The 56,344-nt window shown below is 30.7% G+C and carries 64 protein-coding genes, 1 tRNA gene and 1 pseudogene (2 of these 66 cut by a window edge); 34 read left to right on the top strand and 32 right to left on the bottom strand.

The features are described 5' to 3' along the window. From HNP35_RS19935 to HNP35_RS19925, 3 genes are all read right to left on the bottom strand, one after another. A protein-coding gene (locus HNP35_RS19935) for a DEAD/DEAH box helicase (RefSeq protein WP_184166118.1) crosses the window boundary here: on the bottom strand, nt 1-87 show its start. 1,248 nt of this gene lie to the left of the window's left edge; only the first 87 of its 1,335 coding nucleotides appear in the window; its start codon is at nt 85-87; its stop codon lies beyond the left edge, outside the window. A 174-nt stretch (nt 88-261) separates the two neighbouring features. Further along, nucleotides 262-1,800, bottom strand: coding sequence for a DEAD/DEAH box helicase (locus tag HNP35_RS19930; protein WP_184166120.1), 1,539 nt, complete (start codon nt 1,798-1,800; stop codon nt 262-264). A 109-nt stretch (nt 1,801-1,909) separates the two neighbouring features. Next, a complete protein-coding gene (locus HNP35_RS19925) occupies nt 1,910-2,443 on the bottom strand; it encodes a DUF6155 family protein (RefSeq protein WP_184166122.1) in 534 nt (177 codons plus the stop codon). Between the two features lie 140 nt (nt 2,444-2,583). On the opposite strand from HNP35_RS19925, the gene HNP35_RS19920 reads away from it, so the two are divergent. Together HNP35_RS19920 and HNP35_RS19915 are read left to right on the top strand one after the other, a co-directional pair. Then, on the top strand, nt 2,584-2,868 hold the full coding sequence (locus HNP35_RS19920) for a DUF3817 domain-containing protein (RefSeq protein ID WP_184166124.1): 285 nt from the start codon (nt 2,584-2,586) through the stop codon (nt 2,866-2,868). Beyond that, nucleotides 2,861-4,108 (top strand): mechanosensitive ion channel family protein, encoded by a 1,248-nt coding sequence (locus HNP35_RS19915; RefSeq protein WP_184166126.1) that lies wholly within the window; start codon nt 2,861-2,863, stop codon nt 4,106-4,108. The genes HNP35_RS19920 and HNP35_RS19915 overlap by 8 nt, the downstream gene beginning before the upstream one ends. 204 nt (nt 4,109-4,312) lie before the next feature. Here HNP35_RS19915 and HNP35_RS19910 read toward each other — a convergent pair whose 3' ends face one another. After that, complete coding sequence (locus HNP35_RS19910) at nt 4,313-4,729, bottom strand: hypothetical protein (RefSeq protein ID WP_184166138.1); 417 nt, start codon at nt 4,727-4,729, stop codon at nt 4,313-4,315. A gap of 83 nt (nt 4,730-4,812) precedes the next feature. Between HNP35_RS19910 and HNP35_RS19905 the strand changes: the two genes are divergently transcribed. The 4 genes from HNP35_RS19905 (at nt 4,813) to HNP35_RS19890 (ending at nt 7,353) form a co-directional block, all read left to right on the top strand. Beyond that, nucleotides 4,813-5,220, top strand: coding sequence for a glyoxalase (locus HNP35_RS19905; protein ID WP_109193483.1), 408 nt, complete (start codon nt 4,813-4,815; stop codon nt 5,218-5,220). Nucleotides 5,221-5,233: 13 nt separating this feature from the next. After that, nucleotides 5,234-5,701, top strand: a complete 468-nt coding sequence (locus HNP35_RS19900; RefSeq protein WP_184166140.1) for a hypothetical protein — start codon at nt 5,234-5,236, stop codon at nt 5,699-5,701. 26 nt (nt 5,702-5,727) lie between these two features. Then, nucleotides 5,728-6,303, top strand: coding sequence for a Crp/Fnr family transcriptional regulator (locus HNP35_RS19895; protein ID WP_184166142.1), 576 nt, complete (start codon nt 5,728-5,730; stop codon nt 6,301-6,303). Nucleotides 6,304-6,381: 78 nt separating this feature from the next. Beyond that, nucleotides 6,382-7,353 (top strand): quinone oxidoreductase family protein, encoded by a 972-nt coding sequence (locus HNP35_RS19890; RefSeq protein ID WP_184166144.1) that lies wholly within the window; start codon nt 6,382-6,384, stop codon nt 7,351-7,353. 51 nt (nt 7,354-7,404) lie between these two features. Here HNP35_RS19890 and HNP35_RS19885 read toward each other — a convergent pair whose 3' ends face one another. Next, complete coding sequence (locus HNP35_RS19885; protein WP_184166146.1) at nt 7,405-9,147, bottom strand: DUF885 domain-containing protein; 1,743 nt, start codon at nt 9,145-9,147, stop codon at nt 7,405-7,407. Between the two features lie 27 nt (nt 9,148-9,174). After that, nucleotides 9,175-11,151, bottom strand: coding sequence for an alpha-ketoacid dehydrogenase subunit alpha/beta (locus HNP35_RS19880; RefSeq protein WP_184166148.1), 1,977 nt, complete (start codon nt 11,149-11,151; stop codon nt 9,175-9,177). 188 nt (nt 11,152-11,339) lie between these two features. Between HNP35_RS19880 and HNP35_RS19875 the strand changes: the two genes are divergently transcribed. The 8 genes from HNP35_RS19875 (at nt 11,340) to HNP35_RS19840 (ending at nt 18,472) form a co-directional block, all read left to right on the top strand. Continuing rightward, a complete protein-coding gene (locus HNP35_RS19875; protein WP_184166151.1) occupies nt 11,340-12,290 on the top strand; it encodes an isopenicillin N synthase family dioxygenase in 951 nt (316 codons plus the stop codon). A gap of 111 nt (nt 12,291-12,401) precedes the next feature. Next, nucleotides 12,402-12,734, top strand: a complete 333-nt coding sequence (locus tag HNP35_RS19870) for a translation initiation factor (RefSeq protein ID WP_184166154.1) — start codon at nt 12,402-12,404, stop codon at nt 12,732-12,734. A gap of 116 nt (nt 12,735-12,850) precedes the next feature. Then, on the top strand, nt 12,851-13,720 hold the full coding sequence (locus HNP35_RS19865; RefSeq protein ID WP_184166157.1) for a nucleoside phosphorylase: 870 nt from the start codon (nt 12,851-12,853) through the stop codon (nt 13,718-13,720). A 56-nt stretch (nt 13,721-13,776) separates the two neighbouring features. Then, nucleotides 13,777-14,253, top strand: a complete 477-nt coding sequence (locus tag HNP35_RS19860) for a DUF4265 domain-containing protein (RefSeq protein WP_184166160.1) — start codon at nt 13,777-13,779, stop codon at nt 14,251-14,253. 72 nt (nt 14,254-14,325) lie between these two features. After that, nucleotides 14,326-15,177 (top strand): substrate-binding domain-containing protein, encoded by an 852-nt coding sequence (locus tag HNP35_RS19855; RefSeq protein ID WP_184166163.1) that lies wholly within the window; start codon nt 14,326-14,328, stop codon nt 15,175-15,177. 19 nt (nt 15,178-15,196) lie between these two features. Beyond that, nucleotides 15,197-16,129 (top strand): transglutaminase, encoded by a 933-nt coding sequence (locus HNP35_RS19850; protein ID WP_184166166.1) that lies wholly within the window; start codon nt 15,197-15,199, stop codon nt 16,127-16,129. Between the two features lie 183 nt (nt 16,130-16,312). Then, nucleotides 16,313-16,681, top strand: a complete 369-nt coding sequence (locus HNP35_RS19845; RefSeq protein WP_246453616.1) for a hypothetical protein — start codon at nt 16,313-16,315, stop codon at nt 16,679-16,681. Between the two features lie 204 nt (nt 16,682-16,885). Further along, entirely contained in the window at nt 16,886-18,472 is a 1,587-nt protein-coding gene (locus HNP35_RS19840) for an ABC-F family ATP-binding cassette domain-containing protein (RefSeq protein WP_184166170.1), read from the top strand. Between the two features lie 20 nt (nt 18,473-18,492). Here the strand turns inward: HNP35_RS19840 and HNP35_RS19835 are convergent, their stop codons facing one another. Next, nucleotides 18,493-19,467: an alpha/beta fold hydrolase gene (locus HNP35_RS19835; RefSeq protein WP_184166173.1), complete on the bottom strand. Its 975-nt coding sequence runs from the start codon at nt 19,465-19,467 to the stop codon at nt 18,493-18,495. Nucleotides 19,468-19,738: 271 nt separating this feature from the next. On the opposite strand from HNP35_RS19835, the gene HNP35_RS19830 reads away from it, so the two are divergent. The 5 genes from HNP35_RS19830 (at nt 19,739) to HNP35_RS19810 (ending at nt 22,661) form a co-directional block, all read left to right on the top strand. Next, the gene (locus HNP35_RS19830; protein ID WP_184166177.1) at nt 19,739-20,788 is read left to right on the top strand and encodes a linear amide C-N hydrolase; all 1,050 of its coding nucleotides are present in this window, start codon (nt 19,739-19,741) and stop codon (nt 20,786-20,788) included. A gap of 130 nt (nt 20,789-20,918) precedes the next feature. After that, nucleotides 20,919-21,236: an ArsR/SmtB family transcription factor gene (locus HNP35_RS19825; protein WP_184166180.1), complete on the top strand. Its 318-nt coding sequence runs from the start codon at nt 20,919-20,921 to the stop codon at nt 21,234-21,236. Between the two features lie 3 nt (nt 21,237-21,239). Further along, entirely contained in the window at nt 21,240-21,707 is a 468-nt protein-coding gene (locus HNP35_RS19820) for an SRPBCC domain-containing protein (RefSeq protein ID WP_184166183.1), read from the top strand. A gap of 6 nt (nt 21,708-21,713) precedes the next feature. Continuing rightward, nucleotides 21,714-22,091 carry a DoxX family protein gene (locus HNP35_RS19815; protein ID WP_184166186.1) on the top strand — a complete coding sequence of 126 codons (378 nt, stop codon included), beginning with the start codon at nt 21,714-21,716 and terminating at the stop codon, nt 22,089-22,091. 12 nt (nt 22,092-22,103) lie between these two features. Then, the gene (locus HNP35_RS19810) at nt 22,104-22,661 is read left to right on the top strand and encodes a DUF4256 domain-containing protein (protein WP_184166188.1); all 558 of its coding nucleotides are present in this window, start codon (nt 22,104-22,106) and stop codon (nt 22,659-22,661) included. 43 nt (nt 22,662-22,704) lie between these two features. Here HNP35_RS19810 and HNP35_RS19805 read toward each other — a convergent pair whose 3' ends face one another. Then, nucleotides 22,705-23,055: a DUF2200 domain-containing protein gene (locus HNP35_RS19805; RefSeq protein ID WP_184166191.1), complete on the bottom strand. Its 351-nt coding sequence runs from the start codon at nt 23,053-23,055 to the stop codon at nt 22,705-22,707. A gap of 114 nt (nt 23,056-23,169) precedes the next feature. Here HNP35_RS19805 and HNP35_RS19800 point away from each other — a divergent pair, with 114 nt between their 5' ends. Beyond that, nucleotides 23,170-23,574 (top strand): VOC family protein, encoded by a 405-nt coding sequence (locus HNP35_RS19800; RefSeq protein WP_184166195.1) that lies wholly within the window; start codon nt 23,170-23,172, stop codon nt 23,572-23,574. A 153-nt stretch (nt 23,575-23,727) separates the two neighbouring features. Beyond that, nucleotides 23,728-24,147, top strand: coding sequence for a serine acetyltransferase (locus HNP35_RS19795; RefSeq protein ID WP_246453613.1), 420 nt, complete (start codon nt 23,728-23,730; stop codon nt 24,145-24,147). Between the two features lie 54 nt (nt 24,148-24,201). On the opposite strand, the gene HNP35_RS19790 is transcribed toward HNP35_RS19795, so the two are convergent. Next, on the bottom strand, nt 24,202-24,939 hold the full coding sequence (locus tag HNP35_RS19790) for an SDR family oxidoreductase (RefSeq protein ID WP_184166202.1): 738 nt from the start codon (nt 24,937-24,939) through the stop codon (nt 24,202-24,204). 79 nt (nt 24,940-25,018) lie between these two features. Continuing rightward, nucleotides 25,019-25,588, bottom strand: a complete 570-nt coding sequence (locus tag HNP35_RS19785; protein WP_184166205.1) for a Crp/Fnr family transcriptional regulator — start codon at nt 25,586-25,588, stop codon at nt 25,019-25,021. Nucleotides 25,589-25,680: 92 nt separating this feature from the next. On the opposite strand from HNP35_RS19785, the gene HNP35_RS19780 reads away from it, so the two are divergent. Next, nucleotides 25,681-26,133 (top strand): DUF4262 domain-containing protein, encoded by a 453-nt coding sequence (locus HNP35_RS19780; RefSeq protein ID WP_184166208.1) that lies wholly within the window; start codon nt 25,681-25,683, stop codon nt 26,131-26,133. On the opposite strand, the gene HNP35_RS19775 is transcribed toward HNP35_RS19780, so the two are convergent. Next, nucleotides 26,134-26,529: a VOC family protein gene (locus tag HNP35_RS19775; protein ID WP_184166211.1), complete on the bottom strand. Its 396-nt coding sequence runs from the start codon at nt 26,527-26,529 to the stop codon at nt 26,134-26,136. 131 nt (nt 26,530-26,660) lie between these two features. Here HNP35_RS19775 and HNP35_RS19770 point away from each other — a divergent pair, with 131 nt between their 5' ends. Genes HNP35_RS19770 through HNP35_RS19760 form a run of 3 tightly spaced genes read left to right on the top strand, consistent with a single transcriptional unit; the run spans nt 26,661 to nt 28,994 of the window. Next, nucleotides 26,661-27,233, top strand: a complete 573-nt coding sequence (locus HNP35_RS19770) for a hypothetical protein (protein ID WP_184166214.1) — start codon at nt 26,661-26,663, stop codon at nt 27,231-27,233. 39 nt (nt 27,234-27,272) lie between these two features. Beyond that, a complete protein-coding gene (locus tag HNP35_RS19765) occupies nt 27,273-27,779 on the top strand; it encodes an endonuclease V (protein ID WP_184166217.1) in 507 nt (168 codons plus the stop codon). A gap of 42 nt (nt 27,780-27,821) precedes the next feature. Further along, on the top strand, nt 27,822-28,994 hold the full coding sequence (locus HNP35_RS19760; RefSeq protein ID WP_184166221.1) for a hypothetical protein: 1,173 nt from the start codon (nt 27,822-27,824) through the stop codon (nt 28,992-28,994). An 83-nt stretch (nt 28,995-29,077) separates the two neighbouring features. On the opposite strand, the gene HNP35_RS19755 is transcribed toward HNP35_RS19760, so the two are convergent. Next, nucleotides 29,078-29,659: an HD domain-containing protein gene (locus HNP35_RS19755; protein ID WP_184166223.1), complete on the bottom strand. Its 582-nt coding sequence runs from the start codon at nt 29,657-29,659 to the stop codon at nt 29,078-29,080. A gap of 161 nt (nt 29,660-29,820) precedes the next feature. On the opposite strand from HNP35_RS19755, the gene HNP35_RS19750 reads away from it, so the two are divergent. Together HNP35_RS19750 and HNP35_RS19745 are read left to right on the top strand one after the other, a co-directional pair. After that, a complete protein-coding gene (locus HNP35_RS19750) occupies nt 29,821-30,276 on the top strand; it encodes a hypothetical protein (protein ID WP_184166226.1) in 456 nt (151 codons plus the stop codon). A gap of 15 nt (nt 30,277-30,291) precedes the next feature. Continuing rightward, nucleotides 30,292-30,630 (top strand): VOC family protein, encoded by a 339-nt coding sequence (locus HNP35_RS19745; RefSeq protein ID WP_221433480.1) that lies wholly within the window; start codon nt 30,292-30,294, stop codon nt 30,628-30,630. Between the two features lie 50 nt (nt 30,631-30,680). Here the strand turns inward: HNP35_RS19745 and HNP35_RS19740 are convergent, their stop codons facing one another. The 4 genes from HNP35_RS19740 to HNP35_RS19725 all read right to left on the bottom strand — a co-directional run bounded on the left by HNP35_RS19740 (nt 30,681) and on the right by HNP35_RS19725 (nt 33,267). Then, the gene (locus tag HNP35_RS19740; RefSeq protein WP_184166232.1) at nt 30,681-31,175 is read right to left on the bottom strand and encodes a leucine-rich repeat domain-containing protein; all 495 of its coding nucleotides are present in this window, start codon (nt 31,173-31,175) and stop codon (nt 30,681-30,683) included. Nucleotides 31,176-31,408: 233 nt separating this feature from the next. Continuing rightward, on the bottom strand, nt 31,409-32,071 hold the full coding sequence (locus HNP35_RS19735) for a DUF3826 domain-containing protein (protein WP_184166235.1): 663 nt from the start codon (nt 32,069-32,071) through the stop codon (nt 31,409-31,411). 123 nt (nt 32,072-32,194) lie between these two features. Beyond that, on the bottom strand, nt 32,195-32,659 hold the full coding sequence (locus HNP35_RS19730) for an HXXEE domain-containing protein (RefSeq protein ID WP_184166238.1): 465 nt from the start codon (nt 32,657-32,659) through the stop codon (nt 32,195-32,197). 74 nt (nt 32,660-32,733) lie between these two features. Beyond that, the gene (locus tag HNP35_RS19725) at nt 32,734-33,267 is read right to left on the bottom strand and encodes a Crp/Fnr family transcriptional regulator (RefSeq protein WP_184166241.1); all 534 of its coding nucleotides are present in this window, start codon (nt 33,265-33,267) and stop codon (nt 32,734-32,736) included. Nucleotides 33,268-33,433: 166 nt separating this feature from the next. On the opposite strand from HNP35_RS19725, the gene HNP35_RS19720 reads away from it, so the two are divergent. Continuing rightward, a complete protein-coding gene (locus HNP35_RS19720; protein WP_184166244.1) occupies nt 33,434-34,744 on the top strand; it encodes a hypothetical protein in 1,311 nt (436 codons plus the stop codon). Between the two features lie 89 nt (nt 34,745-34,833). Here HNP35_RS19720 and HNP35_RS19715 read toward each other — a convergent pair. Together HNP35_RS19715 and HNP35_RS19710 are read right to left on the bottom strand one after the other, a co-directional pair. Next, nucleotides 34,834-34,908, bottom strand: a tRNA-Val gene (locus HNP35_RS19715). Between the two features lie 192 nt (nt 34,909-35,100). Beyond that, nucleotides 35,101-35,241 carry a hypothetical protein gene (locus HNP35_RS19710; RefSeq protein ID WP_184166246.1) on the bottom strand — a complete coding sequence of 47 codons (141 nt, stop codon included), beginning with the start codon at nt 35,239-35,241 and terminating at the stop codon, nt 35,101-35,103. A 230-nt stretch (nt 35,242-35,471) separates the two neighbouring features. Between HNP35_RS19710 and HNP35_RS19705 the strand changes: the two genes are divergently transcribed. Continuing rightward, nucleotides 35,472-36,605, top strand: coding sequence for a hypothetical protein (locus HNP35_RS19705; protein WP_184166248.1), 1,134 nt, complete (start codon nt 35,472-35,474; stop codon nt 36,603-36,605). A 266-nt stretch (nt 36,606-36,871) separates the two neighbouring features. Here the strand turns inward: HNP35_RS19705 and HNP35_RS19700 are convergent, their stop codons facing one another. The 3 genes from HNP35_RS19700 to HNP35_RS19690 form a co-directional block, all read right to left on the bottom strand. Continuing rightward, nucleotides 36,872-37,894 carry an alpha/beta hydrolase gene (locus HNP35_RS19700; protein ID WP_246453611.1) on the bottom strand — a complete coding sequence of 341 codons (1,023 nt, stop codon included), beginning with the start codon at nt 37,892-37,894 and terminating at the stop codon, nt 36,872-36,874. Nucleotides 37,895-38,051: 157 nt separating this feature from the next. Beyond that, on the bottom strand, nt 38,052-38,261 hold the full coding sequence (locus HNP35_RS19695; protein ID WP_221433481.1) for a hypothetical protein: 210 nt from the start codon (nt 38,259-38,261) through the stop codon (nt 38,052-38,054). Between the two features lie 51 nt (nt 38,262-38,312). After that, the gene (locus HNP35_RS19690) at nt 38,313-39,287 is read right to left on the bottom strand and encodes a hypothetical protein (RefSeq protein WP_184166252.1); all 975 of its coding nucleotides are present in this window, start codon (nt 39,285-39,287) and stop codon (nt 38,313-38,315) included. 176 nt (nt 39,288-39,463) lie between these two features. On the opposite strand from HNP35_RS19690, the gene HNP35_RS19685 reads away from it, so the two are divergent. From HNP35_RS19685 to HNP35_RS19675, 3 genes are all read left to right on the top strand, one after another. After that, the gene (locus HNP35_RS19685) at nt 39,464-40,441 is read left to right on the top strand and encodes a hypothetical protein (protein WP_184166254.1); all 978 of its coding nucleotides are present in this window, start codon (nt 39,464-39,466) and stop codon (nt 40,439-40,441) included. Nucleotides 40,442-40,750: 309 nt separating this feature from the next. Continuing rightward, the gene (locus HNP35_RS19680; RefSeq protein WP_184166256.1) at nt 40,751-41,749 is read left to right on the top strand and encodes a sensor histidine kinase; all 999 of its coding nucleotides are present in this window, start codon (nt 40,751-40,753) and stop codon (nt 41,747-41,749) included. Beyond that, nucleotides 41,722-42,432 carry a LytR/AlgR family response regulator transcription factor gene (locus HNP35_RS19675; RefSeq protein ID WP_184166258.1) on the top strand — a complete coding sequence of 237 codons (711 nt, stop codon included), beginning with the start codon at nt 41,722-41,724 and terminating at the stop codon, nt 42,430-42,432. The genes HNP35_RS19680 and HNP35_RS19675 overlap by 28 nt, the downstream gene beginning before the upstream one ends. A 585-nt stretch (nt 42,433-43,017) precedes the next feature. On the opposite strand, the gene HNP35_RS19670 is transcribed toward HNP35_RS19675, so the two are convergent. The 7 genes and pseudogenes from HNP35_RS19670 to HNP35_RS19645 all read right to left on the bottom strand — a co-directional run bounded on the left by HNP35_RS19670 (nt 43,018) and on the right by HNP35_RS19645 (nt 51,868). Beyond that, nucleotides 43,018-45,765, bottom strand: coding sequence for a hypothetical protein (locus HNP35_RS19670; RefSeq protein ID WP_184166260.1), 2,748 nt, complete (start codon nt 45,763-45,765; stop codon nt 43,018-43,020). A gap of 341 nt (nt 45,766-46,106) precedes the next feature. Further along, on the bottom strand, nt 46,107-48,362 hold the full coding sequence (locus tag HNP35_RS19665) for an NACHT domain-containing protein (RefSeq protein ID WP_184166263.1): 2,256 nt from the start codon (nt 48,360-48,362) through the stop codon (nt 46,107-46,109). Nucleotides 48,363-48,377: 15 nt separating this feature from the next. Beyond that, nucleotides 48,378-49,415 (bottom strand): nucleotidyl transferase AbiEii/AbiGii toxin family protein, encoded by a 1,038-nt coding sequence (locus tag HNP35_RS19660; protein WP_184166267.1) that lies wholly within the window; start codon nt 49,413-49,415, stop codon nt 48,378-48,380. A 27-nt stretch (nt 49,416-49,442) separates the two neighbouring features. Continuing rightward, nucleotides 49,443-50,171, bottom strand: coding sequence for a DUF6577 family protein (locus tag HNP35_RS19655; protein ID WP_184166270.1), 729 nt, complete (start codon nt 50,169-50,171; stop codon nt 49,443-49,445). 312 nt (nt 50,172-50,483) lie between these two features. Then, nucleotides 50,484-50,725 (bottom strand): annotated as a pseudogene (locus HNP35_RS23840) (ATPase); the annotation flags it as partial. A gap of 350 nt (nt 50,726-51,075) precedes the next feature. Continuing rightward, on the bottom strand, nt 51,076-51,333 hold the full coding sequence (locus tag HNP35_RS19650; RefSeq protein WP_184166273.1) for a hypothetical protein: 258 nt from the start codon (nt 51,331-51,333) through the stop codon (nt 51,076-51,078). A gap of 139 nt (nt 51,334-51,472) precedes the next feature. Further along, the gene (locus tag HNP35_RS19645; RefSeq protein ID WP_184166276.1) at nt 51,473-51,868 is read right to left on the bottom strand and encodes a helix-turn-helix domain-containing protein; all 396 of its coding nucleotides are present in this window, start codon (nt 51,866-51,868) and stop codon (nt 51,473-51,475) included. A 172-nt stretch (nt 51,869-52,040) separates the two neighbouring features. Here HNP35_RS19645 and HNP35_RS19640 point away from each other — a divergent pair, with 172 nt between their 5' ends. Next, nucleotides 52,041-52,901 carry a hypothetical protein gene (locus HNP35_RS19640; RefSeq protein WP_184166278.1) on the top strand — a complete coding sequence of 287 codons (861 nt, stop codon included), beginning with the start codon at nt 52,041-52,043 and terminating at the stop codon, nt 52,899-52,901. Nucleotides 52,902-52,903: 2 nt separating this feature from the next. Continuing rightward, a complete protein-coding gene (locus HNP35_RS19635) occupies nt 52,904-53,200 on the top strand; it encodes a hypothetical protein (RefSeq protein ID WP_184166281.1) in 297 nt (98 codons plus the stop codon). A gap of 244 nt (nt 53,201-53,444) precedes the next feature. On the opposite strand, the gene HNP35_RS19630 is transcribed toward HNP35_RS19635, so the two are convergent. The 4 genes from HNP35_RS19630 to HNP35_RS19615 all read right to left on the bottom strand — a co-directional run. Then, nucleotides 53,445-54,344, bottom strand: coding sequence for a bestrophin family ion channel (locus HNP35_RS19630; RefSeq protein ID WP_184166284.1), 900 nt, complete (start codon nt 54,342-54,344; stop codon nt 53,445-53,447). 53 nt (nt 54,345-54,397) lie between these two features. Further along, nucleotides 54,398-55,099 carry a VIT1/CCC1 transporter family protein gene (locus HNP35_RS19625; protein ID WP_184166287.1) on the bottom strand — a complete coding sequence of 234 codons (702 nt, stop codon included), beginning with the start codon at nt 55,097-55,099 and terminating at the stop codon, nt 54,398-54,400. Between the two features lie 103 nt (nt 55,100-55,202). Next, nucleotides 55,203-55,697, bottom strand: coding sequence for a DUF2231 domain-containing protein (locus HNP35_RS19620; RefSeq protein WP_184166289.1), 495 nt, complete (start codon nt 55,695-55,697; stop codon nt 55,203-55,205). Between the two features lie 12 nt (nt 55,698-55,709). Beyond that, nucleotides 55,710-56,344 carry the 3' portion of a rubrerythrin family protein gene (locus HNP35_RS19615; protein ID WP_221433482.1) on the bottom strand. It continues 205 nt past the right edge of the window, so only the last 635 of its 840 coding nucleotides appear in the window; its start codon lies beyond the right edge, outside the window — the gene reads right to left on this strand; the stop codon is at nt 55,710-55,712.

Raw genomic sequence — 56,344 nt, 5'->3', positions numbered from 1 at the left:
AATTTCTGTTGGTTCAACAATATTTAATTCGCTTAAAGCTTTTAAAATTGACGCTGAAATTCCTAATGTAGAGAATGGTTTAGACATGTTCTTTAATTTTGTTTAAAGTTTCAGGTTTCAAGTTACACCAAAAACTTAATAAGTTGAAAGGAGAAATTACATTTACTATAAAATGTTATTTCTCCTTTTATAAATTATAATACTGTTCTAGATTCCAACAACTTGAAACATGAAACCTGAAACAAATAAAACTTTAAATTATCAATCTGGCTCATTCATGATTTTTTCACGATATTTTTTACCAATTAATAAAGTCAATCTTTGTTTGTAATCGTCAACCAGCCATTCGCGGTAGTTTTTACTGCATTGGCTTAAACATTTTGAGTATCGTTTAATACGATCTTCAATATCATCATCTAACTCTTTTGCAAGCATTTTTGCTTCTTGAAGTGTTTCTGTGTTATCTACACACATACCTGCATGCTGTTCTAGCGATTTGTCAAGAACAACTTTAGAACGTAAATTTTGTTTTATAATTAATTTGTGTTCTTCATCAACATCAAAACTGACATCAGCTGTTTTACTAAATTTTGCTCGCAATTCTGGTGGCATACTGTATTTGAAAAACATCTCAATTTCATGATCATCACGCAGATTTTCCAAATAAAACTCTGGAGATTTAAAAATATGTTGCCAGTTGACAGGGTCGCTCCATAAACCAAAACGAGCGGCATTATTTCCTAAATCGATCACTGTAAATTCATCTTTTCCAGGTAGTTTACGAGAACCACGTCCGATCATCTGGAAATATAAAGTCAACGATTTAGTCGCTCTGTTTAAGATAATAGTTTCTACAGTAGGTTCATCAAAACCAGTTGTCAAAATTCCAACAGATGTCAAAATCGCGTCTGGAGTCTTTTTGAACCATTGCAAAATATCTTTACGCTCTTCAGAACTACTTGTATTATCAAGGTGTCTAATATCGTAACCTGCTTCTCTAAAAGTTTCATAAACATATAAAGAAGTATGGATACCATTGTTAAAAATCAAGGTCTTTTTTCCCAAAGATCTTTCTGTATAAGCGTGCAAAAGCTTTTCTTGCATCAACGTATTAGTATACAAATCATCAGATGATTTTACGGTATAATCACCGTTAATACCAACTTTTAATGAAGTTAAACCAACATCATAACTGTATGTTGTTGCTCGAGCTAAAAATCCTTTGTCTATTAATGAACCAATTGTATCACCTACGATAAGTTCATTATAACTTTGGTGCATTGGCAATTTAATGTTTGAACTCAATGGCGTTGCAGTAACTCCAAGAATAAAAGCATTTTTGAATGAGTTTAATAATTTTCTAAATGAATTATAATGTGCCTCATCAATAATCACCAAACCGATATTATCTAAATGAAGTTTTTCATCATTAATACGGTTTTTTAAAGTTTCGACCATTGCCACGAAACAAGAAAAATCATTCTGATCTGGCAGTTCTTTTACTTTACTGTTGATTATTTTGTTTGTAACGCCAAAACCTGTTAACATTTTTGAGGTTTGTTTACAAAGTTCTATACGGTGCGTTAAAACAACCACTTTTTTATCGTTGTTTGATAAATAGCGGCGAACGATTTCAGAAAATATTACTGTTTTTCCACCTCCAGTTGGAAGCTGATACAGTAAATGGTGTTTTGGAGGAGCATTGTCTAAACGGTCAAAAATGGCGTCAATATCGCCTTTTTGGTATGCATAAAGTTCTTTCTTCTCTTCTCTTTGTATTTCTAAAGTGTTTTGAGACATTGTTTATTTTTGGATTTTTGCAAAAATACACCGAAAAAACAGTTATTCATCTTATTTTAACCTAAAATAAATGTTTTTTTAAAAGAAATATTTTTTAAGGGAAGTGCTTTTAGTAGTCGATTTTGTCCAAAATCACCTCAAAATCGTACTTATTTTTCCATTTTTGCTGCAAAGTTTCTTCATAAACGGCATTAATTCGCAATTTAAAATCATTAAAAATTCCATTTGAAATGATAAAATTAACAGCTTGTTCAAAAGAATTAAAGATGCTTTTGTAGAATAATTCTTGCTTAATGAAATTTTGAGAAGAAAACGTTTGCGCAATTTCAATATTATAAAGCATAATATCTGCCAAAATATAAGAATCTACTCCAAGCGTCATAAAATGTTTGATTAATTTCTGAGCAACCGATCTTCTCATTTTTGCTTTCGGACGCCATTTTGCTCCCGGCTTCTTTATCGGAAAATATTCTTGGGAAATTTTAACTTTGGCTTCCTGCAATAATTTATCTTCTTTCGGATTAAAAACAAAGTCGTAATAGGTCTTTACAGGTGCAAATTTTTCATAAAGTTCAATCAGTTGTTCTTCTAATTGCTCCTTTGTTAAATCGCCTAAATATTTTTTTAAATCTCTTTTACTCATAGAGTAAAGATAATTTTCAATTCTTTAAATTCCAAATTCCAATTTTCAGCTCATTTTACTGATTTAATTTTGATTTTTTAAACTTTAAAATCAATCCAGAATCCTTAATTTTGCTGGCATAAAACTTAAAAAATATATTCATGCTCAAGATTTTCAAAGTTACTGCCATTTTAGAAGGAATTTCATATTTAGTATTATTCGCAAATATGTTAATTATCAAAAATAATAATCCTGAACTTTATCATACATTATTACGTCCATTAGGAATGACACACGGTGTTTTATTTATTGGATATATTGTTTTGGCTTTTTTATTGAAAAAATCAATGAATTGGGATTTTAAAACTTTCGGAATCATTTTAATTGCTTCTCTTATTCCGTTTGGAACTTTCTACATAGAGAAAAAGTATTTAGAAAATGCCTAACCTTTTGGATAAAATATTTAATTTTTTATATCCCGTTTTTAGAGATTGGGGAATGAGCCGTAATGTTGCGTCTTATACCAGCTTGATCTTTAATATCGCTATTTTAATAGCATTAGCTTATATTATTTATTATGTTGCCAAATTCATTCTAGTCACTCTGACAGCAATTTTTGCGCAGCGCACCAAAACAAAATTTGACGATTATCTAATTCAAAACAAAACGACTAGATATACTGCTTATTTAATTCCGTTTTTCTTTATTTATAAAGCCGTTCCTGTAATCTTAGATAGATATGAATATTGGGAATCTATTTTCGGAAAAATAGTTGGTATTTATATTGTATTACTTGGATTATGGATTGTTAGAACGGTTTTTAATTCGTTACGCGATTATTTAAAACAAAAACCAGAATATAGTGACAAACCTATCGATAGTTTTGTTCAGGTTATCATGATCGTCCTTTGGATTTTTGGAGTTGCGATGATTATTTCGACTTTGTTTGGAATCAAAAAAGGCGAATTATTAACGATTTTAGGAACACTTTCGGCCATTATCATCTTAATTTTCAGAGATACCATTCTTGGATTTGTTTCTAGTGTTCAAGTTGCTATAAACGACATGGTTCGAATTGGCGACTGGATTACAATGGATAAATTCGGTGCCGATGGAGATGTGATCGAAATCAATTTAACGACAGTAAAAGTTCGAAATTTTGACAACACAATCACAACAATTCCAACGTACGCTTTAAGTTCCGATTCGTTTCAGAACTGGCGCGGAATGCAAAAATCTGATGGAAGACGTATTAAAAGACATGTTTTGATAAAAAGCAGTACGATACGTTTTCTAAATGATGAAGATTTACAGCAATTAAGAAAAGTACAGCTTATTACATCTTATATCGATAGCAGACAAGCTGAAATTGAAAAATACAATGACCTAAGAGGAATTGATAAAACGCTTTCGCTGAATGGCCGAAATATGACCAATTTAGGTTTATTTAGAAAATACATTATGCAATATTTAGTTGATCATCCTGGATTGAACAAAAATATGCATATTATGTGCAGACAATTACAATCGACTGCGCATGGAGTCCCGTTAGAAATTTATGTTTTCTCAAGCGATAAACGCTGGGCAAATTACGAATACATCATGGCTGATATTTTCGATCACGTAATGGCTTCTGTAAAATATTTTGATCTCGAAATATTCGAACTTCCTTCAACATTGAATTAGTTTTTTTGTTTCAGGTTTGACATAAAATGAGTTGAATTTTTAACGCAAAGAACACTAAGATTTACGCAAAGTTCGCAAAGTTTTATATAAGCTTTGCGAACTTTGTGTTTTTATAAAACCTTATACATAAAAAAAACTTAGCGTTCTTTGCGTTAAAATACACAAGACATTCAACGTGAAACTTGAAACCTGAAACAAAAAAAACTATTTTGTCACTTCTTCAAATACAAATTCAGCATTATTGTATTCAATTGGAACTTCTGGAACAAAACAAGGAAGATTAAAATACGTTCCAATTACTCCTTTTCCTAAAAAGAGTTTGTTGTCTTTCTTTAAAAGAGCTATAGGAACTCTTTTCCAGTTTCCTCCGAAGGAAATAAAATAATAATCTCCTCTAAGCGTATCTCCTCTCAAGTCACCTCTCACATCTCCGGAATCTTTACCATATCCGTAACGAGAAATTTCATAACGTCCATAGAAACGTTTGTTATTGATTTTGACATCAAAAACAGCGGTGTCTTTATTATTTATAGCTTGATATATTTTATGATTGTATTTTTCTTTGTTTTCTTTCGAATTGCAAGAAACTATTAAAACACAGAGCAATAGAGCTAATCGCATATTTTATTTTTATAAAAAACAAAAATAAGCTTTTAGCGTGGGATTATTTCGCTAACTTTAAGAAAAACTAAAAACATAAAAACATGGAAGATAGAGACACCTTTTTAAAAGAATTCAGAGGCGAAACTTTAGGAACCGTAAGTGCTCAATCTTCTCCAGATGAGATCTTTCAAAACCAGACAATCAGACCGATTTTAAAACTGCAGAACGATTTATTTATTGCAGTTTTTATAAACTACGTAAACAAAAACAAACCCGATTTTTATTCTTATTCCGTCGAAAAGAAACTTCAGACGATTGAAAATTCTATTCAAAAAGACATTAAATTCAGAAACTCTTTAAAAGGAATTGTAATGGCGCTTTTTACAGTTGATGAATACAATACTTATATCCAGAATTCTTCTGATTTAAATAAACGAATGATGAATTTGCTGATTGATCGTTTGAAAAATCAAGTGCAATTGTTTGAAGTAGAGTCTGATTCTAAATAAAAAGCATTCTATAATGAAATTTAATCTAGATTTTACAACTAGTTACGGTCAATTTTATTTGAATGATAAAGATGAAGGAGATACAGGTTCTCCAGATTTTTGGACAAATGAGGCCTTTAACGATAAACTTGCTGTAGAAAAAGGAATTCTAGGTGTTTCTCTCGAAAATAGTGAAGGAATTGTAAAAGCTGAACTAGAAATTTTAAGTTCTGAAAGCCAAATTTCAGATTTTACTGTTTTCGATCATGTTGTAGAAGCAAGCTTAGAAATAAATACAGGTTTCTTGCAAATACATGATTGCCCATTTTCTCTTCTAGTTTTAGAACAAAAAATTGAAAAAGGGAATTATAGGGTTCGGGTTTACTATAAAAATTTAGAAACTGCTTATAATGAAAATCCCGAAGACTTTTATAAAATAGAAATGTGGAAAGATTCTTTTTTGGATAGAACTGTTTTAAAGAGATTTGAAAATAAATACTAACATAACAACTTATATTTTTAAGATAAATGTTCAACCAATTCCGCAACAAATTTCCTTTATCAGAAGAAAAATGGAATGAATATATCGGTTATTTTAATCGAATTGAAGTTGCCGCAAAAACGACTCTTTTGGAAGAAGGAGAAATTTCAAAAAAACTCTATCTTATTGAGAAAGGCTGTATTCGGGTTTGGTTTAATCATAACGGAAAAGACTTAACTTCTCAGTTCTTTTTTGAAAATCAAAGTGTGGCTTCTATCGAAAGTTTTATAAAAAAATTTCCAAGTCCAGTTTTTGTAGAAACAATCGAACCATCAATTTTATGGTGGATTCATAAAAAAGATTTGGATACAATTATTGAAGAAATCAAGGAAATTCCAGAACTAAGAGATAGATTAATTGATAAGCTTTTTCAAAGAACATTCGATTATATGAAGCACTTTTTTTCTTTTATAAAAGACTCCCCTGCTCAGCGTTACCAAAGTCTAATTGAAGAAAAGCCTGAAATAGTGCAAAGAGTTCCACAGCACTATATTGCATCTTATCTCGGAGTTAGTACCGTGCATTTAAGTAGAATAAAAAGCAAACTCCTACACGAAAAATAAATCAATTTCATTTGATAACAAATGTTATCGTCTGCCTGTAAACGGCTGTCTAATTTTGCTTCATAAAATTTAATAATTATGAAAGCAGCAGTAGTTTATAAAAAAGGCGAATTGCCTAAATATGCAGATTTTGCAGAACCAATCGCATCAAATGAAAATGAAGTTTTAATTTCGGTTAAAGCCGTTGCAATTACCAATTTGGATAAAGGAATTGCCAGTGGAGATCATTATTCTTCTGAAAAAGAAAATCAAAACGGATTTATAGTTGGCAGTGATGGAATAGGAATATTAGAAAATGGAACTAAAGTTTATGCTCGTGGTATTTCGGGAACAATTGCAGAAAAGGCAGTAGTAGAGAAAAACAGAATGGTAGTTCTGCCAAATGAAATTGATGGTGCTATAGCAGCGGCGATGCCAAATGCTGTGGCAGGTTCTGCAATGGCACTCCGTTTTAGAGCCGGAATAAAACCTGGTGAAACTGTTTTAATAAATGGAGCAACGGGTTTCACAGGACAAATGGCGATTCAAATTGCAAAACATTATGGAGCTAAAAATATAATTGTAACGGGAAGAAACGAGAAAATGTTTGAAAATCTTAAAGAATTAGGTGCCGATGTAGCTGTTTCTTTAAAGCAAGAGGATGAATCATTTGTTTCTCAATTAAAAGAAATTCATAAGGAAACTCCAATTGATATTGTTATTGATTATTTATGGGGAAAATCGGCAGAACTTATTTTTTCAGTTTTAAAAGGAAATGGAAAATTTACCAATAAAACAAGGTATGTTTCAGTTGGCTCAATGTCTGGTGATATTATCCAATTGTCAGCACAAACTCTTAGAAGTGTAGATTTACAGTTGTCGGGATCTGGTTTAGGAAGCTGGACAAAAGATGAAGTGAAATTATTATTTTCTGAAATACTTCCTGAGATGTTTCTTTTGGCAGCTCAAAATATTTTAAAAGTGAATATTAAAACAGTGCATCTAAGCGATATAGAAGAAATTTGGGATTCTGAAGTTGCAGATGGAAAAAGGCTAGTTGTTATAATATAAAAAAAAGGGTTTGACTATTAATTGTCAAACCCTTTTTTGCTAAAGCTAAATCTATTCTTCAGCCAGCATTAATTCTTTAATGTATTTAACTGGTGCACTTCCAAAACTCAAGAATTTCTCATGAAACTTTTTCAAGTTAAATTTATCGCCTTCTTTTTTCTTTAATTCTTCTCTTAGATTATAAATTTCTGTATAACCTGTAAAATAAGAACACAATTGAACTTGCGATAAAGTAACACGTTTCCATTTTCCGTCTGCTTCCGCTTGTTGCTGAAACGCCTCTTTTGTTAAAAGTTTAATAGCGTCTTCTTGAGACATATTTTTGGTATGTACGCTAATATCTAAAATGGTATTGCAAGTCGTTCTAAGATTCCATTTATAATACATCAGCCACATTTCGTCAGAGTTTTTGTAGCCACTTTCTAGCATCATTTTTTCTGCGTAAACTGCCCAACCTTCAATCATAGCGCCATTTCCGAATATAGATTTGATAATACTTGGCGATTGATTACTATAAACCAATTGGGTGTAATGTCCCGGAATTGCTTCATGAATATTCAAGATTTGCAGAATGTAATCGTTGTATTCTCGCAAATAGCTTTCTGCATTTTCTTTTGTCCATCCAGACATACTTCCCACATTGTAATAAGTATTTGCATTTTTATCATAAGGTCCAGGAGCAGAAATTGAAGCTCCTGCAACTCCAGCCATATAAGCAGGCTCTTTACGAACAACTAAAGGTTTTGATGGATCAATGTATAATAAATCTTTTGCTTTTACATAAGCTGTCAATTCTGGAATTTGCTTTTCAATTTCAGATTGAAACTTCTCTGGTGTAGTATGTTTTAGTGAAATTTCATCAATAACTTGTTTGATTAATTCCAGTTTATCTGCTGGTTTTACTGCATTACCTTTGTATTTCGCCCAAAGTTTATCTGCTAAAACAAACATTTTTTCGTGCAAATCTTTCTTATGGTCAATAGCGATTTTATAAATCTCGTCCGCCGTATATCCAGACTGGATGTTTAAATCAAATTTTTTAGCATATAAATCTTTTCCTAATCTAAAAGAGCGAGGTGTTTTGTTTGGCAGTTTTTTCAGCCATTCTGCATAATCAGTAATTGCTTTTACAGAAACTGCTGCTTTATCTAAGATTTCCTTCTTTTCAGCATCTGATAATTTACTTTTTTCTAAAGCGTTTTTAAGATCATCTTGAAAAACAGAAGAACCACCAAGATTCTGAGCAATTGCAAGTTCAGTATGTTCTAAAGTCGGATTCTTTATGTTCTTTTTTGCAGCTTCGTAATAAGCAGGAATTCCGTTCATTTTTTTGTTGAAAGCTCTTAAACGAGTTTCAAGACTGTCGTAATTTCCGTTTAGAATTTCGGCAAAAGAACCACAAACATTATATTCTGCAGGACTCCATTGGAATATTTTCAACTCATTTATGCCAAAAATCATTCCTTCCAACTGATTTTTTATCATATAATAATCCGTTTTATTATTATTCGATAAGTCATCAATTGTATAAGATTTTAAAGAATCTAATTGAGAGTTTGCAAATTCTAATTTTCTTTGATTTTCTTTTGCATCGGGAATAATTAAAATGCTGTCGTATTTGTGGAAACCAACATTAGAAGCCCATTCAGGGTTAAGTTTCCATAATGAAGAAACAAATTGATCTTTATAAGCATCGAATTTTTTGTTCAAATCGCCATCTGGGGTAGATTTAGCATTTTTTGCACAAGATATTAAAAGCAAAACTGCAAAAAATGACAGGCAAATTTTTTTCATATAATTAAGTTTTAAAGCGTTTCTTTTTTAGTAGTCCAACAATTCTTTTAGAGCAGTTTCAAATCGGTTTCTTGGTAAAAACTGGTCTTCCAAAGCTTTTGTAAACGGAATTGGCGAATCTAAACTGGCTACACGTTTTACAGGAGCGTCCAAATATTCAAAACAATTCTCCATAATTAAAGCCGAAATATCGCTTGCAATTCCGCCAAAAAGAGTGTCTTCTTGATAAATAATAGCTTTTCCAGTTTTCTTAACCGAAGCAAAAATAGTTTCTGTATCTAAAGGCTGTAAAGTTCTTAAATCGATTAAATCGGCATCTATTTCTGGATTGTTTGCTAAAGTTTCTAAAGCCCAATGAACTGGAGCTCCAAATGAAATAATGGTAACCGATTTTCCTTCTTTTATCAAAGCAGCCTTACCTAAAGGAATAGTGTAATACTCCTTTGGAACATCTTGATAAATACTTCTGTACAATAATTTATGTTCGAAGAATAAAACTGGATTTGGATCATTTATCGACGTATTCAAAAGTCCTTTTGCATCATAAGGAAACGCCGGGTAAACTACTTTTAAACCAGGAGTTTTAGTAAACCAAGCTTCATTGGTTTGTGAGTGAAAAGGCCCAGCTTGTGTTCCTCCGCCGCAAGGCATACGAACAACAACATCAGCTTTTTCGCCCCAGCGATAATGTGATTTAGCCAATAAATTTACAATCGGATTGAATCCTGTAGACACAAAATCAGCAAATTGCATTTCTACAATTGCCTTATAATTATTAATTGATAATCCCATTGCGGTAGAAACAATAGCGCTTTCGCAAATTGGAGTGTTTCTTACACGATCTTTTCCAAAGAATTCAACAAAACCATCTGTAATTTTAAAAGCGCCACCATATTCTGCAATATCTTGCCCCATTAAAACCAAATTTTTATGGCGCTGCATCGATTCGTTTAATCCATTTCTAATGGCATCTATAAAACGAATATTCTCAGTTTCGCTTTCTGTGTTAACTTCTTCAAATTGATAAGGTTTGTAAACATCATCTAATTCTCCGCTATAAGTAGGTTCAATTTCTGGTTCGGCATTTGCCTTTGTCCAATTTTCATCAATTTCTTGTTTTATTTCTGCACGAAATTGCTCGTCTAATTCTTCTGTTAGAATTCCATTTTCCTTTAAATACTTTTGATAATTAGAAACAGGATCTCGAAGTTCCCATTGATCCATTAATTCTTGCGGAACATATTTAGTACCACTCGCCTCTTCGTGTCCGCGCATTCTGAAAGTTTTAAATTCTAACAAAATCGGACGCGGGTTTTCTTTCATTTCTTCTTTTAACTGAGATAATTTATTGTAAACTTCTACAATATTATTTCCGTCGATAATCCAGCTTTCAATCCCGTAGCCAATTCCTTTATCTGCAAGATTTTCACAGGCATATTGCTCGTTGGTTGGTGTAGAAAGTCCGTAACCATTATTTTCAATAATAAACATTACCGGCAATTTCCAAACTGCGGCAATATTCAAAGCTTCGTGAAAATCTCCTTCGCTTGTTGCTCCTTCTCCTGTAAAAACTGCTGTGATTTTTTTATTGTCTTGAAGTTTATTCGCTAAAGCAATTCCGTCAGCAATTCCAAGCTGCGGCCCTAAATGCGAAATCATTCCGATTATATTGTATTCTTGCGTTCCGAAGTGAAAACTTCTGTCACGGCCTTTTGTAAAACCATTCGCTTTTCCTTGCCATTGTGAAAATAAACGATGCAACGGAATTTCTCTGGTTGTAAAAACACCAAGGTTTCGGTGCATTGGAAGTATATATTCTGATTGATCTAGAACAGCTGTAACTCCAACAGCAATGGCTTCTTGTCCTATTCCGGAAAACCATTTAGAAACTTTGCCTTGACGAATCAAGATCAACATCTTTTCTTCTATTAATCTAGGTTTTAGTATTTTTTTGTATAAATCTAATAATTGAATGTCAGTGAGGTTTTGTCGGTAAAAAATCATGTAATTTTTTGTTTTTTAGTGTTTCAAATATAACAATTTGCGCCAATTTTATTGAATTCTGAAAAATTTATTTAATCAAAAACCTACTTTTAATGCCTGAGCTTAAGATTATTTTCTAAAATATTCTCTACCTTTGTTAGCGAAAGGTGCTTATGACACCTTTCTTTTTTAAATAAAAAATGTAAAGTATGCAAAACATTCCTAGTGTAGACTTACGTGATTTCCTTTCGGACGACCCGAAACGTAAACAAAAATTTGTAAATGAAATCGGCAGTGCATTTGAAAACATTGGCTTCGTAGCCTTAAAAGGTCATTTTCTTGATGATCAATTGGTAGACGAACTTTATGGCGAAATTAGAAACTTCTTCGCCTTGCCAATAGAAACTAAGCATAATTATGAAATTCCTGGAATTGGCGGTCAAAGAGGTTATGTTTCTTTTGGAAAAGAACATGCTAAAGGACGCAAAGAAGGAGATTTAAAAGAATTCTGGCATTTTGGTCAATACGTTGACAAAGATTCTAGATGGGCTTCAGAATACCCTGATAATGTTGAAGTGACTGAATTACCGCGTTTTAATGTCGTTGGTAAAGAAGCTTATCAAAAATTAGAAAAAACTGGAGTTTATGTTTTAAGAGCTTTAGCTTTACATTTAGGTCTTGATGAGTTTTATTTTGACAATTATGCAAAAGAAGGAAACTCTATTTTAAGACCAATTCATTACCCACCAATTACTTCTGAGCCAGAAAATGCAATTCGTGCCGCAGCTCACGGAGACATTAACTTGATTACTTTGTTAATGGGAGCTCAAGGTCGAGGATTACAAGTTCAAAATCATAATGGTGACTGGATCGATGCTATTGCAGAAGATGACGAATTGGTAATTAATGTTGGAGATATGTTATCTCGACATACTAATAACAAATTAAAATCTACAATTCACCAAGTGGTAAACCCACCGAGAGAATTGTGGGGAACTTCTCGTTATTCAATCCCATTCTTTATGCATCCAGTAAGCGATATGCGTTTAGATTGTCTTGAAAATTGTATAGACGAAGAAAACCCGAAAAAATACGAAGATATATCTGCCGGCGAGTTTTTACACGAACGTTTGGTGGAGTTAGGTTTAATCAAAAAATAAACTTAAATAAATTCTTATATTAAAATTCCAAATTCCAAGTTTTTCTTGGGGTTTGGAATTTAATTTTTAAATATCTTTATACTTGGAATTTATTTTTAGAATAAAAAAAATATGGATTTAAAAGATCAATTAAAAAATTTGTTTCCTGATCATGTAGAAACAAATGAACCAGAGCAAATTGAAGAACAAGACCATGTTCTATATGTTCAGAAAGAACCAATGATCTGTAAGTTTGAAAAAAGAAAAGGAAAACCAACAACAATTATTGAAGGTTATGAAGGCTCTGACGAAGATTTTAAAGTTTTAGCGAAAGAAATTAAAACCAAATTGAGCGTTGGCGGAACTTTTAAAGATGATTCAATTATTATTCAAGGCGATTACCGCGATAAAATCATGGCAATCTTAAAAGAAAAAGGATTTAAAACAAAACGTGTAGGAGGCTAAAAAGTTTCAGGTTTCACGCTTAAAGTTTCAAGTTGTCCGAATAACTTGAAACATGAAACTTGAAACAAAAAAACTTAGAACCTTAGTATCTCAGAACCTTAGCAACTTTAAAAGAAATGATTCAATCATCAGAATTAATACTAAATCCCGACGGAAGTGTTTATCATTTAAACCTTCGTCCTGAACATATTGCTCACGACATTATTTTTGTTGGTGATCAAAACCGAGTAGAAAAAATCACTCAATTTTTCGATTCTATCGAATATTCTACTCAAAAAAGAGAATTTAAAACCCAAACCGGAATTTATAAAGGAAAAAGAATTTCTGTAATTTCTACAGGAATTGGCCCTGATAATATTGATATTGTATTGAATGAGCTTGATGCTTTAGTAAATATTGATTTAAAAACACGCGAACCAAAAGAGGATTTAACGTCTTTAAATATTATTAGAATTGGAACTTCTGGATCTTTACAAGAAGATATTCCAGTTGATAGTTTTGTGATGTCTAAATTTGGTTTAGGATTAGACAATATGCTTCGTTCTTATTTAATTGATGATGTTTCGATTACAGAAATTGAAGATGCATTTGTAAAACATACCAATTGGGATTCTAAGAAAGGAAAACCATATGTTACACAATGTTCTGAGAAATTAGAAAAGCTAATAGAATCCGATAAAATTTTTAAAGGAATTACGGCAACTGCAGGAGGTTTTTATGGCCCTCAAGGAAGAGTTTTACGTTTGAATATTCAAGATGAAGAATTGAATAATAAAATGGATAATTTTAGTCATAATGATACAAAAATCACTAATTTAGAAATGGAAACTGCAGCAATTTATGGGCTTTCGGCACTTCTAGGTCATAACGCATTATCACTTAATGCAATTATTGCCAACCGTGCATCTGGAACTTTTAGTGAAGATCCTTATAAAGCTGTAGACGAATTGATTGCATACACTTTGAATAAACTAGCAGGGAATTAATTTCGTATATAATGTAGAGCATTTTTTTGCTAACTTTAAGCGAAGAAAATTAAATAATGGAACAAGAAACGCATAAAAAAATATTATTTAAATACTATAGTGATTATCTAGATGAAGTAGTATCTGAAACCATGTGGGCAGAAATTGTGGATTTAGAAAAAGGTCTTTTCAAATTGGATAATATTCCATTTTTTGGCCCTTTAATCGCTACAGATGACCTTTTTTACGCAGAATTTGATGAAACTGAGGAGAAATTCATGCATAAAAAAACGATTCAGAATTCTGGAAATTCGATTGTTCAGATTGCTATTTTAGAAAAAGGTTTTGATGCGATAGTTATTCGTGATCAGTTAAAGGCAATTAATTGTTTGTCGGAAGCATTAAATGAGACCTTTTTTGCGGCAGAAATTGGAAAAGACGTAGATTATGCATTGGTAAGAAGCCTATTAAGCGAATATGAATCGCAGGAAATTATCGAATTTGCAGAGCCGTGCCTTTCAGAAAAACATCGAACAGATTTATTAAAAAATTAAACTAACCAAACTTAATTAATACGCATACGCATACCAAGCAACTTAACTTAACTTAACTTAAACTTAAAAGAAATGAAAACTGTCAAAATTGCGGGTGTTCCGGAACACTTCAATTTGCCATGGCATCTCTGTATTGAGAATGGCGAATTTGAAGAAGAGGGCATCGACTTACAATGGACCAATGTTCCCGAAGGTACTGGGAAAATGTGTCAAATGCTTCGTGACGGCGAAACAGACTTAGCAGTAATTTTAACTGAAGGAATTCTGAAAGATATCTCGGCAGGCAATCCGAGTAAAATTGTTCAGATTTACGTACAATCGCCTTTAATTTGGGGAATCCATGTGGATGCAAAGTCTGATTTTCAGACACTTAAAGATCTTAAAAACAAAAAGGCTGCTATTTCAAGAATTGGTTCTGGATCACAATTGATGGCTTACGTAAATGCAAATGAACAAGGCTGGAAAACAGACGATCTTGAATTTGAGGTTGTTAATACAATTGATGGAGCTGTAGATGCTCTAACCAATAAAAAAGCAGATTATTTTATGTGGGAACGTTTTATGACAAAACCACTTGTTGACAAAGGAGTTTTCAGACGCATTGACGACTGCCCTACTCCTTGGCCTTCATTTATAATTGCTGTTCGTGAAGAATTCTTAAAAAAGAATGGCAAAGTTGTAGAGAAAATCCTTGAAATCATTAACAGTACAACAACTGATTTTAAAGAGATTCCGGAGATTGATAAAAAGTTATCCAAACTATTTAATCAAAAAGCAGAGGATATAAAAGAGTGGCTTAAACTAACGCAATGGTCACAAAAGAATTTAACCGAAAAGTCTTTTAATAAAATTCAAAATCAGTTATTTGATCTGGGAATTATTGATAAAAAAAGTATTTTTGTAGAAACCGTAAAAGCACTGTAATACTGCTTTTTTGATTCGTATGATGAAATTCCCTAAAATTGACTTTCCATATTTAAAATCTAAACTACAGGTGAAATCACCGTGGGACAGGATTATTATCATGTTGTTGAGTCTTTTTATTACGATTCCGATTTTCATCATATTGCATCAAAATTTGATCGATCTAGAATGGGCATTCAATCTAGATCGTGTTTTTATATTTATTTTTGTTTTTGCGGCAATATTTTTTCTTCTGATGTATCTCAGAACAATTATCATATTGTGCATTGCCGTTTATTTACTGATTTTATTTTACGGAACTGTTATTGGAAATTATGGTTTTAACGAAATCTCAGAAGATTATAATTCTATGATTTATACCATGTCTGATAATCCATATCCGCAGGATATTATCGTGGCAAAACTGCTTCCGTTTCCAAATAAAACAAAAATTCTTAATGCTATAGAATACCAGAATCCGAAAGTGCGAAATTTTGCTGTTATGGCAACCACAAAGCATTTTAAAGGCATTAGAGGCTATTCAGATTATCGTACCATAATTCAGTGTTTTGCTGTTTTTAAAGAAATAAACGGCAGATGGAATTATGTAAACGATCCAAAAGATGGTGATTATATCGCAACCGCCAGCGAATCTCTAGAATATTTCTCTGGCGATTGCGATGATCATTCTATTTTAATGGCAGCCGCAGTTCGATCAATTGGCGGAACTCCAAGACTTATTCATACCAAAGGGCATATATACCCAGAAATATTAATTGGTTCTATGATTGATTTGGAAAAAGTCAATTATTTGATTAAAAATGTTCTTTTTACAAAAGAAAGTTACGGAAAAAAAATACATTACCATATAGACGAACGTGGCCAAGTCTGGATGAATCTTGACTACACAGCAACTTATCCTGGAGGTCCATTTATGTACGAAGAAATATTAGGAGCTTTGACTCTTAATTAAAATTTTGAGTGTTAAAATCTTTAGACTTATTACATCTTAATTATTGAGATTTCACAATTGCAATATGAGTTAAATCAAGGACTTTTTTTATCGAAAAAAAATATTTATAAATATTTGATTGCGAATAATTTAATGTCATTTTTTTTTGTAACTTTTTCCTGTTTAACTTTTAATCGCAAAATCATGAAAAACTCTAAATTGTTTACCCTCCTATTTGCAATTGTTGTCTTATTAATGGTTTCATGTCATGGTAAAAGAAACAGGCTGATTAATTCTTGGAAAGTTACCGAAGTCGAAGCTAAAACTTCTATTAATGACTCTACAAAAAATGCAATTTTGACTAATGGTACCCTTACTTTTACAGAAGATGGGCATGTGACAGGTTACTTGCTTCGTGAAATAACGGATGGTACTTACGCATTAACTCAAAAAGGCACAAAACTGGTAATCAAAGATGAAGTTGGTACGCCTTATGAATGCGTAAGCACTATTACAGACGACAAATTAGTCCTTGATACTAAAGAAGCTAAGTTAACATTCAGTAAAATCTAAAAAAATACATTTTAATTTTATTTATAATACAAAAACCATTCTTATAATTAAGAATGGTTTTTTTGATTTTAAACCTTAAATAAATACCTTTGCACTTCTTCAAATAAGCATTTATCTATGTGAAAATTAATTTCTTTCGGAAAACTTAGTGAGTAACCGCATTCGTGGCTGCTTAATTATTTAATTCTCTAAAAGAAAGTAATTATGCTTATTCTTCAAAATATCTCATATCAGCATGAGAATAAAGACATGCTGTTTCAAAACATAAATTTTACTGTAAACAATAATGATAAAGTAGCGCTAGTTGGAAATAATGGCGTTGGAAAATCAACTTTGTTAAAAATTATTTCAGGCGAACTCAAATCATTTTCTGGACAGATTATTCAAAATTCAGAACCTTACTTTATTCCTCAATTATTTGGACAATTTGATGAAATAAGTATTGCAGAAGCTTTAAAAATAAGTGATAAAATAAAGTCACTTAAAGAGATACTTGAAGGTATTGTTACAGAAGAAAATCTTCAGCTCTTAGATAATGATTGGACTATTGAAGAACGTTGCGAGAAAGCTTTATCGTATTGGAATCTTCATGAATTAGATTTAAATCAGAAAATGGAAACGTTGAGCGGAGGCCAGAAAACGAAAGTTTTTTTAGCTGGAATAATGATTCATGAACCTGAATTTATTTTAATGGACGAGCCTAGCAATCATTTAGATTCTACGGCACGTGAATTATTATATGATTTTATAAAATCGACTTCAAGTTCTTTATTGATCGTAAGTCATGACAGAACGTTGCTAAATATTCTTAATAGAACGCTTGAAATGAGTAAAAATGAAATTTTTGTTTATGGAGGAAATTACGATTTCTATCATAATCAGAAAAAAATCATGCAAGAAGCTTTAGAAAATGATGTACAGAACAAAGAAAAAGAACTTAAAAAGGCTAAAGATAAAGAACGCGAAACAATAGAGCGCCAGAACAAGTTGGATTCGCGAGGAAAAAAGAAGCAGGAAAAATCTGGAGTTGCTAGGATTATGATGAATACTCTTCGAAATAATGCAGAAAATAGCAGTTCTAAACTGAAAGATGTTCATGCGGAAAAAATATCTAACATATCTGGCGATTTACGTCAATTGAGATCAAATTTACCGATAATAGATCAAATCAAATTTGGGTTTAATAACAGCAATTTTCATAAAGGAAAAGTACTTTTTAAAGCCACTGAAATTAATTTTTCGTATGAAAATGAACAGATTTGGAAAGAAAATCTAAGTTTCGAAATTCTTTCTGGAGATCGTTTATCAGTGAAAGGCATAAATGGTTCGGGCAAAACAACTTTAATTAAAATTATTTTAGGAGAATTGACTTTAAGCCAAGGGACTATAAATTCTCAGTCAAAAAAAGCTATATACATTGACCAAGACTATTCAATGCTCCAAAACGACCTTAAGGTTTATGAGCAGGCACAACTTTTTAATGATTGTGCTTTAGAAGAACATGATATAAAAATGAGATTAAATCGTTTTTTGTTCTCTCAAAATGATTGGGATAAACTCTGTAATGTTTTAAGTGGTGGAGAAAGAATGCGTTTGATGTTGTGTTGTTTAACAATTAGCAATGAATCTCCTGAAATTATTATTTTAGATGAGCCTACTAATAATTTAGATATTCAAAATATAGAAATTTTAACTGCCGCACTAAATGAGTATAAAGGAACTTTGATTGTTATTTCTCACGATCATTTGTTTCTAAATCAAGTAAATATTGAAAAAAGTATTGAACTCTAAATAAAAAAAATAGCGCTGGATTATCTCGGCGCTATTTTCTCTATTTCGTTACAAATTAAATCGGGCTCTTGCAGTGTAACATAGTGACCGCTTTTTTGTGCAAAAACCTGTGTGCTTTTCGTAGATAAATGAAGTAAGTCTTTCTGTAAATTATTGTGAATAGAAAGATATTCTTTTTCAAGATTTTTATCTTTTGCTCCTTCTACTCCATTTGGATATTTTGCAGTAATTATCGTCAATGGTATTGATCCGAAATTATCAATTTGAGAAGCTTCTTCCATAAGTTTATCATCATTTTCTAACTCATTCATCATTCCGTCAAAGATGCGATAGAAATAGTGTTTAACATTTCTATTAAACCAATGTTCTTTTGGAACTGCAGAAGTAAACGCGTTTGTGCTATATAATATTCTGATTGCACCTATTTCATTAAAAAAACTTAAAAGCATTTTTGGTGGCGGTTGAACCGATTTTTTTAAAGCATCTGAAGATTTTTTCAATTGTTTTGGATGAGAAACATCAATAAAAACAATGCCTCCTATGTTTTTCATGTTTTCTTCAATAAATAATCTTGGGGTAATGCCTCCAAAAGAATGTCCGACTATAATATAAGGTTTCGGACAATTTGTTTTTTCTAAAAGCTGTTTTAGATCGTCGGTGTATCTTCTTAAGCTAGTTTTCTTTGCAGGATCACTCCATAAAATTCCAGCTTTATCGTAAGAGATTGTAGTATACTTTTGAGAAAGTTTTTTCTGGATATCTTGCCAATGCAGATAATCTCCACCTAAACCAGATTCAAAGACTATAGTACAATTTCCTTTTCCCTCCTTTTTATAGTGAATTTTTCTTCCTTCAACAGTTACGAATTCTGAGTTATCTGGGCGCTGTCTGTCAAAATAAAAGCGAGAAATATGCTCAAATACAAAACCAATTGCAATTAGAGACAAGAGAATAAATAGAATTATTTTGAGGGTTTTAAATATCTTTTTTATCATTTTGAGTATATTTTAAATGAATCTAATCTGAGGTAATACATTCAAAAATAGAATTATTTTATTCAAAATTCAAAACTATTTATAATTATTCTAAATAATATTATATTGTAAAAAAAGCTTATTAGTGAAATGCCATTTGTTTGTAATACTTATTGCTTTGGCATTCAAAATCTTACAATAATTACGTAAATTGCAGATAAAGATTTTTTATACATATTTTCTATCCTTAAATAAATAGACTGATCAACGTTTAATTAAAATGTAAAATACCATGAAATCACGAAACAAAATTTTCTCGCTTTTACTTGCTTTTACTCTCATCGGTGAAACCGTGTTTCCTTGTACAAGAGTTGTATATGAAGGATTAAATGGCACGATAATAACAGCCCGCTCGATGGATTGGCGCACTGAAATACCTGCTAATTTGTGGATCTTTCCGCGTGGCATTGAAAGAAACGGCGAAGTTGGCACAAGTTCAGTGAAATGGAAATCAAAATACGGAAGCGTTATTACAAGTTCGTGGGATATTGCTTCTTCTGACGGAATGAACGAAAAAGGACTTGTAGGCAATCTTTTATGGCTGGTTGAATCGCAATATCCAAAATTTGAAAAGAATGGTAAAGTAAAAGGTTTAGCAGTTTCTCTCTGGCTTCAATATGTGTTGGATAATTTTTCTACGGTTTCTGAAGTAGTATCGGCATTAGAAAAAGAAGAATTTGTTGTGGCTTCATCTCACATTCCAGGAACAAATATCTTTGCAACAGTACATTTATCTGTTTCTGATGCTTCTGGTGATAATGCAATTTTCGAGTATATAAATGAAAAATTGGTCATTCATCACGATAGAAAATATGTTACAATGACCAACTCTCCTATTTTTAACGATCAATTGGCCATTAATACCTATTGGAAAAGTATTCCGGGAACGGTAATGCTTCCGGGAACAAACAGAGCTGCCGATCGTTTTGTGAGAGCATCTTATTATATAGATGCAATTCCAAAAACAGATAATACAAGAAGTGCTTTGGCAAGCGTTTTTGGCGTAATCCGAAATTGTTCCGTACCGCTTGGAATTGCTTCTCCTACAGAACCCAACATCTCTTCTACCCGTTGGAGAACTGTTGCCGATCAAAAGAATCTGGTTTATTATTTTGATAATGTATTGAATCCGAATGTGATTTGGGTGGAATTTAATAAAGTAGATTTTAGCGAAAAAGGAAAAATCAGAAAGTTGAGTCTGGCTAATAATGAAAACTATTCAGGTGAATCACTAATTAATTTTAAAGAAGCAAAACCATTTCAGTTTGCGGGATTAGATTAGTTTATATTAAAAAGAATAATTTTTAAATACCTTCAAATTAATTGTTTGAAGGTATTTTTTTTAAAATAAAACCAAAATAATATTGCGCAGTCAAATGACTTCATTATATTTGCAGTCAAATAACTGCGCAATGGAAATTAGAAGAGATGTATTTCAGGCAATAGCCGACCCGACCCGAAGAGCAATATTGAGTCTGGTTGCTGTACAAGCAATGACACCAGGTGCCATTGCAGAGAACTTTAATTCGTCCAGACAGACGATTTCGAAACATATTCAGATTTTAAACGAATGTGAATTATTACACCAAACACAAAGCGGAAGAGAAATTTATTATCATCTAAATCCTCAAAAAATGAAAGAAATTGACAACTTCATTGAACCGTTCAGACAAATGTGGGACGATCGTTTCAACAAACTAGAATCGATTATGAAAAACTATAAAAAATAAACCATGGAAAAGAAAACAAAAATTCATGCCGAAGACAACAGACACGATCTTATAATTACAAGAGAATTTGATCTTCCTGTAGAATTGCTTTTCAAAGCCTACGAAGATCCAGAAATTGTGGCGCAATGGATGGGAACTAAAGTTGTAAAACTAGAAAGTAAAAAATACGGCGCCTGGGAATTTGAAACCAGTGATCCTAATGGAAATGTTGTTTTTAGAGCAAATGGCGTAATTCATGACTTTGTTCCGAATGAGAGAATTGTGCGCACGTTTGAAATGGATAATATGAATTTTGCGCCACAGTTAGAGTTTTTAGAATTCGAAAAACTTACAGAAGAAACCAGTAAACTTACAATGCAGATTATCTATAAATCAATTGAGCACAGAGCAAATCAATTGAAATTGCCATTTGCACAAGGTTTAAATATGGCTCACAACAGATTAGAAGAAATTGTAACTAAACTAAAATAAAAAATCATGAGTAAAAGAAACAAAATTATTTATTGGATTGCCACGCTTTGGCTAGCATTAGGAATGGTATCTACTGGAATTGTGCAATTAATGCAGATAAAAGAAGAAACTGAAATGATGACACATTTAGGTTATCCGCTTTATTTCTTGACTCTTTTGGGCGTTTGGAAACTTTTAGGTGTAATTGCGATATTAATTCCGAAATTTGGTTTATTGAAAGAATGGGCTTATGCCGGATTTTTCTTTGCCATGTCTGGAGCTGTAGTTTCTCATTTGGCGGTTGGTGACAGTGCTAAAGAACTTTTCGGTCCGGTATTATTAATTGTTTTGACAATTGTTTCGTGGTATTTCAGACCAACAACTAGAAAATGTACTGCAAACTAAAATTTTAATGAGATGAAAAAAGAATTGACACCCAACCAACAAGAAGAGCTTTTAACTACGCTGGAAAAACGTTTCGAAAAGAATATTAACAGACATAAAAATTTGGAATGGTCTGTTATTGAAAACAAATTAAAAGCCAATCCTAAGAAATTATGGTCGCTAGATGAAATGGAAAGAACTGAGGGCGAACCTGATGTTATTGGCTACGACGAAAAAACAAAAGAATATCTTTTTGCAGATTGTTCTCCAGAAAGTCCAAAAGGCCGAAGAAGTGTCTGTTACGATCATGAAGCGCTTGAAAAACGAAAAGAACATAAACCTGCAAACAGCGCTATCAATATGGCAGAAGAAATGGGAATTGAAATTCTGAATGAAGAACAATACAGAGAACTTCAAAAGCTTGGAAAATTTGATACGAAAACATCAAGCTGGATTTTAACTCCAACAGAAATTAGAAAATTAGGAGGAGCTATTTTCTCTGATTTTAGATACAATACCGTTTTTGTTTATCACAACGGTGCAGAATCTTATTATGCCGCGCGAGGATTTCGCGGTTTATTAAGAGTATAAAATAGTGAAACCTCCAAAAACCGATTTGGAGGTTTTAATTTTATTACTCTCTTAGAATTTTTTCCATTTTCTTTCCTTTCGCTAACTCATCAACTAATTTGTCCAAATAACGGATTTTTTGCATCAGCGGATCTTCAATCTCTTCAATACGATAACCGCAAATCATTCCGGTAATTTTTGACGCATTCGGATTTAGTTTTGGAGCTTCATCAAAGAAAGTCTGAAAGTCCGCTTTCTTTTCAATCTGAGCTTTAAGCTGTTCATCACTATATCCTGTTAACCATTTTGTTACTATATCTACTTCTTCTTTAGTACGTCCTTTTTTTTCTGCCTTTTGAATATACATAGGATATACACTGGAGAATAAAATTTTATATACTCTATCGTTTTTCATTGGATGATTTTTTAAATGCTATTTTGTTTTACTGTAAATATAATTACAATAATTGTTTATACCTTAGATTTAGTTTTACAATATCAATTTTAGAAATTTAAAAAGACTATTTGTATGGGAAATAATTCAGATAATACAGAACCAAAAGTAACAGGACTTGGCGGAATTTTCTTTTTTATGGATAATCCAAAAGAAACGAAAGACTGGTACGCGAAGAATTTAGGATTGGAAATCAACGATTGGGGATCTTCAAGTTTTGAATCTAGAAATATTGATAATCCGGAACAAATAGAATCTACACAATGGTGTCCTTTTAAGAAAGGAGATGAATATTTTTCGCCATCTAAGAAAGAGTTTATGGTGAATTATCGTGTTCAGAACATTGAAGGACTTTTAGAAAAACTGAAAGCAAATGGAGTTACTATTTTAGACGATATTGAAACTTACGATTACGGAAAGTTTGTTCATATAATGGATACTGAAGGCAATAAAATTGAACTTTGGGAACCTATATTGTAAATTATTAATTATAAACGAAATGACTGATACTTAATAAAGAATATGTTTAATACTTTAGTTAAAATAAATTGCCATTCAAAAAGCAGATTTCTAAAGCAAATAGCGGGCAATTTACTAGAGAAATTTTACTGCTGTGAGATTAATTGCGCGGAAATGGACAAAAGTGTTTTATTTGCGCATCATGGCCGTGGTTGTACAATTGTGGCTTCTAAAATCTGCGAAAATGTAGTCATATTCCAAAATGTTTCTATTGGAGCTAATTTGAAATACAACAAAATCAATGCTGAATGGGAAAATGTCGGAAATCCGATTATTGCAAGGAATGTCATTATTGCTGACGGTGCTAAAATTTTAGGTCCAATTATAATTGGCGAGAATTCAGTTATTGGTGCTGGATCGATTATAACCAAAAATATTCCAGCAAATAGTGTTGCTTATGGTGTAAATCAATTCAAACCGAAAGATGAAAATTATGATTTCATATTTAATTCAAATATGATAAATCCTCAGGAAATAATCGAAGTAAATAAAAAGTTAGTAGCGAAATTTAACGAGCGAAATAAAACTATTTAAAATAAAAAACTCCATTAATTATTAATGGAGTTTTTAGCTAATATAAAAGTTAATCTACCACGGACTTTCTTCGCTTTCGTCTTCAATATCATTGCTAAAGAATTTTCCAGTTGGTCCATTTTCATCAGTCAAAGTATGTTTAATGATGAAACTTGAAGCACTTTCTACACTTCCAGGCCCACTATGATGGTTGAAATCTGTTGCAGTATAACCAGGATCGATTGCATTTACTTTAAATCCTAAATCTTTTAATTCATAAGCCAAAGTTACTGTAAAAGCATTCAAAGCTGTTTTGGAAGAAACATACGAAACCGCTTTAATTGCGTAATATTTCCATGTAGGGTCGCTATGTAAAGTTAACGAACCAAGACCAGACGTAATATTGCTTATTCTAGGATTTTTAGATTTTTTCAGCAATTCCAAAAATGTCTGTGTAACTCTAATGACACCAAAAAAATTGGTATCAAATACATTCTGAATATTTTCAACCGGAGTTGTCGAAGAATCTTGTGGTATGTCTCCCAGAATCCCTGCATTATTAATTAAAATATCAAGTTTTCCCTGTTCTTTTTCTACAAGATTTTTGGCTTCCAAAACGCTTTCATCATTTGTGACATCGATTTGAATTGCTTTTATGTTTTTAAATCCGTTTTGAGTAAGTTCTTTTGCCACTTCTTCTCCTTTTTGAAGATCACGGCTTCCTAAATAAACGAATAATCCCTTTTCTGAAAGCTGTTTTGCGGTTTCTAAACCTATACTTCTATTTGCACCTGTAATTAATACTGAATCCATTTTTTATCTTTTTAAATTATTGATTACAAAGTTGCATCGATAAAAAACAATAACATTTGCCATATGACAAAAAGCGATTTTAGCGGATATTTTTTCGGATTCGGCTTAAAGAAGATTGTGTAATTCCTAAATAAGAAGCCAGATAAGAAAGCGGAACACGATTGATAACATTAGGAAACATTTCCATAAAGGACAAATAACGCGTAGTAGCATCTTCTGAAACAAGCGGACTTCTCCTAGACACTTTATCAATCAAGGCTTTATTAATTATTTTGTGAACGATTTTGTCCCAACCAATAATTGTATTTAAAAGCTCTTCCCAATCTTTTTTAGAAAAAACAATCATTTTGCAATCGGTAACAGCTTCGACATAAGCCGAAGAACAAATGCTGTTTTCAAAACTTTCTAAATCGACAACAAGATTGTTTTCGTCTATAAAATATTTAGTGATTTCTTCGCCTTTGTTGTTGTAATAGCAGATTCTCATCACTCCTTCGATAATAAAACCAACTTCAACCGAGACTTTTCCTGCTTCAGAAAAATAGTTTTCTTTTTTAATTTCTCTTTCTTTGGCTTTACTCAAAATCAAATCAATCTGTTGCTGATTTAAACTACCAAATTTCAATATGTATTGTACTAATTCTTTCATGTGTGAAAGTTAGGGATAAGTTTTTGATAGAAATTTGTCATATGGTAAAAAATATTAAAACTATATTAGCGGTATAATTTTAATTTAAAAAAATGCAAGAGGATAAAAAAGCATTATACTTTAAAAATGTTTATGATAATATATCATCAAAAGGTTATCATGTGACTGCCGTCTTAGAAGAAAAAAATGTTACCCCTTTTGCATATTCAACTGGAATTTTTGAAAATTTCAATATACCCGAATTATTCATTTCTGGCTTAGGTCCAAACTTATCTGGACAGATTATTGAAAATTATGTAGAAAAGTATAAGTCTGATAAAATTCAATTAAATAAAAAGATAGATGACTTGATAGATACTTTCCCTATTTATTTGATTAAAGTAAAAAATGATGATTTATTAGAATATGTTCTAACCTCAGTCAAATTTTATAAAAACAAGAAATTCGAATATTTACAGCTTATTTTTCCAGATTTAAATGGAAAATTTCCAAATGATTTAAGTTATAATTATGATCAAAATATCATTGGAGAGTTTCAATTTTAACTACATTCCAGGCCAATACAGAAAATTAAATTTATGTCCGTCTGGATCAGCAAAACCAAAAGTATAACCGACTTCAAAATTTTCTGGTTCAGAAAAAATAGTTCCTCCGATTTGTTTTACTTTTTCGTACCAAAGATCGACTTCTTCTCTACTCTTTGCAGATAATGAAAAGATAATTTCGCTTTGAGATTTAGCATTTGCTAATTTTCCTTTTACAGCAATTTCTAATCTTTCAGGAACAAAAAAGTTAATAATAAAACTGTTTTCAGCAAATATAAAACTTACCAACTCGTCAGTTTCTTTTCCGTTTTGTTTAAAACCTAAATCATTATAGAATTTAATTGTTTTCTGTAAATCATTAGAAACAAGATTTCCCCATATCATTTTAGTTTCCATTTATTTTAGCTTTAATTGATTGTACTCCAAGTTACTATTTTTTTTATGAAGAACTGATTTATAGAAAGAGAAAATAAAGTTATTTCTTATATTAGCGAATAGTAATTCTGAAAATTATAAGTTTAGATAACATGAAAATCTTCAAACCTTTCTCTTTTCTTTTCTCTGCAATTATAACTGGATGTGTTGGAAACATGAATCCAACAGGCGGAAATTCTACACCAAATTATCCTTACTTTGTTACTACAGAACCAATGGTCGTTAAGAAAATTATGGTTCCGAAAGGCACAAAACTAACTTATAACGAGCACTTTTTTGTATCGGGAGAACAAAAGCATAAAATGAGTGAACAAAGACTTACCAATATAAAACTGCCCGAAGGACAATACTTAAATTGGGGCGGAGTTCCTGTATATGAAATTAATCAGTTTTTTAATTCTGAGATGCGTGGTTATTCTGTCTACGCAGATTTTAGAAAACTGAGTGACGATAAAAAAACAAAATTTTCTGAACTTTGGCAAAGCTGTAGCAGCGAACTCGGAATCACAATTAAAAATACAGATGATTGGTCGTTTAATAAAGCCAATATAGTTGATGTCGAAAGCTGTAGCGTATTGTATCAGCGTTATTTTAAGGATGATACAAATCAACAGGAATTTTTAAATGAAATGTTGGCTGAGCTTAGGAAAGTTGGCTCGAAGTAATATATCTTCGTTGTAATATAAATAAGCCTTTAAAAAATTATGATCTTAGCTTTTGACACTTATTATTTTGACCAAAAAGCCAAAACAGTTTGCCTTGAATTTTCTCAATGGAATGAAGATAAAAACTTTAAAGTTTACACCGAAATTATTGAAAATGTAGAAGAATATATTCCTGGTGAATTTTACAAACGAGAATTGCCATGTATTGTAAGTTTACTAAATAAAATTGATTTGTCTACCATCGATGTCATTGTTGTAGATGGTTTTGTATACTTAAACGATGATCAGAAGTTTGGTTTAGGCGGTTATTTATATGAAAAATTAAATAAACACATTCCGATTATTGGCGTTGCTAAAACAAATTTTGCTTCTATAGAAAATAATAAAAAGGCTATATTTAGAGGCGACAGTAAAAAACCGCTGTACATCACTTCTATAGGAATTGATCTGGAAGAAGCCTATAAAAAAGTAGAAAGTATGCATGGCGATTTTAGAATGCCAACTCTACTGAAAGAATTGGATAGGCTGACAAAGGAAAACGTTTAATTAAATTGAACTAGAAAAAACAACTTTTATAATTTTATTAAAATGATTATATTTTCTGCTTTAATTATACTTTTTGGTATTATGCTTATTGTAGTTTATGCAATAAACAATAATGAAAACCCTAGTAAAAATCATACTGTTCTTAGAAGTTACAACTTTTTAGAAGATAAAGATGAAACAAATTTCAGAAATAACCTCGAATATCAGGAATGTTTGTTCTCCGATTATCAAGATGATAGTAATTTAATTGTTGCAATTCATTTTAATAAAAATAATAGATATATATATCAGTTACTATCAAAGGACTATTCTTACCACTTAGTACTTTATGATGAACAATTTAATCTTTTAAAAGATATTAATTTGAAACTTCTGCATTCTCCTGAAGCGACTAGCAGTGCTATAATAAATACATTTTCAGAAAATGAGGAAGATTTTATAATATTATCCCTCATTGATAGTAATAATATCTATTATTATCATTTTAATTCTGATGGATTAAATATTTTCAAAAAACATTTTTTGAGAGCTAGAAACCAAATATTCTTGATTTATCATAAAGAAGATGAGTTTATTTCAATTTCAGATGAAGACTATACTCATAAGCCTATTAAAGCATTTTGGATAAAAGAGCAAACTTCTTTCGAAGCTTTATTAAGTGATGATCAACTATATCCTGAAAAAGAATGGTCTGGTTACGAATATATTGAATCGGTAACGAAAACGAATATTAAGAATCAATTTGCTTTTATAACTCATGATGCAAATTATGGAGTTCAAGGCGTTAAAATTTTTAAGTTTAATCAATCAAAGAGTATTGATTTGATTTATGACATGGATGATCTTGATTTTAATGGGGCTTTTCATAATTTAAGTTTTAATTCAAAAGGAGATCGTTTTGTAGTGTTACTTTATACGAGAGATAAATTTCAAAATGATAGTTTTTCTATTTGCGAATATTCTGTTTTAGAGAATAAAAGACCATTAAGAGTAATTAAAACTAAATTTGCTTATTGGGAATTTGGCGCATTACATACTTTTTATATTACTGATAGATTGGTTTGCATCGTAAGAAATTCTGATATAATAATCTACAATTTAGAATTTGAAAAGTTAAAAGAAACCCTAAAAAGAGATTTTAGATCAGCCTTTTATGCTGGCAATAATGTCTTAATTTATCAATATGAAGATGAAGTTATTAATTTATCATACTAAGAATTCGGAATTTTATTTAAACTTTGGTAAAATTTATTTTCTACAAAAAAACTCTCGAATCTAATGGTTTAGGAGTTTTACTCTTATAATTGGTTAACATTGCTAAGAAAAAGGTAATATTCTTGAATTTTATTCTTCAATCTTTCTGCTAAATATACATTTCCATCTTTAAGTTCGTTGTGTATTATTTTGGCTTCTTCGATATACTTTAGCTTTTTCTCATCGTTCCAATAATAAGGAGGTTCATACAAATTACAGATTCTATCAGCCATTTTAACTGCCCAAACTTCTATAGGCTGCTGTTTGATTCTATTTAAACTATCCAGCATTTTTTCTAGAGAATCCTCAATTTCATCATTTTTAGTTAAGGCTAGTACTCCAGAAGCTACTTCACTGCCAAATAAATCATTTACTTTCTCGTAATTATATGTAGTATCTTCAATCGTATCATGAAGCATAGCGCATTTAACGGCTAAATCAGAATTCATATTTTCCGTTAAACGACTAGCATTTAAAACTTCAAAAACGACACTACCGATATGATTGATATACTCTACTCTTTCGCCTTCATTGCTTCCACCATATTTTTGTCCGTCATGAAGTTTTGAAACCAATTGCCAAGTATTCTGAATTTCGTCTATTGACCAGTCTTTTTCTTGTTGCATGTAGAAATGTTTTTCGATTGATTGTAAATTATGATTTTTTTTGAAGATTTGCAAGATTTTGATAATCATTCTATATTCTAAATTATCCAAATGATTATTATATTAGCTTTAAATAACTTTATATCATTTGCAATTAGAATTTTTATTTAGAGCCTTTTACGATGAAGAAAACAACTAAAATAATTCTTATTATCGTTTTGATTTTAATATTTGGAGTTTTTATACATCCGAAAAATGTTATTTATGTTCCAAAAATAAAAGGAAAAGTAATCGATGAAAAGGGAAATCCTGTTAATGAAGCTGTAGTTTCACGAATTGAAGAATTAAGTTCTATAAATAAAGAACATGGATATTTTGAATACACAAAATATCAATCTCAAACAACAAAAACTGATAAAAATGGTTTTTTTGAACTTACTGAAAAATCTAGAATAGAATGGATACATACACCGTTTGATTTGCCTTTTGCTTGGTGTTTTGGTAATTTTCAAATTGAAAAAAACGGTTATAAAACTTACCAAACACGTTTTGATGAATTTCGCGAGTTTCACAAAGACAATTGTTATGCATGTGAAAACATTGAATTTAACCCTATTATAACTCTAAAGAGAAAGTAAAAAAAAGCTATGGAAATGAGACTTTTAGTAATACGAACAAACGATCAAAAACGTCTTGCAGATTTTTATAGTTTACTTGGTTTAACATTTGATTATCATCAACATGGTAATTCTCCCATGCATTATTCAGCAACAATTGGAAGTTTAGTTTTAGAAATTTATCCACTTGCAAAAGATCAAAGCGAACCAGATAAAAGTATCAGATTAGGTTTTGCAATTGATAATTTTGAAGAAACATTGGTATTACTCAAGAATAAGGATGTAGTTTTTTCTGAACCAATACAAACAGATTTTGGTTTTCTGACTGTTATTTCAGATCCAGATGGGAGAAAAATTGAGCTTTATAAAAAGTAAATCAATTGTAAACAATTAACTTGTCAAAAAGTAGGATTCTGTACTTATTTTTAAGGATATATTCTAGTTTTTGGCATTTTTATTTTTAGAAGCTCTAAATCTTCATCCTTATATATTCCTGTACCACTAAAGTTAATTTCTTTTAAATTATAAGGAAATAAGTTATAGTTTAAATCGGTTAGTCTTGTGTCACAAAGTCCCAAGAATCTCAGTTTTTTCAATTGAATCAATGCTTTAGGGATTTTACTTAATGGACAACTTTCAATTCTAAGAGTTTCTAAATTTTCTAAGCGAGATATCGATTCTGGAATTATTTCCATATCATTTCCTCTAAGCATTAAATACTCCAAAGACTTTATATTAAAAAGCCACTCAGGAAAAGTCTGCAATGGAAAATTTAGAACTGAAATTTTCTTAAGCTTTTTAAGATTTCCAATTTCAACCGGAAGTTCAAAATCATTTAAATAGTACATTGATGTATTAGTTTGTATTTCTAATACTTCAAGATTTACAAATTGCGAAAATATTTCTCCTTTATCCTTCAAACTATAATCGTAAAATTTCAGACTTAGTTTCTTACAATCTTTAGGTTTTATTGAAGCTTCAATTAGAGATGTAAATTTTGTTCTTCGAAAGATATACATGCTTTAGATATTTGTTTCTTTAATTTCGCGATATACCATATTACATCATTTCTAAATGAATTCAAATTTATTACAGAAAAAATATAAAAAAAGCTCTTTAAAATATTAAAGAGCTTTTGTGTAATCTAAAAATCTTATTTTTTTGCAGCAGCTTCTTTTTCAGCTTTTATCTTTTTCGTGTAATCACCATACATCTGGCGCCAGTTACGGCCATGATTATTTAAATAACTTTCAGCTTGTGTTTTGTAAATTTCAAAAATAGCCGAAATCTCCTTCATGCTTTTATAATCTACTGCTTGCTCTCTTGCTTTTTCCATTAGTTTCTGTATTTCAGCAGTTTCTATAGACGTCATTTCTGGAACAATTGCTTGATATCCTTTCATTGTAAAAGCCACTTTACCAATGGTGTATTTATCTAAAACCAATGAAACTTGCTGCTCACTCAAATCTTTTCTCAAACCGCTCATTAAGCTTTCATGAACATTTGTTGGCATTGCAGAATCGGCGATAATTTGTCTATGAAGTTCAGAAAGAGGTTTTCCGTCTAAAGGATTTATTCCGGCAGGAACGGTAGAAGCAGGATGGTTATTATGCCAGTCTTTTACTGCAGAAAGATGAGTAGCTACAACTTGTACTAATCTATTTTCTTTTTCATTATCGTTTAGTGATAATGAGCTTATCCATTCTTTTGCTTTCGCTGTTTCATCTTGCTCTGCTTTTGTCGATTGTGCTTTAATTGTTGTATTTAGAACTAATAGAGCAATAACTACCAACAATTTGATATTTTTCTTTTTCATAAAAAACTGAAATAAATTTTATAATGTTTTTCTTTTTTTAATAAAAATATAAAATATTCTTTTGACTAGGTGTAATTAAGTGTAAAAACAACAATTATATTATTCGCAGTTATTATTTTAAGATTATTTTCCTTGTCTAATGACTGAAAATATATGAAAACCAATTCCAAGAGAAATTGAAAAAATGGCTCTATACCATGGAATAATGCCAGTTAAAACTAATTCATCAGTTCCAATAATAAAAAGCGGAATGTAAAATAGCACTGCTGTGACAATTCCTGGAGAATAGGATTTTAATTTAGAAACGCCCCAAATATGAAAACAAGCATTCGCGAAAAGAATCGACATAACATCGTACCATATGGTGCGTCCTAATTGTATGTCCGCAAAATGAATTGAGAAAGCAATGGCGCACATCATGAAAGTATTGATCCAAACAAGAAATCCTCCGTTGTTTTTCTTTATTTTTTTTGGAGGGATCAATCGAGCATACCAATCGGCAAAACCACCCGGAAATAAAAATTCTTCTGTTACATGCAGCATAGCGGCTGCAGCTAATAAAATTGCAAGTGTCGAAAATGTTATCATGATTTTTATTTTTTTAAATTTCGTTGCAAAATTGCGACATCAAAAAAATGTTGACGATAACAATTGTTAATTAATCACTTTCGGTTTCGTATTCTGCTCAAAGACACAGAAGTAATACCTAAATAAGAAGCGATATAATGCTGAGGAACACGTTTAATAATTTCGGGGAATTCTTTAAGCAATTCTTTATATCGCTCTTCGGGAGTATTTTTTATCTGAGAAACCATTCGTTTTTGATAAGCTAATAATGATTGCTGTATGTATTGATAATAAAATTCTCTAACATGAGGAAATTGCTCCATTTTTTGCTTAAAACTATTAGTGCTTATGCTATAAACAGTTACTGGCTCAATGGTTTCAATTGTGTACCAGCTTTTTTCATTTGAAATTATACTTTCAATAGAAGCTATAAATCCGCCTTCAAACAAAAATTGAATCGTAATTTCTTTTCCGTCATGATTAAGCCATACACGAGCGGCACCACTTTCGACATAATAAATATTTTGCGAAATCTCATTCTCTTTTACAAGCAAAGTTTTTGCTGGAAATTCTTCCTTTGTAAATATTCTTTTTATGTTTTCTATTGTTTCTGAAGATTTTATCAACATAAATTTATCCATTTAGCATGCACAAGTAAAGTTAAAAATAGATTTTTTAGAAAAATAAATTCAAGTGTAAATATTCTTATATTAGATTAAAGAAAATCGAAGTAAAAATTAGAAGTTTTGAGCCTTTACAAAACTAACTCTTCCTAAATAAATGCCGATTAAAATTATGAATAAGCTTTTTTCAACTATTCTATTTGTCTTATTTGGAACCTTATTTTCTCTAGGGCAAAACAATTTAGATTCTTCAAATACTTGGGATAAAATTATAATAAGAGATAGCAACGGAGGATTTTCATATTTCGAAAGTGATTTTCAAATTAAAAGACAAGACTTTTTACTAACAGGCTTAAATAAACCCGATTCTATAATTAAAAAAATAGATCCAAAATTAGCTGCCGAATTAGTTGATTTGATTGTAAAAACAAAAGATTCGGTCTCTTTTAAAAATCCTTTACTTTCTTTTGGCAGAGATTCTGTTTGGCTTATCAACAACGCTGAGAGGCTCTGGAAAGAATATACAAGAAACTGGAAGAGAACAAAACAAATGGATTCTATTGCAATCTCAACCATAAAAGATTACAAAAAAGCAAATCAAGCGGCATCATCTATTGAAGGTTCGCGGAGTACAGATGATTACCCCTTGATTGTAGTTGGTATTATAAAAGATAATGATACGTTGTCTGCTTATACAGTTGGACAACGCCCTTATATGCTTCCTTGGATTATAAAAAAGAGAAAAGTTTACAATTCAAGAATTTCTGAACTACTTGCGGAATTATTGCCAGACCAAAATCAAAGCAATAAAGAAAGATTAAGTGGAAAAGACTTTAATAGTTCTCTTGTTAGTAGCATCTATAACTCTTTTCTTAATGATAAAGATAATTACCTCGAAGCTCAACAAAAATATCCTAGAACATTTAAAGCTTTAGAAAAGAACTTCGAAATTTCTAAAGCAGAAATTATGGATATGTCATCCATAGAATGGGGGAAAAATTTTGGAGGAGAATGTTTAGAAATGTCATTAAAAGATTTATCGATTTCGAAAAATATTGAGTTTTATACCATTTCTGGTGCAAATGAGATTTTTAGCACCAAAAGATCAATTATATCTAACAAAGAGAATTTGATCAATCTACTACAAGAAAACCCTGTTTATAAATACACCTTAAATTGTAATAATTGTTTAGGAGAAATACATTGGGTTAAATCTAAATCCTTCAGTAAGAAAGCTCAGAATCATTTTAAAGAAGATTTACAAGAAGCCGGAATAGACAAAAATAAATATGACGGCCAATACAAAGATGCCATTTTCTTTGAATTAACAGAACATAGGAATTCTCAAAGAAGTTTTTCTCGTTGGATTTTTCTTAAAAATAAAACATTGATACTATGGGAATTGAAAGGAAATTTTTTAATGAATTTACCAAAAGAGTTACTAGAAAATCAAGGTTTTATATGTAAGGAAATTATATTTTAAAATAAAAGCAATTAGTTAGTTGCTTTTAAATTCTTTACAGAAAATAAAAAACTCCAAAATCAAATGACTTTGGAGTTTTTGGAATTTTGTGGGCGATGAGGGGTTCGAACCCCCGACCCCCTCGGTGTAAACGAGGTGCTCTGAACCAGCTGAGCTAATCGCCCTATTTTACTAGGTTTCAATCTTTATGATTGCGTGTGCAAATATACACTTAGAATTTGTATTTACAAGTCTTTTTATAAAAAACTTTGTGGGCTTTTAGGGACTACAATCGAACACTTGATACCTATTTTGACATTTTTTGATGATATAAAATAGGTTGTCTTGCGCTTCGAATCACACTTAGATAAACACTCTCAATCTTTTGGCTTATGTATATGTGGCTTTAAAACAGGATGTTTTGGCTGATTTGGTGGTGTCACTCTTCTTCTTTCATCTGGTGTTCCGTCAGGTGTTTTAGGTTTTGGACCTGGTTTAATTGCTTGAATTTTTTCCATAATACGTTTTTATATTAAAATTATTTTTTAGCTAGACTTATTGAAAAGCCTATATTCTATATACAAATAACATTAATAAAAGTATCATCGCGTTACGGAAAACCATAATTTACGAAAACTTATTTAAATAAAAATCATTAATAAATTTGTTAGATTTTTTCTAGACTTTCCACTCAATATCTAAAAGGCTTTTTATAAATTTAATTGATAATTATTACAAAAGTAAGTTTATGGAAAAAAAAGAATTTTCAAGGAAAGAATTATATGATTTGGTTTGGTCAACATCACTTAGTAAGCTGACTTTACAATATGCTTTTTCAAATGAAGGTTTAAAAAAGCTCTGCAAGCAATTCGAAATCCCGATGCCTGATAATGGGTATTGGATGAAATTGAAGTTCAATAAAGAAATTGAAAAGCCAAAATTTAACCCACTTTTTGATGGAGAAGATAAAATTATATTAACTATACGAGAAGTTGGGAATCTCGTTAACATTGATCAATCTCCACTTACTATAAGAACGAAAGAAATCTTAAGTGATGCTAAATCCCCTTTAATTGTTCCTGAAACATTAAGTAATCCAGACATTTTAATTCAAAATACCATAAGATTTCACGATAAAAGCAAGAATGATCATTATTATAGGGATGAAAAAATTGATACTGTTTCCATTTTTGTAGTCCAGGATAATTATAGTAGAGCTATAAGAATAATGGATGCGTTTATAAAATCACTAAAATACAGAGGTCATTCATTTAGAAGAGATATAAATAAAAGAGGACCGTGTATCGTAGTAAACGATGTTGAATTTCATTTTGAAATAAGAGAAAAGAATAAAAGGATCCCTTCCGAAAAACCTTATGGATCGTCTACTTATATTCCAACAGGTATTTTAATTATAAAAATCGGGGAAAGTTATAAGGCTAAAGAATGGAGTGATGGTGCTGTAAAATTAGAAAATCAGTTAGCTAAAATTATTGCTAAGATTGAATTAGAAGCAATGGAAGAATTAGTATGGAGAGAAGAATGCAGGTTACACCATATTAAAATGGAAGAGGAGGAAAAAATAAAAAAGGAATTCCAGAAGAAGAGAGAGGTTGAACTCCAAAGAACAAAAGAATTATTTAATAATGCAATATATCACAACAAATCCAAAATAGTTAGAGAATACTTGAATGAATTAGAAACTAAAGCGTCATTAAACAATCAACTCACAATTGAATTGCAAGATTGGTTAAAATGGGCAAAAGACAAAACAGATTGGTTTGATCCAATGATAAAAAAAGAGGACATACTATTATATGAATCCGACAAAGAAGATCTCATTCAGATTAAAAAAAAGGACAACAATATTGACACCAATTAATGTCTCATTACTGTTTTGGTCAGTAATGGTTCCGCTTAACGTAAATTTTTCTTGAGCTAAGGCAGTGAAGAACGTAGTAAAAAGTATTATGAACGTACTGATTTTTTTTGCAATCATTGTCTAGTTTTTAATCTACATAGTTAACAATTGTATCGCGATATTATTGCGAAATAATTGTTAAATATGAGTTAAGATAGGATACGAGAGGTGTTGATTGAAATAAAGTCTTATTCTTAATTGTAATTAGGATTCTTTGTGGTTTTTATTTATTGACAATTTCCTAGTCTAGGATTGTTAATAGAGCTACACGGGAATTGATATTTGCTCTGAGGGTAATTTGTAGATGGATTATCTGTAACTTCTAGTGGAGCCAAAGCTTGCCCATTATGGCTCGGCATTGTGATTTGTTCTTTGGAGCCGTTCCCGAGTGCTACATTTTTGCCTGCTAAATTACCGTTAAAGCTGTAATCTATTAAAGCATCAAGTAGTCTGTAAATACCGTAATAGTCATAGGCGTCATAGGCAGATTGCGTATTTGGTACTACGTGATCTGCTATATACGTATAAGTAGGTAAGACACTTTTTTTGATTAAGATAAAGTCTTTTTCAGTATTCGGAATATTATTGTTTTTAAAAATATCAATAGCTAGACGATGATCGTTCGTAGTGTCATCATCATAAACTTGTGTAATGAGTTTGGTGTTGGCAGGGAAGTTATTTAATTCTTGTGAAGTGATTTGATGTGAATACCATTGTGCCATAGCAAAAATAAAACGACCATTTTGCCCCCAACCTTCATCAATAAATCCTTTATGAGCCATGGCAAAGGAAGCTCCTCCGCCAAAAGAATGTCCCATGAAACCTACCTTCGAAGTATCGATTATATTGGGGTAGTTGCTAACAGCTTTTTTGAAACTTTCCCAAAGGGTAGCGTATCTTTCATCAACTGTTACGCCAATTGTTGGATAGGGAGCAAAAACTACAACATAACCTTTTTTAGCAATAAATTCATATAATCCAATATTGTAAGTACTATCTTCTCCGCCAAAAGGATGTGAGTAAAAAATGGTTGGCCTTGGACCAGTTAATTCTTTCGGATAAAAGACGTCTACGTTTTTTCCATTATACAATGGACTTGCAAAAGATACTTTTGCCACTGTATACGTTCCATCAGCGCCATAGCCACTTTGAGGTCTTGAAATTGGTCCAGCTAAGTCATCGTCTAGGTATGGAGTGGATGATTCGTTGTCATTTTTAGAACAAGCTACTAGAAATAGACCCGTAAGCAAGATTTGTAGAATTAGTTTCATAGGTTAGTTATTTGGTTCCTTGTTTGGACTTTTAATTTTTGGAAGGGTTTAATCTTTAAATCAATTATTTAAGATTTTACAACAACAATAAGTAGAAAAGGATAACAACAAAAAAACTTAAATTATGAAAGAGTTTCTATTCTAGAGGAACACAGATATATCCTTGAAGATTTAAGTGTTCAATAATTTGTTTGGGATTAAAACGACCTCCTTCAATTCTTAATATTCTGTCACAATCTTCTAAGTCAAAGTTAATTTTACAATCTGGGAATTGTCTTTGAAGAATAGAAACTATAGCATTTGCATCTGTATTTATTTCAACATTAGTTTTGAAAATTTCAACCATAATTCATTGTTTTAATTATACTTCAATAGAAATTAGCAGATTAAAAATAATTTAAAAAAGATTATAAGAAATTCCAAATCTAAAATAGACTTGAGCTTCTTCCTTTTGGTCGTAAATATACTTGGACGATCGATCGCCTTTTTCGGTAATACGAGTCCTTATAACGTTATTGATACCTGCTTTAAATAAACCAATTATTTTTGGAGTAAAATGATGTTCATACGTTATGCCTGATTTCAATTCCAACTGATTCAATTCATGAATTCCTTTTAGTTGAGAAGTATTAAAATTCAAATAAAAATTCTCCGAATTCAGTTCTGTACCAAATGCAATACGCCCATTTTCAAACAAATATCTTCTAAACAAAAGACGTTGCGGAAGAATAAAATCGAAATCCCATTTCGATTTATCGAATTTATGATTGTAGGTGAAAATTGGGGTAACAGGTATTATCGATGAAGGATCAAATACTACCAAAGCACCAGCTGTTATTGTGGTATTGGCTGTTTTTTTTAGTACCAAAGTTGCTGATAGAGCTCCTTTTATACGTTGCACATCTTCATGATTTCCATCGATGGTTGCTGTAGCATTATAAATGATTGGTTTGTTAAATAGTTTTGCCTTATAGGTTGCACTTAAAGATGTTGCCAAATAATGAAATTCTTCTTTCCCACTTGAAAAAGGAGCATCTGAGTTATTGTTGTTTTGCCCCAAATCATACGATTCATATTTATATCGCAAAGAACTTGTGAGAACAAACCGTTTAGAGTTAGAGACATAAAAAGGCATATTGAAAGCAAATTTTAATCGGTTATGATTATCAATCCTCCCTTTTTCAAGAGGTTCTCCAAAGAGTTTTGAATCGAAATTAGTAGCTCCTAATTGTTCGTATTGCACATCAAAAGTTCTAGTTGTGGGGAATTTATCGGTTACGGATTTTCCAAAGGATTTCATACTCGTTTTTTCCTGAGCTATAGTTTGCAAAGACAGACATAAAGTAAAAAGAGAAATTATTTTTGTTCGCATAAGTCGGTATAAAGTGTAATTATTGATTTTTTTGAAACTTAGTACAAAAATAACTTGAAAATACTTATTATAATAGCATAATTATACCAATGGCGTTTGTATAATTTAATTGGGCTCCCAATTATAAACTACACGATTTCCTTATTTTTGCCATAAATTTTTTAAATTATAAATATATGAGAGTAAAATTTGTATCGTTTTTATTAATTACGATGAGTTTGTCAAGTTTGACTGCTTTTTGTCAAACAACTAGTGCAACAGGAGAGCTTGGTTTGCCAGGAGATAATTTGGATTTATATGCTGTTTTGGATATTTTTCAAAAATCCAAAACCATTGAGGACTTTGAAAAAAAATTGAATGATGAAAACACTAAAGTCAATAATTTGGATTTAAATGACGATAAAAAAGTTGATTTTATCAAAGTGGAGACCAAAAAAGATGGAGAAGATTTTACTTTTATTTTAAGAGATGCAATAAGTAAATCCGAAACTCAGGATATAGCCGTTATTTTAGTGTCAAAAGACAAAAACAATAAAGTATCCTTACAAATAGTGGGAGATAAGGATTTATATGGAAAGGATTATATTGTAGAGCCTAGCACGAGCAGTAATTCGAGTGTTACAGCCAATCCCGCTTATACAGGATCTAATCCTGTAACGGTAAATGTACCAGCTTCGAAAACAATCATTATAGTAGAACAAGTGCCAATTGTGCTATATATCTATTCACCTGCATACATCACTTATTATCCACCATATTATTATGGCTTTTATCCGCCTTATTTTACTGCTTTTTCTATTGTGCCAGTAAATATTTACCGTTCCAACCATTTTTATTATCACGGAGGCGGTTATGGGTATCACAATACTACTGTTATTGTTAATCATAATCATTACAATAATTACAATAATTCTTATAGAAACACTTCAAATAGTGTATCATATAACAACATAAACATAAATAATAGCAGAAACAATAACATTGGTACTAACAACCGAAATTCTGCTCCTACACTAGATAAAAAGGCGTCTAGTCGCAATTCAAGTAAAAATTCAGTTTCAAAACCTAATGTTGTAAGATCATCTAGTTCATCAAGAGCTTCTGCTTCAAAATCTATGAATTCTTCTCGTTCCAATATTAATAGAGGAAGGTAGTAAAGACCTTCCTTCTGGCGGAGATAGAAGAAGGTGCTAATTGTATTCTGATTTAATTTAAAAATAATCTGCAAAGATGAACATACTTTTATTTGTATGTTCATCTTTGCAGATTAAAATAAAAAAAAGATGGTTTTTGTTCTCATAAATAGAAGTAAAAAAGTAAAATTGATTTTTGATAATAATTAGAACGCAGATCAAAAGTAACTTGGTATAACATAATATTATAGCATAATTATACCAATGGCGTTTGTATAATTTCATTCGAATGCCAATTATAAACTACACAATTTCCTTATTTTTGTCGTTATGAAAATTCTCAAAATTTATCAAAACTTTTTTCTCCGAAATCTTATACTAAATGCTATTGTTTTTGGGGTTATTTTTGTTTGTGTGTTTGATGAAATGAAATTTGAAGAGCATAGCTGGGTTTATGTTTTTTCCAAAATTTGTTTAGGATATTTCCCTTGTATTGTTTGGATAACGTGCTTTAATCTTTTCATCATTAAGCCTTTTTTATTCAAAAAGAAGTATGAGCTTTTTTTTGTTCTTCTTTTGGTGTATTGGGCGGGCTTTTATTTTTTTATGCGTTGGTATTTTCCAATTGCAGATCTTGGAAAATTTAGAACATTGTCTATTTTATCACTTGTCGTGAATGGAATTGCGTTCTTTTTTATTCACATAATAATCACTAAGAAAGTTTCACAGACTGATAAGGATATTATTAATTTCAAGGGAGAACTTTCCTTTCTAAAGCAACAACTCAATCCTCATTTTTTGCTTAATGCTATGAATAATTTATATGGGGAATCGTTAACTGAACCAGATAAATTACCTGACAGAATATTAAATCTTTCTGAGATGCTTCGGTATCAAATAGAAGCTACCAAAAAAGATTATGTTTTGTTAAACGAAGAGATAGCTTTTGTTGAAAAGTATCTGGAATATTATACTTTTCGAAACGAACGTTTGGCAATTGCAAAAAATTATGAAGGGTCTTTTGATGCAATCGAAATTCCTCCATTATTCTTTTTGCCTCTGTTTGAAAATGCAATTAAGTTCTCTGGAGAAACAGAAGCGCCTTTTATTGTGGCAGATTTAAAATTAAAATGCAAAAGTTTATCTTTTACCTTAAAGAATAATTTTTTGAATACAGGTTCAAGGCTTTCTAGTACTGGGATTGGGATAGAAAATTTAAAACGACGTCTCGAAGTTTATGGATTGAAGCATGAACTTATTTGTAAAAAAGAGAGTGAGATTTTTGTTATAAAACTAAAAATATGGAACCTACCTACCGCTGCCTTATAATTGACGATGAAACACCAGCGCATAAGGCTTTGACGGCACATATTGCAAAGTGTGAAGAACTGGTGTACTCAGGAAGCGCCTTCAATGGTATGGAAGCATTAAAAATGTTAAATGAGAACAGTTACGATATTATTTTTTTAGATATTAATATGCCAATTATTTCTGGAGTGGAGTTAATGGAAATGCAGCCCAATCGGCCTCTTACGATTATAACTACAGCTTACTCAGATTTTGCTCTTTCTGCTTATCAAAATGATGCAATTGACTATTTACTGAAACCAATTTCGTTTGAAAAATTTTTAAAAGCAATCGAAAAAGCCAAGACCTATTACTCTGGTTTTAGTCTGAAAAAAGAAAATAATACGAAAGAAAAAGTGCTTTCCTGCAGAGTAAATGGTCAGATTACTGAAATACCCTTAGATGACATTATTTATATAGAAAGTTTGGGTAATTATATGAAATTGTTCAGTTCAAGAGTAAATTTACCTATAATTATTTACGGTTCATTATCAAGTGTTTCATCGGAATTGCAAGTCAATAATGTGGTTCAAATACATCGTTCTTTTATTGTCAATACCAATAAAATACAAAACTTTACCTCAAAAAGCTTAACAATGATCAATGGTGAAGTTCTTCCTGTTGGTAGAAAATATCAAATTTTATTGGATAATTTGTTAAAGTAAGCCATTGGGAGGAAAGGATTTTTGATGTTTTGAGCAGAAAATCATATTGTCAGTAGAAGTTATTTACCTTTGAAATAGCATATAAATTTTTAGCCTATGACAACGCTTCTTCAGAAAAACATCGCAGCTCATATTTCACTTTCAGAAACCGAAATGGAATCATTTTGTAATTTATTTGAATACAAAACGATCAAGAAAAAAAGTTTTTTGTTGCGAGAAGGTGAAATTTGCAAGTTTGAAGGTTTTGTAACAAAAGGCCTTTTTAGAGTCTATCACATTGATAAAAATGGTTTTGAGTATAATTTTATATATAATTCATAATCAAATTTGTAATTACAAGTCAAAAGATTAAAAAATGGTGTGACAGTTGACTTGCTACTATTGGGATTTTACAAAATACAGCTTTCATTCTCAAAATTACTTTGCATTAAAGCTTAGTGAAATTGTTAGTAGATGTTTTAAACCTTATTTATTACCTATTCTTTCTGGAAAAAAATACTGGCATATATTCAAGCGAATACGTTTTTGTGTTAAAAGGTATCATAGTTATTTTTTTTAAGCATTAGGAAGGATGAAAATTTATGGCTAAAATTTTACAAAACCTTTCAACATAATACAAATTGCCTTTATTTCAGGTGTTCCTGTTAAACTACCATTAATGATTACTTGCTGAAAAATGCTTGAAGGAATTTTTTCATATATAATATTGCTATATAACATTAAATCTCTTCCTTTTATTTCTACTTTTCTATTTTCGTTAGTGTTGTAGTTTCTGTCAGTATTGATTATAAATATTGATTCCAAGCCTTTTAAAAAACCTATCGAAGAATATTCTTTTTCTTCTTTCTCTAAATAAAATGAGATTAATGAGAACATCCATAATAATGGAATTACCTCATCATTCAATCCTTTACGAGAATAATTACTTGTAAGTACTTTTATGCGTTTCTCAACTTCAAGGGATAATAAATTTGAATCTTCTTCTTTTAATTTATTAGTAATAAAATAAAAAATATTATTCATCAAATTTAGGTTGAATGAATATGGACTATTTATTAATTCATCAAATAAAATATTTAAATATTTAAATTCAATTGTCGCTTCTAATTGAAAGAGTTCTTGAAAATTGTCTACAACAGGATTTCCTATCATTCTCTTTTTATTATCTATGTCTTCTTTTAATTCGAGTATATAACTATCCAAAGATTCTTTAGAATCTAAAAGTTTTTCTTTAATAATGAATAATGACTCTCTAAAAGTTTGGGTTAGTACATTTCTATAATAAGGCCAACCTATTTCGTTTATTGCATTTAAAATAGTTTTAAAAGTTAAACCTTCATTTCTGCAAAAACGAATGATAGAAACAACAAAACAAGCTATATTCCCTTTTTGTTCAATAACTTTTAGTTCTTCATTTGTATATAAATCAAATAAGATTATGGATTCTATATATTCCGAAATATTATTTGGAATGGTTTCGGTATCAAAAAATATTTTTTCAATTTCTTTTGGATCATTTTTCGAGATTTTTATAGTCTTATTTTCTGAAAAAATTTTTATGTGTGAGCTTAAAAAATGATCTGGTCGAAAATCATTAGGAATATATCCCAGTTTACTTAAGAATGAAACAGCTATATCATCACTACATTCGTAATTTATTAATATATTTTCAATTTCTTTTTTATCTAATGTGCCAAACTCATCAGCAATTAAATAAAAATAAGGATATAGACTTTTAAATTTACGATCGTCCTTGACAGCTGGATAACTCAATAAATCTTTTGCCGCAATACCCGCTTCTGAAGTGATACTTGGTGTTTTCTTTCTTAAAGTAATTAGCCATTTATAAAATAATTCTATTTTGTTATTATCTGGAAATTTATCATCGTAAATAAGTTTCTTTATAAAATCTAACCACAAATCCTGACTATCAATTATTGTGTTTTTATATAATTTTAAAAGAGATGCTTTACCAAATTTATTCTCGAATATTTTATTAGCTGCATCAAAACCTTCTAAAAACTCTTTTTTATCAAAAAGCTCTTTTTTATACTTATCAAAATTATAGAGGTTTCTTTCCCACGATTCACATAAATAAACATAAGCCTTACCGAGTTCATAATATGATAATTTTTCAAAATGATAGTCTATCAATATACCAGCTGCCCTACTTGCTTTATCAAATTCGTTACCATTTAAAATATTGATAAGTTCTGGATAAAATTCATTTTGTTGACCTAATCTTTTAATATCATGTTGAGGTTTAAAAGGATCCCCTAAATCAAAAAAATATGCTTCTCCAGTTAATCCTTCAATTAATTCATTCAAATTATCTTCTGACAAAAAAACATTTTGATGATAAAGAATAAATAATGCATAATATCTTGACAATGCAGGTAAATCTGGAAGAATAGATTTTAAATAATTCAATACATCATCACTATAATTTAATTTCAAGCAGAAACGAAACCATTCATCTCGATCGAATATTCTACTTGACGCTGAAAAAATAATATTTTCTAATTCTTTTTTGGCGTTTTCGGGGAAACAAGCAAGTAAAATTGAATTCGCATTAAAACGCAATCGAAAATCTAAATGTTGAGTTGCTTCTTTTAAAAAGTCAAGGTATTGAGGTTTCGAGTTAACAAGCTCTTTATAACTATTTCTAATTTCAGGATATCTACTTAATATAGGATATTCAGGTAATTTATTAACTACATATAAAAACTCTTGTTTATGTATTTCATCTACATTTTTTAATACTTTATTAAAATAATAAATATATGTTTCCTGTATTTCATCTTTGCTATTTTTCCTTTTAGGGATATAAGTAAGTAAGAATTTTGAAGATATTAATGGATTATTCAGAAGCAGGTCATCTAATATTTTTTTTCTATCGTTATGTTTAATGTAATAAAATTGAGTTTTTGAAAGTAAAGGTCTTGTGATTAAATAAAAATCTCTTTCATTAAATTTTGAATAAAGTAAAATTGCAGCAAATTCAGAAACATCATTATCAATCAAAACGCAATATCGAAGATAAGCTATTAGATCATTTTCTGGGAGTTTTAATATGAGCTCATCATATAATTTATATTTGCCATTTGAAATGTTCTTGATAATTTTATTTACTATGGTTTTGTTAATCTCATCAAAGTTGTCACAAGTATTTAACCAAAAAGAAAGTGTCTCATCCTTATTTTCATCTTGATTAGAAATCACTATTTCTAATGCGTCTAGAACTAAATTTTTATTACCTTGTTTAATTTCTAAAAGTAGTAGTTCTTTACATTTAGAATTATATAACCTATGATGTAGCAACTGTGCCAACATTATACATCTTGTTTTTAAATCAAATTTTTCTGGGGCTATTAAAACAAACAAAGGGATAAAATAACTGCAACTTTGGCTTCTTGCAGCCAGATGATAATATACAATATTTATTAATTTACTTTTTTTTGTTTCGTTAAGTGAAAATTTATCTATAAAAAAGTAACTACCTAAAATAGCTTTTATTTGAGATTCTTCACTACTATGTATTGGATGTATAGGATTTAAATATTCTTCAAAATACCAATTAAATCCAGAATCTCCAGCTAAATGTATTGCCTCTGCAATTGCATAAGGTGAATATGTATCTGGTTCCCCAAAAAAACTTCCCTCACTCCAAGTTTTTACAGGTCTAAATTCAAGTTTTGAAATTTCTGATATAAAAAGTTTTCTAATTCTGAATTTTTAGATTCTGAAACAATAATTGCTGCAATAGGTATATTGTCTTCGTAAACCAATAACTTTTTTAATATTTTAAAAATTGATTTATTAAGTTCTATTGCATATCCTTTTAAACGATTTACTGCGATCGCAAAAGATAGAGATCTCCAATTATGATCACTTATATCTATAAAAAAAGATTCGTCTTTTATATTTTCAGCCAATTTGAGACTATAAGCTATTTCTAGTAATGGTTGAGATATAAAACTAAAAGAATTGCCATTTAATTGTAAAAATAGATTTTTATAAAATAAAATTGTTTCAGGGATGATTTTATTTTTATTCTCAACATTTTCTAGACTATCTATGATTATTTGTGACAGTTGAACATCTTTTATTTGTTTGGTTTGAGATAAAAATATCTTTTCTGCAATGATTGCAATAATATTTTCACGTTGTATAGCAGTTGGAAACTCGTTGAAGAAATTAAAATAGTTTGTTTTTAAATCAATTTCATCCCATTCTAATCTTTTCAATAAAACCTTATACATTAAAGTACCTAGAGTTTCGTCTTCAACTCTTTCTGTCAAAAAGTCTCTAAGTAAACAAACGACTAAAGGTGTTTTGGCTAATAAAGATAATTCATTTCTGCTTTTTAAAAAATCAAGCCTTTTTATCGCATCGTTTGTAACATGTTCCTCAGGAATATTTGCTGCAATTGCTTCATTTTTTAGAATTTCGAGAACTTCGTTTTCCGTTAATTCTATTGTAGTTAAGCAATTCCAATCATTAAAATTAATAATAGATTGTAGTTCTATTGGTCTACCTGTTGCTATGATGGTTATTTCAGAATAATCCTTATTTAGCTTTGCTAAATGCCTTACAACATATCTTGCCTCTTGATTATTCAATTCATCTAAACCATCAAGAACAATAGTAACAGGTCTATTATTTATTATAAATTCAAAGTTAAAAAATGCAACTTGAACCAATATATTAGAATTAATAAATTGATTAATACATTCAAATAAAGATATAAAATCGGATGTTACTTTTCCTTTTATAGAATTGACAGGAATCAGTAAACATAAGTTATCTTCATTGTTTTTATGAATTACATATTGTGCTATTATTGAACTCTTCCCACTTCCAATTTCACCAAACAGAAAAATAGGTTTTACGTCATTAATAAAACTATCAATATCTCCTACGATAACATTTTTAATCAAATTATCTGGTCTAGTTTCTTCAAGATGTGAAGTTTGTATTTTAATTTCTGAATTATGCTTTTTTACATTTCTGTATAAAAACTTAGGGAGATCTTTTTTGTTGTTAACGGAGAAATATTTTTCTTTTAAAAAGCTAGAAGTATAATCTTTAATGTTTTGAACAAATATGCCATAATCAAAATCTACATATTTGTATATGCTTTTATTAATAGGTTGATTGGCAATTTGGTGAAAAATCAACTCTAATGATTCATCAGTTAAATAGCGATTTGCTGTATCTCCTTCGTCTTGTTTGTCCTCTAATCTTTGTCCTAGCATAGCTTTGATGAAGACTTCTTTGTTGTCAATATCTATTTGCTTAATAGTTGCATATTCTCTTATCAATACCAATATTTCATTTGCTAAATCTTCATTTGCAGGCATTTCAAAATTCCAAATAATTTGACTAAAAAAAGATTGCCAATCATCGTTTGAAAATTCTTCTAATATTAAATATTTATTTTTCTTCCCTTTATATTGTTTTTCATATTCTTTTAGTATAACTTTTTTACATATTTCAACAAGTGTATTTTCTGAATCCCACTCTTTACTAATGAGTAATTCAAGAATAGGTTTCTCAGGTAATTTTATATTTAGATCTTTGACTTTTTCAGTACTATATTCTTTAGAAATGCTATTAGTTGAGTAGAAGCTAAAAATAACATTAGGGCTTTTATTTACTGTATCCTTTAACCAATAATCTAAAAAGTATACTAGAGTATTTAATATTTGATGACTAAAAAAAGAAAAGTTTTTTGATTCATAATTTTTATTTTCTTCAATAAATTTTCTGTTATCACTATATATAAACACATCACCATCACTCTCGATAGCAACATGGAATTGTGTCTTTGGATTTGCAATAATTGTATCAAAAGCTAATTTGATAGCTCTAAGCTTTTGTAGTTTAATTCCTTTATGCTTATCCGAAGCATCTCTTTTTATATCCATCGATAATTACATTAATTAAAAACTTTTATACCAATAGTAAAAAGCTTCTGGATTATTCTTTTTTAATTTATTCAGTTTGTTGTATTGAGGATCTTCAATTATCCAATCTTTTATTTCGAGTGGGTTTTTGAATCTTTCTATTTTTACTTCTGCATCTGATTGTATTAGTTTAGTTAAGTAAGCGATTTTAGCTGCTGCTGTTATTGCTTCATCAATGCTAAATCTGTCAATAATAAAGTTGGTAAAATTTCGAATGCCCAATTGTAAATGATTAAATTCTTCTGATTTTATATCGCGCTCTGCTAATGTATAACAGGCTCGCCAAGTGTCTTCTAATACTTCTTTAGCGGTTATCGCTAATTTTCGGAAACCGATCTCTTCCTGGACTACTTTGTTGTAACTTTCTTTGACTATTTCTAAATTAGCTATATGGTCGAATAGGAATGCAATATCGTATAGCTGTTTTATAATTTCTACTGGACGATCTTTACTATAAAGGATTCCAGTTGTTTTGGGAGCAAATGCTGTTAGTTTGTCTCCAAGAATAGCATCAAAGGAAGGCATAGTAATTATAGTTTCTTTTTCAGAAATTAATAGCCAAGTATGTTTTATTGGAAATTCCCGAACTTCTGGGTATGGATTTGATGTATAGAGCAGGTCTAATAAAATTGGCTCAATATTTCCATCTACCACACTTTTATAATAGGTTTTAAAATGCCCTATTGGTGCATCTGGTGTGTGTTTACGGTCGTTGTCATCTTCCCAACTCAAAAATATTTTTTCTTCGACTATTTTCTGCAATATGTCTATTATTTCTTTTTCAGAATGTTCTGTAATTATGTCAATATCAATTGAGAACCGTTTAGGTTTTTCGGTTGCTAATAATAATGCTGTTCCTCCTTTGAATATGAAATTTAGGCCTTTTAATTGCAACTGCTCCAATAATGTTAGTGCCCAAATTACTTTTTCAATTAATTTGGGATCGACGCGTTTTCCTAACTTGTTTTTTAAGTTAAGGATCCAATCTATTGTATGGGTTTCTTGGTTAATCATTTTTATCTATTATTCGCAAAATACAGCTTATTTGGTAATTATTCTGCTTATCATTCTTTCTAAATCCTGCTCTTTGTTTCTTCTTATTGCATATCTTTTCATTTTGGCTTTATTCACATCGTATTTATCAAAAGCAGACTTGTAAATAAAATCTAACTCTCCTTGTTGCGCTGCAAAAAGTTCTTTATCTATCATGATGTCTACCAATAATTTTTCCAGTGTAGGGATCACTATTTTATTATTTTTTACAGTTGGTGATTCGGTTACTAAATTTTTAATAATAGTTACTTCTTCCGTATTTGAACTAATGTATCTTTCTAGGATTTCATCATTAGGATTGAAGTACACGTTTTTTGTCCATTCGCTTACCGCATTAAAAACTTGTTCTTCGGCTTCTTTATCGACTTCAATGATGGTGAAGTTTTTAAAAGGTTGGTGCCGCATTAAATCACTTAACCATTTAGTATTCCAAACACAGATTTCTATAAATGGAAATTCTTTATGAATTTTATTGTATATCTTTTTTAAATTTTGGTTTATTTCCGGATTGAAGATTTGTTTATCTGTTATTGAATAAATTCCTCTTGCTGGATTATTTATTACACCTGCCTTTTTGAGTTTAGATAGGTAAACCGTTATTGTTCCTTCCGAAAGTTCCGGAAAGTCTCTACTGATTAGGTTTCCTAATTCATCTCTTGAAAGTTGTGTGTTAGATTTGAAGTAATTCTCTATTGTATTTTCAATCGTTTTTACCACTTTATTCTTATTTATGGTGTGAATGTACCACTTTTTATTTAAAAATTAAGCTTTGGCAGTAAATTAGTTTTATTGCCGAAAGTTAACTTTTGGATTTGGTTTGCGAATTACTACACATTGTGTAGTGAATTGCAAATGTAATCTATTCAATAAATTTGATTATGGTTTTGACTATCATACGATTAATCCTAAAAATTATGTTGCATAGTTTAAATATCAGGTTAAAGCTGATACAAATGATATGAAATCACACTTTCTAATTAGAAAATTAAGCTTTGGCAGTAATATAGTTTTCTTGCCGCAAGTTAATTTCTATTTTCGTTTGTCTATTGTTTGTCTGTCATAAGTTATTAAATTACACAGTTCTCTCAATCGGCTTCTTACTCGATTTACGTAAAGCGTTTCAATTTCACTTGCTGAAAGGTTTGTAGTAATATGTGTTTGGATTTTTTGGATGTGAAAATGTCGTAGCGACTTAATAGAATTTCTGCCATTACGTTGCATTCGTTTCCGTAATATTTTAGGTTCTTTTCTGTTCCTAAATCGTCGAAGCAATTGCTCGTTAAACGAAGTTGTTGACTTCCTTTTTTCGATGTATGGCCGCAAAGCTTCAAAAACGTATTGCAAATCCCAACAATATCGACCACCCAATGCACGCAGTTGCAGGTGTCCATACTTAAGTTTATTTTCTCCTTTGGTTGGAGATTTTTAAGCTTATAAAAAAACTTTATAATAATTTTTAAATATCTTTTGAAAGTGTACGCTTCTCAAAATCATATGAAGATAACGGGAAAAAGAAGCGTACTTTTTCAAACAATATTACTTTTGAAATCCACAAAATCCTGACTGTTTTCAGGAAGGTTTTTACACATGATTTGAAAAAATTACCGCAATCAAAAATCATTTATTTGTTTTCTTCAAGTAAAGAAATAGTATCGGCAAGATCATGGTTTGTGATATAGTCTAAGACAAAATGCTCCACCTCTTTTTTATTCTCAGGTGAAGTGGAAAATGAGTTGAGGTAATACTCTGTATTTTCATCAGCAATATGAATAATTTCAGTGTAGCCTTTCGAAATTAGAGTGCCCTTTAATTTCAAAACTTTAAGCTCACTGCTATTATCAATTTCTTTTTTAACTCTTAGCTTAATAGTTTTATCCATCGGTTTATTTGTTGATTTTCATTTAACGCACAATAATAATATGATGCATTAATAAAACTTGATTTACTTTCTATTCTACAAACAAAAAAGAGACTTGTGAGGTCTCTTTTTGGAATTAATTATATCTTTTATAAAAGGTTTATTTAGCCTTCAAAAAATTTTCCAAATATTCAACCTTATCTTTTTCGGCTTGAACTAAACGTTCGTAAAGTTCTACAACTTTATCAAGGGGATTGAATGTGCAATTATGGTTTACTGTTGGACCACTATTAATAACAGATCCTTCGTAATTATTCTGAATATTATTTAAGACCGTTTCATCACTATAATTTTTAATTGCTTCAGCAGACACTCCAAGAACTTCAGCAATTACCTGTAATTTTTCTTCTTCTACAATTTCACTTCCCTCAATATTAGAAACTGATTGCTGGCTTACACCAATTGCAATAGCCAACGCTTCTTGTTTCATTCCTCGAAGCTCTCTGATTCGGCTGATATTCCTGCCAATATGTTTCGGTTTTGTTGCTGTACTCATAGTTCAAAGATATTTAAAATTCTTTAATTTTTTTCAGATCGGTAAAATACAAGTTTGAATTAGTATGATACAATTTCGATTAGTTCGGTACGGTACAATCTATTGTTTACTTGCAATGTGTTTTAAACAAAAATACAATTTTTCGGATAAGTATTAACTAAAATTTAAAATTATGAATGAAATTGAATTTTCACAGCAAAAAGAGTTGAAGGAAGTAATTACTGAGCACATTAAAACATCTGCGATTTATTGTTTTGGCAGGCATGCAACAGCTTATAGTTCAAGCAGGAAAATTTATCCTGATAAAGAACTCCAAAAAGAACATAGTCATTTATACCTCTTAGTTTTTGTACAGGAGACCAAAGATAATGCTGTCAGTGATATAAGTGATAAGATAAAAGCAAAGACTCAGGGTACTTTGACCGTTACTGTTCTTATACATCACGTGCAGAGTCTAAAAGACCTCTGCCAAGACCTGCAGTTTTTCTTTTGGCTGATCATGCAGAACGCAGAGCTATTATTTCAAGATATTAATAAGCCTCCTTATTTAAATATTAGCGAAACTCCCAAAAGAAATTTAAAATCAACATCGCATTACATCGCATGGAGGAGGAATAATATTGCTACAATCTGGGGCTGGGTATATAATGATGATGATGCTTCTAGTTCGGATGAAGTAAAAATGTCCGCTCTTCATCAAATAGTGGAGCAAATATGTTTGTCTTTGATCCGTGTCTTTGCAGGCTACACTCCTAATCATTTTGCATTAGAGTATTTATTTAATCTCTGTGAATACTTTACTACCATAACTGCAGATTTTTTCCCCCGACAAACTCTGGAAGACAAATCCATATTTAAACTTCTTAAGCAACAGCCCAACACGTTACGTTTTAGTAAGACTAACGATGTTGATTATTTATATTATCAAGTTGTGGAAGAAAGATGCAAAAATTTTAAAAATCAAGCGGATATTTTAATACAAACAGAACTCGAGAGGTTAAGTCAAATTGAAATTATTGAAAATAAAAAATAATCATGGAAATAGATGAAGTTAAAAATATTGAAGCTATCAAGAGATTAAAAGACATGTGTCTGAGAACCTTAAAACCTGCAGGGAACAAAAGCGGTTTATATACAGCAGAAATTAGAGTATTTGATTTTTTGGAACTTGCCTCAATTATTAGAAATCTTATAAAGTTATGTATTGTGGCTCTGGATCAAGATGGAGCTGAAGTTCCCATTACTATAAAAAATCAGTCAATTGACGTCGGGCTTATACTGGGAATTGCCTTGCAGTTATTTCCAATTGATGAATTTGAACTGCTAAATTAAATCAGCATATTATTCCCTGCTGATTCTCGGGAGGAAGATGAAAATATAATAAAAGAATAACAATCCATAGCCATCATAGATATAATTTACTTATGATCAATACAAATCAAGATCTTATCCTTATAACGATAAATGATTGTTGAACAAAAAACACCTGTAATGGTCTTTTTTTAATGAAGTGAGATGACAAATGGAAAACAATGAAAGAGGGAGACTTACTTAGCCCAATAGTCGTATAATTTATTTATAATTTTGCTTTCATTTCATTGCAGTTTTGTTCAATTGTTTGGCAGATTTCATCTATTGTCACAGAGGTTTTGTTTTCTGAAAAAGGTTCACCGTGTAGATTCGCCAATTTATTAATTGTTAAAAAGACAGTACTGATAATGACCATAATTGGAATTGCTAAAAACTCAAATCCACTATTTTCTCCTCCTAAGTCAATATCGCCTATAAACAAAGGAATTAGTAGTACGTAGAAATATACAATTATTCTCGTGAATGCACTGTAAATCATTAAAAACGGTGTGTTTTTTATACGCTCTGCCTTACCTTGAATATCATAAAATCTGTTTAAGTGTTGCATCAAATCACCTTTTTCAATTCTTGCCGTAAAAGCAAAACTATCTTCAATATTTTTTGTAATTGCGACTAGAATTTCATTTGAAATTTTATTCTGCTTATTAATATCAAATTCAGAAATAAGATGGTTTGACTCTTCGCTAAAAGTTGGTTTATGGTTGTTGTGCATTTCATTCTTTAATTGTCTAATAAATAAGATGCTTAAATCGATTGTTTTTTTTGCTTTTAGTTTCAAATCAGTTCGCTCTGATTCTTTAAAATGACTCTCATTACTATAATACACATATATCTTTGTAACAAAGCTTCGGGTATTATTGGTCAATTCACCAAAAATTTTTCTTGCTTCCCACCATCTGTCGTATGCAGAGTTCATTCTAAATCCTAAGAAAAACGCAACCGCAAGTCCAAATACAGAACCTATTTGACCTGATATTTTATAAATATGATCGCCAAAGTGTTCTTCAATACCAAGCACAAGTATTGTGTATATAGATGTAATAATAATAAAGGGGGCGGTAATTCTTCCTAATTGTGACAGTCCTTGTTTTTCTGTTTTTATCATAATAAAATTTTCTTTAATCAAACCAATACATCTAACAAATGAGTTGACTATTATTATACTTTTACACCAAAAATATAACCTACTAATGCCGATAAAACCATTGCTATCGTACCCCAAATGGTAATTCGTAAAATAGCTTTTGAGATACTTGAACCACCTGTTTTTGCCGCCATTGTTCCTAAAATGATTAAGAATATAATTGTTGCTGCGTATAACGAATATTCCATACCTTTAACAGGCATAAAAAGTATTATTAAAAGCGGTAAAACACCGCCAACTGTAAAAGCTGCGCCGGATGCTAAAGCTGCTTGAATAGGATTTGCTTGACTTATTTCATTTATCCCTAATTCGTCCCTTATGTGAGCTCCTAATGCGTCATTTTCTGTTAATTCAAGTGCTACCTGCATTGCAGTTTCTTTTTTTAACCCTCTCTTTTCATAGATTTGAGCTAATATTTTTAGCTCTTCTTCTGGCATATCTCTTAATTCTTGTATTTCACGTTCGATGTCTGCTTTTTCAGTATCTGTTTGTGAACTTACAGAAACATATTCACCTGCAGCCATAGACAAAGCACCTGCTACCAAACCTGCAACTGTTGCTAGAATTATTGGTTCACGTGTTGAACTTGCTGCCGCTACACCTATTGCAAGACTTGAAATAGAAATTATTCCGTCGTTAGCACCTAAAACCGCTGCTCTTAACCAATTACTTCTATGGATATAATGACTGTCTAAATAGTTATCGATTGTTATCATATTGTAGTTTTTTGAATTTAAATATAATACTATTGTTTACTTAAAAAAAGCGATTCAGTTGCGAATCGCTTTTTGGTGCAGATTATTTGAGAAAGGTATGCTATTAATCATCATCGCCATCTTGTTCGCCTCCTTGTTCTCCAGCGGTTTGCAAAGTTCCTGATGCAATTTCAGTATGTCTAATTTGACCACCTAAGTATCCAGTACGAGCTACTAATCCAAAGCTAATAAGTGCTAAGAATAGTGTAATTATTGCCACTGGCTTTGCAAAAGTGCTTTTAGTGCTCTTGAAGTAGATACCAACTAAAGAAAAGACGCCAACCGTTATTAAGGCTACCAAAGCATAGCTTGCAAAATCAGCATGTTGTTCGATTACACTCTCGGAAACACCTTGAATATTTTCAACGGTTTCTTCAGCAGCTTCACCCGTTAAGTAGGCAATCATAGCACCTAAAGCGGAAATTACAAGTAAATAATAGGATGCCAACTGAGTTGTATCACTTTTTTTCCACATACCATAGCCTAATACTAATGTTCCAAGTAGCGAGCCAAATATTGGAAGATGTGTAATTAATAAGTGAATATGAGTTTGGTCCATGATTTCTAAAGTTTAAAGTGAATTAATTTTAATGAACTTTTCTCCACCAGTCATTGAAATTCCACAACGTTTTGGAGCAGTTGTTTCGTATGTATTACCACAAGTTGGACATACATAAAAGGTTGACGCTAATGTGTTTGTTTTATTACTATTTAATGCACTCAAAGCAAGTTCATAAAGCGCTTTGTGCTTTTTTTCAGTTTTATATGCGTAGTTTAAACTAATTAAAGCAAGTTGATTTCCTGCAGCATTGGCATCTTTAAGGAAGTTAGGATACATTGTTATTGCTTCATAGGTTTCACCTTTTATTGCAAATTCTAAGTTTTCTTTTGTTGATTGTACTTTTACGTCGATTGTTGCTGGTTTTACTACAACTCCCATTTCTTCCAGTACCGCTTTGTGATTGTTAGCGTGTATTTTTTCGGCTAATGAGGCCGCTTTGAACAATAACGCAATTTCTTTAAAACCTTCTTCATTGGCTTTTTTAGAAAAAGCTGCATATCTAGCTGTTGCATTTGACTCTCCATTAAAGGCATCTTGCAAGTTAGCTGCTGTTTTTGCTTTTGCTTCATCTACTGAAATTATTTTAGATTCAGCAGTTTTTGTATTGTTCGTTGCAAGCTCTGTTGGGTTTTTCATACCTTCTT

The organism is Flavobacterium notoginsengisoli (genome assembly GCF_014207905.1).
Taxonomy (GTDB): Bacteria; Bacteroidota; Bacteroidia; order Flavobacteriales; family Flavobacteriaceae; genus Flavobacterium; species Flavobacterium notoginsengisoli_A.
This window is presented reverse-complemented; position numbering and strand designations above follow the sequence as displayed.

Excerpts from the sequence above, each read along its gene's own strand:
- HNP35_RS19930 (WP_184166120.1), bottom strand. The coding sequence starts at position 1,800 with ATGTCTCAAAACACTTTAGAAATACAAAGAGAAGAGAAGAAAGAACTT.
- HNP35_RS19925 (WP_184166122.1), bottom strand. The coding sequence starts at position 2,443 with ATGAGTAAAAGAGATTTAAAAAAATATTTAGGCGATTTAACAAAGGAG.
- HNP35_RS19920 (WP_184166124.1), top strand. The coding sequence starts at position 2,584 with ATGCTCAAGATTTTCAAAGTTACTGCCATTTTAGAAGGAATTTCATAT.
- HNP35_RS19915 (WP_184166126.1), top strand. The coding sequence starts at position 2,861 with ATGCCTAACCTTTTGGATAAAATATTTAATTTTTTATATCCCGTTTTT.
- HNP35_RS19910 (WP_184166138.1), bottom strand. The coding sequence starts at position 4,729 with ATGCGATTAGCTCTATTGCTCTGTGTTTTAATAGTTTCTTGCAATTCG.
- HNP35_RS19905 (WP_109193483.1), top strand. The coding sequence starts at position 4,813 with ATGGAAGATAGAGACACCTTTTTAAAAGAATTCAGAGGCGAAACTTTA.
- HNP35_RS19900 (WP_184166140.1), top strand. The coding sequence starts at position 5,234 with ATGAAATTTAATCTAGATTTTACAACTAGTTACGGTCAATTTTATTTG.
- HNP35_RS19895 (WP_184166142.1), top strand. The coding sequence starts at position 5,728 with ATGTTCAACCAATTCCGCAACAAATTTCCTTTATCAGAAGAAAAATGG.
- HNP35_RS19890 (WP_184166144.1), top strand. The coding sequence starts at position 6,382 with ATGAAAGCAGCAGTAGTTTATAAAAAAGGCGAATTGCCTAAATATGCA.
- HNP35_RS19885 (WP_184166146.1), bottom strand. The coding sequence starts at position 9,147 with ATGAAAAAAATTTGCCTGTCATTTTTTGCAGTTTTGCTTTTAATATCT.
- HNP35_RS19880 (WP_184166148.1), bottom strand. The coding sequence starts at position 11,151 with ATGATTTTTTACCGACAAAACCTCACTGACATTCAATTATTAGATTTA.
- HNP35_RS19875 (WP_184166151.1), top strand. The coding sequence starts at position 11,340 with ATGCAAAACATTCCTAGTGTAGACTTACGTGATTTCCTTTCGGACGAC.
- HNP35_RS19870 (WP_184166154.1), top strand. The coding sequence starts at position 12,402 with ATGGATTTAAAAGATCAATTAAAAAATTTGTTTCCTGATCATGTAGAA.
- HNP35_RS19865 (WP_184166157.1), top strand. The coding sequence starts at position 12,851 with ATGATTCAATCATCAGAATTAATACTAAATCCCGACGGAAGTGTTTAT.
- HNP35_RS19860 (WP_184166160.1), top strand. The coding sequence starts at position 13,777 with ATGGAACAAGAAACGCATAAAAAAATATTATTTAAATACTATAGTGAT.
- HNP35_RS19855 (WP_184166163.1), top strand. The coding sequence starts at position 14,326 with ATGAAAACTGTCAAAATTGCGGGTGTTCCGGAACACTTCAATTTGCCA.
- HNP35_RS19850 (WP_184166166.1), top strand. The coding sequence starts at position 15,197 with ATGATGAAATTCCCTAAAATTGACTTTCCATATTTAAAATCTAAACTA.
- HNP35_RS19845 (WP_246453616.1), top strand. The coding sequence starts at position 16,313 with ATGAAAAACTCTAAATTGTTTACCCTCCTATTTGCAATTGTTGTCTTA.
- HNP35_RS19840 (WP_184166170.1), top strand. The coding sequence starts at position 16,886 with ATGCTTATTCTTCAAAATATCTCATATCAGCATGAGAATAAAGACATG.
- HNP35_RS19835 (WP_184166173.1), bottom strand. The coding sequence starts at position 19,467 with ATGATAAAAAAGATATTTAAAACCCTCAAAATAATTCTATTTATTCTC.
- HNP35_RS19830 (WP_184166177.1), top strand. The coding sequence starts at position 19,739 with ATGAAATCACGAAACAAAATTTTCTCGCTTTTACTTGCTTTTACTCTC.
- HNP35_RS19825 (WP_184166180.1), top strand. The coding sequence starts at position 20,919 with ATGGAAATTAGAAGAGATGTATTTCAGGCAATAGCCGACCCGACCCGA.
- HNP35_RS19820 (WP_184166183.1), top strand. The coding sequence starts at position 21,240 with ATGGAAAAGAAAACAAAAATTCATGCCGAAGACAACAGACACGATCTT.
- HNP35_RS19815 (WP_184166186.1), top strand. The coding sequence starts at position 21,714 with ATGAGTAAAAGAAACAAAATTATTTATTGGATTGCCACGCTTTGGCTA.
- HNP35_RS19810 (WP_184166188.1), top strand. The coding sequence starts at position 22,104 with ATGAAAAAAGAATTGACACCCAACCAACAAGAAGAGCTTTTAACTACG.
- HNP35_RS19805 (WP_184166191.1), bottom strand. The coding sequence starts at position 23,055 with ATGAAAAACGATAGAGTATATAAAATTTTATTCTCCAGTGTATATCCT.
- HNP35_RS19800 (WP_184166195.1), top strand. The coding sequence starts at position 23,170 with ATGGGAAATAATTCAGATAATACAGAACCAAAAGTAACAGGACTTGGC.
- HNP35_RS19795 (WP_246453613.1), top strand. The coding sequence starts at position 23,728 with ATGGACAAAAGTGTTTTATTTGCGCATCATGGCCGTGGTTGTACAATT.
- HNP35_RS19790 (WP_184166202.1), bottom strand. The coding sequence starts at position 24,939 with ATGGATTCAGTATTAATTACAGGTGCAAATAGAAGTATAGGTTTAGAA.
- HNP35_RS19785 (WP_184166205.1), bottom strand. The coding sequence starts at position 25,588 with ATGAAAGAATTAGTACAATACATATTGAAATTTGGTAGTTTAAATCAG.
- HNP35_RS19780 (WP_184166208.1), top strand. The coding sequence starts at position 25,681 with ATGCAAGAGGATAAAAAAGCATTATACTTTAAAAATGTTTATGATAAT.
- HNP35_RS19775 (WP_184166211.1), bottom strand. The coding sequence starts at position 26,529 with ATGGAAACTAAAATGATATGGGGAAATCTTGTTTCTAATGATTTACAG.
- HNP35_RS19770 (WP_184166214.1), top strand. The coding sequence starts at position 26,661 with ATGAAAATCTTCAAACCTTTCTCTTTTCTTTTCTCTGCAATTATAACT.
- HNP35_RS19765 (WP_184166217.1), top strand. The coding sequence starts at position 27,273 with ATGATCTTAGCTTTTGACACTTATTATTTTGACCAAAAAGCCAAAACA.
- HNP35_RS19760 (WP_184166221.1), top strand. The coding sequence starts at position 27,822 with ATGATTATATTTTCTGCTTTAATTATACTTTTTGGTATTATGCTTATT.
- HNP35_RS19755 (WP_184166223.1), bottom strand. The coding sequence starts at position 29,659 with ATGCAACAAGAAAAAGACTGGTCAATAGACGAAATTCAGAATACTTGG.
- HNP35_RS19750 (WP_184166226.1), top strand. The coding sequence starts at position 29,821 with ATGAAGAAAACAACTAAAATAATTCTTATTATCGTTTTGATTTTAATA.
- HNP35_RS19745 (WP_221433480.1), top strand. The coding sequence starts at position 30,292 with ATGAGACTTTTAGTAATACGAACAAACGATCAAAAACGTCTTGCAGAT.
- HNP35_RS19735 (WP_184166235.1), bottom strand. The coding sequence starts at position 32,071 with ATGAAAAAGAAAAATATCAAATTGTTGGTAGTTATTGCTCTATTAGTT.
- HNP35_RS19730 (WP_184166238.1), bottom strand. The coding sequence starts at position 32,659 with ATGATAACATTTTCGACACTTGCAATTTTATTAGCTGCAGCCGCTATG.
- HNP35_RS19725 (WP_184166241.1), bottom strand. The coding sequence starts at position 33,267 with ATGTTGATAAAATCTTCAGAAACAATAGAAAACATAAAAAGAATATTT.
- HNP35_RS19720 (WP_184166244.1), top strand. The coding sequence starts at position 33,434 with ATGAATAAGCTTTTTTCAACTATTCTATTTGTCTTATTTGGAACCTTA.
- HNP35_RS19710 (WP_184166246.1), bottom strand. The coding sequence starts at position 35,241 with ATGGAAAAAATTCAAGCAATTAAACCAGGTCCAAAACCTAAAACACCT.
- HNP35_RS19705 (WP_184166248.1), top strand. The coding sequence starts at position 35,472 with ATGGAAAAAAAAGAATTTTCAAGGAAAGAATTATATGATTTGGTTTGG.
- HNP35_RS19695 (WP_221433481.1), bottom strand. The coding sequence starts at position 38,261 with ATGGTTGAAATTTTCAAAACTAATGTTGAAATAAATACAGATGCAAAT.
- HNP35_RS19690 (WP_184166252.1), bottom strand. The coding sequence starts at position 39,287 with ATGCGAACAAAAATAATTTCTCTTTTTACTTTATGTCTGTCTTTGCAA.
- HNP35_RS19685 (WP_184166254.1), top strand. The coding sequence starts at position 39,464 with ATGAGAGTAAAATTTGTATCGTTTTTATTAATTACGATGAGTTTGTCA.
- HNP35_RS19680 (WP_184166256.1), top strand. The coding sequence starts at position 40,751 with ATGAAAATTCTCAAAATTTATCAAAACTTTTTTCTCCGAAATCTTATA.
- HNP35_RS19675 (WP_184166258.1), top strand. The coding sequence starts at position 41,722 with ATGGAACCTACCTACCGCTGCCTTATAATTGACGATGAAACACCAGCG.
- HNP35_RS19670 (WP_184166260.1), bottom strand. The coding sequence starts at position 45,765 with ATGTTGGCACAGTTGCTACATCATAGGTTATATAATTCTAAATGTAAA.
- HNP35_RS19665 (WP_184166263.1), bottom strand. The coding sequence starts at position 48,362 with ATGGATATAAAAAGAGATGCTTCGGATAAGCATAAAGGAATTAAACTA.
- HNP35_RS19660 (WP_184166267.1), bottom strand. The coding sequence starts at position 49,415 with ATGATTAACCAAGAAACCCATACAATAGATTGGATCCTTAACTTAAAA.
- HNP35_RS19650 (WP_184166273.1), bottom strand. The coding sequence starts at position 51,333 with ATGGATAAAACTATTAAGCTAAGAGTTAAAAAAGAAATTGATAATAGC.
- HNP35_RS19645 (WP_184166276.1), bottom strand. The coding sequence starts at position 51,868 with ATGAGTACAGCAACAAAACCGAAACATATTGGCAGGAATATCAGCCGA.
- HNP35_RS19640 (WP_184166278.1), top strand. The coding sequence starts at position 52,041 with ATGAATGAAATTGAATTTTCACAGCAAAAAGAGTTGAAGGAAGTAATT.
- HNP35_RS19635 (WP_184166281.1), top strand. The coding sequence starts at position 52,904 with ATGGAAATAGATGAAGTTAAAAATATTGAAGCTATCAAGAGATTAAAA.
- HNP35_RS19630 (WP_184166284.1), bottom strand. The coding sequence starts at position 54,344 with ATGATAAAAACAGAAAAACAAGGACTGTCACAATTAGGAAGAATTACC.
- HNP35_RS19625 (WP_184166287.1), bottom strand. The coding sequence starts at position 55,099 with ATGATAACAATCGATAACTATTTAGACAGTCATTATATCCATAGAAGT.
- HNP35_RS19620 (WP_184166289.1), bottom strand. The coding sequence starts at position 55,697 with ATGGACCAAACTCATATTCACTTATTAATTACACATCTTCCAATATTT.